This is a genomic window from Novosphingobium sp. BL-S-19, from assembly GCF_055521675.1.
In genome coordinates, this window is record NZ_CM145497.1 from 438959 (window position 1) to 495090 (window position 56132).

51 protein-coding genes (2 of these 51 running past the window's edge) are annotated in these 56132 nt (G+C 66.0%); 29 read left to right on the forward strand and 22 right to left on the reverse strand.

Translation table 11 applies throughout. The features are described from left to right. From ACZ1JV_RS01855 to ACZ1JV_RS01865, 3 genes are all read left to right on the forward strand, one after another. Window positions 1-1106, forward strand: partial view of a GMC oxidoreductase gene (locus ACZ1JV_RS01855; RefSeq protein ID WP_465149371.1) — the 3' portion only. 469 nt of this gene lie to the left of the window's left edge; the window shows 1106 of its 1575 coding nt (coding positions 470-1575); its start codon lies off the left edge, out of view; it ends in the stop codon at window positions 1104-1106. Window positions 1107-1120: 14 nt separating this feature from the next. Further along, a complete protein-coding gene (locus ACZ1JV_RS01860) occupies window positions 1121-1891 on the forward strand; it encodes an SDR family oxidoreductase (protein ID WP_465149372.1) in 771 nt (256 codons plus the stop codon). 91 nt (window positions 1892-1982) lie between these two features. Beyond that, window positions 1983-3365 carry an FAD-containing oxidoreductase gene (locus ACZ1JV_RS01865; RefSeq protein ID WP_465149373.1) on the forward strand — a complete coding sequence of 461 codons (1383 nt, stop codon included), beginning with the start codon at window positions 1983-1985 and terminating at the stop codon, window positions 3363-3365. 294 nt (window positions 3366-3659) lie between these two features. On the opposite strand, the gene ACZ1JV_RS01870 is transcribed toward ACZ1JV_RS01865, so the two are convergent. After that, window positions 3660-4172 carry a hypothetical protein gene (locus ACZ1JV_RS01870; RefSeq protein WP_465149374.1) on the reverse strand — a complete coding sequence of 171 codons (513 nt, stop codon included), beginning with the start codon at window positions 4170-4172 and terminating at the stop codon, window positions 3660-3662. 343 nt (window positions 4173-4515) lie between these two features. Between ACZ1JV_RS01870 and ACZ1JV_RS01875 the strand changes: the two genes are divergently transcribed. Together ACZ1JV_RS01875 and yaaA are read left to right on the forward strand one after the other, a co-directional pair. Next, window positions 4516-4845: a DUF1905 domain-containing protein gene (locus ACZ1JV_RS01875; protein WP_465149375.1), complete on the forward strand. Its 330-nt coding sequence runs from the start codon at window positions 4516-4518 to the stop codon at window positions 4843-4845. A 71-nt stretch (window positions 4846-4916) separates the two neighbouring features. Continuing rightward, window positions 4917-5669, forward strand: a complete 753-nt coding sequence (gene yaaA / locus ACZ1JV_RS01880; protein ID WP_465149761.1) for a peroxide stress protein YaaA — start codon at window positions 4917-4919, stop codon at window positions 5667-5669. A 24-nt stretch (window positions 5670-5693) separates the two neighbouring features. Here the strand turns inward: yaaA and ACZ1JV_RS01885 are convergent, their stop codons facing one another. Further along, window positions 5694-6695: a GSU2403 family nucleotidyltransferase fold protein gene (locus tag ACZ1JV_RS01885; RefSeq protein WP_465149376.1), complete on the reverse strand. Its 1002-nt coding sequence runs from the start codon at window positions 6693-6695 to the stop codon at window positions 5694-5696. Window positions 6696-6856: 161 nt separating this feature from the next. Here ACZ1JV_RS01885 and ACZ1JV_RS01890 point away from each other — a divergent pair, with 161 nt between their 5' ends. The 4 genes from ACZ1JV_RS01890 to ACZ1JV_RS01905 are packed head-to-tail and all read left to right on the forward strand — an operon-like array spanning window position 6857 to window position 11437. Further along, window positions 6857-8245, forward strand: coding sequence for a long-chain-fatty-acid--protein ligase (locus tag ACZ1JV_RS01890; protein ID WP_465149377.1), 1389 nt, complete (start codon window positions 6857-6859; stop codon window positions 8243-8245). Next, window positions 8245-9717: an acyl-CoA reductase gene (locus ACZ1JV_RS01895; RefSeq protein WP_465149378.1), complete on the forward strand. Its 1473-nt coding sequence runs from the start codon at window positions 8245-8247 to the stop codon at window positions 9715-9717. Before ACZ1JV_RS01890 ends, ACZ1JV_RS01895 begins: the two co-directional genes overlap by 1 nt. Before the next feature lie 23 nt (window positions 9718-9740). After that, the gene (locus ACZ1JV_RS01900) at window positions 9741-10664 is read left to right on the forward strand and encodes a LysR family transcriptional regulator (protein ID WP_465149379.1); all 924 of its coding nucleotides are present in this window, start codon (window positions 9741-9743) and stop codon (window positions 10662-10664) included. 26 nt (window positions 10665-10690) lie between these two features. After that, window positions 10691-11437, forward strand: coding sequence for an SDR family NAD(P)-dependent oxidoreductase (locus ACZ1JV_RS01905; RefSeq protein WP_465149380.1), 747 nt, complete (start codon window positions 10691-10693; stop codon window positions 11435-11437). Between the two features lie 59 nt (window positions 11438-11496). Here ACZ1JV_RS01905 and ACZ1JV_RS01910 read toward each other — a convergent pair whose 3' ends face one another. Beyond that, window positions 11497-12501 (reverse strand): cupin-like domain-containing protein, encoded by a 1005-nt coding sequence (locus ACZ1JV_RS01910; protein ID WP_465149381.1) that lies wholly within the window; start codon window positions 12499-12501, stop codon window positions 11497-11499. 157 nt (window positions 12502-12658) lie between these two features. Between ACZ1JV_RS01910 and ACZ1JV_RS01915 the strand changes: the two genes are divergently transcribed. Further along, window positions 12659-13267 (forward strand): TetR/AcrR family transcriptional regulator, encoded by a 609-nt coding sequence (locus tag ACZ1JV_RS01915; RefSeq protein ID WP_465149382.1) that lies wholly within the window; start codon window positions 12659-12661, stop codon window positions 13265-13267. A 42-nt stretch (window positions 13268-13309) separates the two neighbouring features. Here the strand turns inward: ACZ1JV_RS01915 and egtD are convergent, their stop codons facing one another. Beyond that, window positions 13310-14254 carry an L-histidine N(alpha)-methyltransferase gene (gene egtD, locus ACZ1JV_RS01920; RefSeq protein WP_465149383.1) on the reverse strand — a complete coding sequence of 315 codons (945 nt, stop codon included), beginning with the start codon at window positions 14252-14254 and terminating at the stop codon, window positions 13310-13312. Between the two features lie 100 nt (window positions 14255-14354). Beyond that, window positions 14355-15689, reverse strand: a complete 1335-nt coding sequence (gene egtB / locus ACZ1JV_RS01925; protein WP_465149384.1) for an ergothioneine biosynthesis protein EgtB — start codon at window positions 15687-15689, stop codon at window positions 14355-14357. A gap of 330 nt (window positions 15690-16019) precedes the next feature. Here egtB and ACZ1JV_RS01930 point away from each other — a divergent pair, with 330 nt between their 5' ends. Both ACZ1JV_RS01930 and ACZ1JV_RS01935 read left to right on the forward strand, forming a co-directional pair. Then, on the forward strand, window positions 16020-17222 hold the full coding sequence (locus ACZ1JV_RS01930; RefSeq protein ID WP_465149753.1) for an IS256 family transposase: 1203 nt from the start codon (window positions 16020-16022) through the stop codon (window positions 17220-17222). A gap of 270 nt (window positions 17223-17492) precedes the next feature. Beyond that, the gene (locus tag ACZ1JV_RS01935) at window positions 17493-17966 is read left to right on the forward strand and encodes a hypothetical protein (protein ID WP_465149385.1); all 474 of its coding nucleotides are present in this window, start codon (window positions 17493-17495) and stop codon (window positions 17964-17966) included. 201 nt (window positions 17967-18167) lie between these two features. Here the strand turns inward: ACZ1JV_RS01935 and ACZ1JV_RS01940 are convergent, their stop codons facing one another. From ACZ1JV_RS01940 to ACZ1JV_RS01995, 12 genes are all read right to left on the reverse strand, one after another. Further along, window positions 18168-19097 (reverse strand): ornithine cyclodeaminase family protein, encoded by a 930-nt coding sequence (locus ACZ1JV_RS01940; protein WP_465149386.1) that lies wholly within the window; start codon window positions 19095-19097, stop codon window positions 18168-18170. A 20-nt stretch (window positions 19098-19117) separates the two neighbouring features. Then, window positions 19118-20251 carry a dipeptidase gene (locus tag ACZ1JV_RS01945; protein ID WP_465149387.1) on the reverse strand — a complete coding sequence of 378 codons (1134 nt, stop codon included), beginning with the start codon at window positions 20249-20251 and terminating at the stop codon, window positions 19118-19120. Further along, window positions 20241-21605, reverse strand: coding sequence for an amidohydrolase family protein (locus tag ACZ1JV_RS01950; protein ID WP_465149388.1), 1365 nt, complete (start codon window positions 21603-21605; stop codon window positions 20241-20243). Before ACZ1JV_RS01950 ends, ACZ1JV_RS01945 begins: the two co-directional genes overlap by 11 nt. Before the next feature lie 128 nt (window positions 21606-21733). Further along, the gene (locus ACZ1JV_RS01955) at window positions 21734-23431 is read right to left on the reverse strand and encodes an arylsulfatase (protein WP_465149389.1); all 1698 of its coding nucleotides are present in this window, start codon (window positions 23429-23431) and stop codon (window positions 21734-21736) included. 111 nt (window positions 23432-23542) lie between these two features. Next, window positions 23543-24496 (reverse strand): TauD/TfdA dioxygenase family protein, encoded by a 954-nt coding sequence (locus tag ACZ1JV_RS01960; protein ID WP_465149390.1) that lies wholly within the window; start codon window positions 24494-24496, stop codon window positions 23543-23545. A gap of 41 nt (window positions 24497-24537) precedes the next feature. Then, entirely contained in the window at window positions 24538-25938 is a 1401-nt protein-coding gene (locus tag ACZ1JV_RS01965) for an MFS transporter (RefSeq protein WP_465138790.1), read from the reverse strand. A gap of 24 nt (window positions 25939-25962) precedes the next feature. Further along, the gene (locus tag ACZ1JV_RS01970; protein WP_465149391.1) at window positions 25963-28401 is read right to left on the reverse strand and encodes a TonB-dependent receptor; all 2439 of its coding nucleotides are present in this window, start codon (window positions 28399-28401) and stop codon (window positions 25963-25965) included. 723 nt (window positions 28402-29124) lie between these two features. After that, window positions 29125-29991: a sigma-70 family RNA polymerase sigma factor gene (locus ACZ1JV_RS01975; RefSeq protein ID WP_465149392.1), complete on the reverse strand. Its 867-nt coding sequence runs from the start codon at window positions 29989-29991 to the stop codon at window positions 29125-29127. After that, a complete protein-coding gene (locus tag ACZ1JV_RS01980; protein ID WP_465149393.1) occupies window positions 29988-30440 on the reverse strand; it encodes a carboxymuconolactone decarboxylase family protein in 453 nt (150 codons plus the stop codon). Before ACZ1JV_RS01980 ends, ACZ1JV_RS01975 begins: the two co-directional genes overlap by 4 nt. 301 nt (window positions 30441-30741) lie before the next feature. Then, the gene (locus ACZ1JV_RS01985; RefSeq protein WP_465149394.1) at window positions 30742-31494 is read right to left on the reverse strand and encodes a CDP-alcohol phosphatidyltransferase family protein; all 753 of its coding nucleotides are present in this window, start codon (window positions 31492-31494) and stop codon (window positions 30742-30744) included. A 136-nt stretch (window positions 31495-31630) separates the two neighbouring features. Beyond that, window positions 31631-32194, reverse strand: coding sequence for a GNAT family N-acetyltransferase (locus ACZ1JV_RS01990; protein WP_465149395.1), 564 nt, complete (start codon window positions 32192-32194; stop codon window positions 31631-31633). Window positions 32195-32198: 4 nt separating this feature from the next. After that, window positions 32199-33107, reverse strand: a complete 909-nt coding sequence (locus ACZ1JV_RS01995; protein WP_465149396.1) for a LysR substrate-binding domain-containing protein — start codon at window positions 33105-33107, stop codon at window positions 32199-32201. A gap of 111 nt (window positions 33108-33218) precedes the next feature. Between ACZ1JV_RS01995 and ACZ1JV_RS02000 the strand changes: the two genes are divergently transcribed. Next, on the forward strand, window positions 33219-34313 hold the full coding sequence (locus tag ACZ1JV_RS02000; RefSeq protein WP_465149397.1) for a YeiH family protein: 1095 nt from the start codon (window positions 33219-33221) through the stop codon (window positions 34311-34313). Window positions 34314-34564: 251 nt separating this feature from the next. Here ACZ1JV_RS02000 and ACZ1JV_RS02005 read toward each other — a convergent pair whose 3' ends face one another. Then, on the reverse strand, window positions 34565-35026 hold the full coding sequence (locus tag ACZ1JV_RS02005) for a MarR family winged helix-turn-helix transcriptional regulator (RefSeq protein ID WP_465149398.1): 462 nt from the start codon (window positions 35024-35026) through the stop codon (window positions 34565-34567). A gap of 187 nt (window positions 35027-35213) precedes the next feature. Here ACZ1JV_RS02005 and ACZ1JV_RS02010 point away from each other — a divergent pair, with 187 nt between their 5' ends. From ACZ1JV_RS02010 to ACZ1JV_RS02020, 3 genes are read left to right on the forward strand one after another with little or no spacing between them, the layout of a single operon-like run. Beyond that, the gene (locus ACZ1JV_RS02010) at window positions 35214-36377 is read left to right on the forward strand and encodes an HlyD family secretion protein (protein WP_465149399.1); all 1164 of its coding nucleotides are present in this window, start codon (window positions 35214-35216) and stop codon (window positions 36375-36377) included. Continuing rightward, complete coding sequence (locus ACZ1JV_RS02015) at window positions 36374-37945, forward strand: MDR family MFS transporter (RefSeq protein WP_465149400.1); 1572 nt, start codon at window positions 36374-36376, stop codon at window positions 37943-37945. The genes ACZ1JV_RS02010 and ACZ1JV_RS02015 overlap by 4 nt, the downstream gene beginning before the upstream one ends. An 8-nt stretch (window positions 37946-37953) precedes the next feature. After that, window positions 37954-39411, forward strand: coding sequence for an efflux transporter outer membrane subunit (locus ACZ1JV_RS02020; RefSeq protein WP_465149401.1), 1458 nt, complete (start codon window positions 37954-37956; stop codon window positions 39409-39411). 5 nt (window positions 39412-39416) lie between these two features. Here ACZ1JV_RS02020 and ACZ1JV_RS02025 read toward each other — a convergent pair whose 3' ends face one another. Continuing rightward, window positions 39417-40688 carry an MFS transporter gene (locus ACZ1JV_RS02025; protein WP_465149402.1) on the reverse strand — a complete coding sequence of 424 codons (1272 nt, stop codon included), beginning with the start codon at window positions 40686-40688 and terminating at the stop codon, window positions 39417-39419. Window positions 40689-40950: 262 nt separating this feature from the next. On the opposite strand from ACZ1JV_RS02025, the gene ACZ1JV_RS02030 reads away from it, so the two are divergent. The 11 genes from ACZ1JV_RS02030 to ACZ1JV_RS02080 all read left to right on the forward strand — a co-directional run bounded on the left by ACZ1JV_RS02030 (window position 40951) and on the right by ACZ1JV_RS02080 (window position 52758). After that, window positions 40951-41349 (forward strand): hypothetical protein, encoded by a 399-nt coding sequence (locus ACZ1JV_RS02030; protein WP_465149403.1) that lies wholly within the window; start codon window positions 40951-40953, stop codon window positions 41347-41349. Between the two features lie 271 nt (window positions 41350-41620). After that, the gene (locus ACZ1JV_RS02035) at window positions 41621-41932 is read left to right on the forward strand and encodes an STAS domain-containing protein (RefSeq protein ID WP_465138777.1); all 312 of its coding nucleotides are present in this window, start codon (window positions 41621-41623) and stop codon (window positions 41930-41932) included. Next, window positions 41929-42297, forward strand: a complete 369-nt coding sequence (locus ACZ1JV_RS02040) for a response regulator (RefSeq protein ID WP_086492540.1) — start codon at window positions 41929-41931, stop codon at window positions 42295-42297. Before ACZ1JV_RS02035 ends, ACZ1JV_RS02040 begins: the two co-directional genes overlap by 4 nt. Continuing rightward, on the forward strand, window positions 42294-44321 hold the full coding sequence (locus ACZ1JV_RS02045; RefSeq protein ID WP_465149404.1) for a chemotaxis protein CheA: 2028 nt from the start codon (window positions 42294-42296) through the stop codon (window positions 44319-44321). Before ACZ1JV_RS02040 ends, ACZ1JV_RS02045 begins: the two co-directional genes overlap by 4 nt. Window positions 44322-44325: 4 nt before the next feature. Further along, entirely contained in the window at window positions 44326-44844 is a 519-nt protein-coding gene (locus ACZ1JV_RS02050) for a chemotaxis protein CheW (protein WP_465149405.1), read from the forward strand. A 13-nt stretch (window positions 44845-44857) separates the two neighbouring features. Continuing rightward, window positions 44858-46543, forward strand: coding sequence for a methyl-accepting chemotaxis protein (locus ACZ1JV_RS02055; protein ID WP_465149406.1), 1686 nt, complete (start codon window positions 44858-44860; stop codon window positions 46541-46543). Between the two features lie 56 nt (window positions 46544-46599). Continuing rightward, a complete protein-coding gene (locus ACZ1JV_RS02060; RefSeq protein WP_465149407.1) occupies window positions 46600-48420 on the forward strand; it encodes a methyl-accepting chemotaxis protein in 1821 nt (606 codons plus the stop codon). Beyond that, a complete protein-coding gene (locus tag ACZ1JV_RS02065; RefSeq protein WP_465149408.1) occupies window positions 48417-48902 on the forward strand; it encodes a chemotaxis protein CheW in 486 nt (161 codons plus the stop codon). The genes ACZ1JV_RS02060 and ACZ1JV_RS02065 overlap by 4 nt, the downstream gene beginning before the upstream one ends. Before the next feature lie 103 nt (window positions 48903-49005). Then, a complete protein-coding gene (locus ACZ1JV_RS02070; RefSeq protein WP_465149762.1) occupies window positions 49006-49818 on the forward strand; it encodes a CheR family methyltransferase in 813 nt (270 codons plus the stop codon). Between the two features lie 4 nt (window positions 49819-49822). Further along, the gene (locus tag ACZ1JV_RS02075) at window positions 49823-50911 is read left to right on the forward strand and encodes a protein-glutamate methylesterase/protein-glutamine glutaminase (protein WP_465149409.1); all 1089 of its coding nucleotides are present in this window, start codon (window positions 49823-49825) and stop codon (window positions 50909-50911) included. Continuing rightward, window positions 50908-52758 carry a hypothetical protein gene (locus ACZ1JV_RS02080; protein ID WP_465149410.1) on the forward strand — a complete coding sequence of 617 codons (1851 nt, stop codon included), beginning with the start codon at window positions 50908-50910 and terminating at the stop codon, window positions 52756-52758. The genes ACZ1JV_RS02075 and ACZ1JV_RS02080 overlap by 4 nt, the downstream gene beginning before the upstream one ends. Here ACZ1JV_RS02080 and ACZ1JV_RS02085 read toward each other — a convergent pair. Beyond that, window positions 52755-52904 carry a hypothetical protein gene (locus ACZ1JV_RS02085; protein ID WP_465149411.1) on the reverse strand — a complete coding sequence of 50 codons (150 nt, stop codon included), beginning with the start codon at window positions 52902-52904 and terminating at the stop codon, window positions 52755-52757. The two genes, ACZ1JV_RS02080 and ACZ1JV_RS02085, sit on opposite strands and share 4 nt — an antisense overlap. A gap of 130 nt (window positions 52905-53034) precedes the next feature. On the opposite strand from ACZ1JV_RS02085, the gene ACZ1JV_RS02090 reads away from it, so the two are divergent. Further along, the gene (locus ACZ1JV_RS02090; RefSeq protein ID WP_465149412.1) at window positions 53035-53553 is read left to right on the forward strand and encodes a hypothetical protein; all 519 of its coding nucleotides are present in this window, start codon (window positions 53035-53037) and stop codon (window positions 53551-53553) included. A gap of 5 nt (window positions 53554-53558) precedes the next feature. Here the strand turns inward: ACZ1JV_RS02090 and ACZ1JV_RS02095 are convergent, their stop codons facing one another. After that, on the reverse strand, window positions 53559-54455 hold the full coding sequence (locus ACZ1JV_RS02095; RefSeq protein WP_465149413.1) for a LysR family transcriptional regulator: 897 nt from the start codon (window positions 54453-54455) through the stop codon (window positions 53559-53561). Between the two features lie 87 nt (window positions 54456-54542). Here ACZ1JV_RS02095 and ACZ1JV_RS02100 point away from each other — a divergent pair, with 87 nt between their 5' ends. Further along, window positions 54543-55322 (forward strand): alpha/beta fold hydrolase, encoded by a 780-nt coding sequence (locus ACZ1JV_RS02100; RefSeq protein WP_465149414.1) that lies wholly within the window; start codon window positions 54543-54545, stop codon window positions 55320-55322. Window positions 55323-55419: 97 nt separating this feature from the next. On the opposite strand, the gene ACZ1JV_RS02105 is transcribed toward ACZ1JV_RS02100, so the two are convergent. Next, window positions 55420-56132, reverse strand: the end of a protein-coding gene (locus ACZ1JV_RS02105; protein ID WP_465149415.1) for a TonB-dependent receptor. 1849 nt of this gene lie beyond the right edge of the window; the window shows 713 of its 2562 coding nt (coding positions 1850-2562); its start codon lies beyond the right edge, outside the window — the gene reads right to left on this strand; it ends in the stop codon at window positions 55420-55422.

Below are 56132 nucleotides of genomic sequence, written 5' to 3' on the forward strand. Positions count from 1 at the left end.
GCCATCCCAGCCCGGCGCTGCGGGCCGGGCCCGCCATCGCGGCAGGCGATGTGCGGATCATGGACCGGATGCGCCATGCGGGCCTGCATCCCTACCAGCTTCACAGCGCCGTGCGCGGGGGGGAGGGCTGCGGCAACTGCCTTGGCCGGAAATGCCCGCGCGTGTGCAAGATGGACGGGCGCTCCGCCGGGGTCGAACCCGCGCTGGCCACGGGACGCGCCGCCCTTGTCGATCGCTGCGACGTGACCGCCCTTAATACCGACGACGACGCGGTGCGGATCGTCGAGGCAAGGCGCGAAGGCGCGGTCCTGCGCTTTTCCGCAGACCGCGTGGTTCTGGCGGCTGGGGCGCTTTCTTCCCCCCGCCTGCTGCTCAATTCGCGCGCCGAGCGATGGCCGGACGGGCTTGGCAACCGGGCCGGGCAGGTGGGGCGCAACCTGATGTTCCACCTGAACGAGATGTTCGCGCTCTGGCCCCGGCGCGCGGAGCGATATGCCGAAGCGGCCAAGTCGGTCGGCTATCGCGATCTCTATTTCGTGGCGGGGGAGCGTTTCGGCATGGTCCAGGCCATGGGCCTCAACGCCGGAGAGGGGGAGATCCTGCATTATCTGCGCCAGCGGCTCGCCCGGTCCGCCTTGCGCCGGGTGCCCGGCGCCGACCAGCTCGTCCGCATTCCCGCCGCGATCACGGCGCGCGCGCTGGGGCAGGCGAAAGTCTTCGTCGGGCTGATGGAGGACATGCCCTATGCGGAAAACCGCGTGCACCGCGATCCCGAACGCCCCGACGACATCGTCATCGACTATCGCTTCACGCCCGAACTGCACCGCCGCCGCCAGCAGTTCCGGCGCCTGATCCGCACCAGCCACAAGGGGCAGCGCATGGCGTTTCTGACGCACCAGCCGGAGCTCAATTTCGGGCACCCCTGCGGCACCTTGCGCATGGGGCGCGATCCCGCGACCAGCGTTGTGGACCGGGACTGCCGGGTCCACGGCATGCGCAATCTGTGGGTGGCGGATGCCTCTTTCATGCCCACTTCGATGGGGGTGAACCCCAGCCTGACAATCGCCGCCAACGCGCTGCGCGTGGCCGACGGCATGGTGGCATGAGTGGGGGTGGCAGCATGAGCACGCCGGAATTGGCCGTCGTCACCGGTGCGGGACGCGGGCTTGGCCGCGCGCTGACGCTCAGGCTGCTGGCCGGGGGGCACGATGTCGTCGGCCTTGGCCCCTGCGCGCAGAGCCTGGGCGAAACCGGCGCGCTTGCGGCCGGGCCGGGCCGCTATTATCCGATCGCCTGCGACGTTGCCGATATCGACGCGCTGCGGCGGACTTTCGCCGCGATCCGCGATCTGGGCGCGATCACGATCCTGATCAACAATGCCGCCGTCTATCCGCGCCGCGACTTTCTGGACGAGAGCATCGAGAGCTTCCAGCACACGCTCGCCGTCAATTTCGGCGGCATGGCGGCCTGCTGCCGCCTTGCGCTGGATGACATGGTGACGCGCGGCAGCGGCAGGATCATCAACGTCACCTCTTTCGCCGATATCGCGCCGCTGCCCGCCAGCAGCGCCTATTCGGTGTCCAAAGGCGCATCGCGGCTGCTGACGCGCGCACTGGTGGCCGATCTGGCCGATCGCTTCCCCGGCATCGTGATCAGCGACTGGGCCCCCGGCGCCCTGCGGACGCGCATGGGCATCGTCGACGGCCTCCTGCCCGAAGTGGCGGCGCAGTGGGGGGTGGAACTGGCCCTTTCGCGCGATGCCTCTTTCAACGGCACTTTGTGGGAGCGCGACATGGAAATGCTGCCGCCGCAGTCGCTCAAGCGCCGCCTGTTCAATCGCCTGACCCTGCGGCCTCCTGCGCGGCCGAGGCGGCTGGCCAGCGCGGCCTGATCGGGAGAGCAGGACAGGGCCAGCGTTCTGACCTTGGCCGATCCCGTTGTCGTGGTAAGAAGGCTTGTGCAGTCATCATCACGGGGCCGGCATGACCGAACGCTTTGACGCCATCATCGTGGGGGCCGGTCAGGCGGGGCCGGCGCTCGCGGGCCGCCTGACCCAGGCCGGCATGACCGTGGCCCTTGTCGAGCGGCGGGATGTCGGCGGCACGTGCGTGAACACGGGTTGCAAGCCCACCAAGACGATGGTCGCCAGCGCCTATGCAGCGCACCTTGCCCGCCGGGGCGCCGAGCTTGGCGTCAACACCGGGGCTATATCCGTAGACATGGCAAGGGTGGCAGAGCGGGCGCGCAAGGTGATCCTGGATTCGCGCCATGGCAACGAGCGCTGGATTGCGGGGATGCCGGGCCTCACCCTCATTCGCGGACACGCACGGTTCGAAGGGCCGGGCGTGATCGGGGTAGAGGGCCGTTTGCTTTCGGCCCCCCGGATATTTCTCAACGTCGGCGGGCGCCCGGCGATCCCTGACCTTCCCGGCGTCCACGACGTGCCGTTCCTGACGAACGCGGACCTTATCGGCATGGACAGCCTGCCCGCGCATCTTGTGGTCGTCGGCGGCAGCTACATCGGTCTTGAATTCGCGCAGATGTTCCGGCGGTTCGGCAGCGAAGTGACGATCGTGGAAATGGGCCCCCGCCTGATCGCCCGCGAGGACGAGGATGTCTCGGAGGAAATCCGCAGGATCCTTGAGGCCGAAGGCATTGCGGTGCGCACATCGGCAACCTGCATCAGCCTCGCCCCGGATGCCGGCGGCGTTTCGGTGGCCGTGGACTGCAGTCAGGGGGCGCCCACCGTCCTTGGCAGCCATGTCCTGCTGGCGACCGGAAGGCGGCCCAATACCGACGATCTGGGCCTGGACAAGGCAGGCATCGCCACCGACGGGCGCGGCTATATCGTGGTGGACGATGGGCTCGCCACCAGCGCGGAGGGCGTCTGGGCGCTGGGGGATTGCAATGGGAAAGGGGCATTTACCCACACGGCCTGGAATGATTACGAGATCGTCGCGGCCAACCTGCTGGACGGCGGAAGCCGGCGCGTGAGCGACCGCATTTTGGGCTATGCGCTCTATATCGATCCGCCGCTTGGGCGGGTGGGGATGACGGAGACGCAGGCCCGCGCCAGCGGCAGGCCTCTGCTCGTTTCCCGGCGCGCGATGGCGAATGTCGGCCGCGCGGTGGAGAAAGCCGAGACTCTCGGCTTCATGAAAATGGTGGCCGACGCCGATACCCGCGAAATTCTGGGAGCGGCCATTCTCGGAACCAGCGGGGACGAGGCGATCAGCGGCGTGCTGGACATGATGAACGCCGGCGCCACGATCGACGCGCTGCAATGGGCGGTGCCGATCCATCCGACGGTTTCCGAACTTCTTCCGACATTGGCGGGCGATCTGGAGCCGGCGAAGAGCGGCTGAATGGTGGGAGTTGAGGAACGGGCGAGTTGGCCTGAAGAGGTGATGCGGCTGGAAACGCAATTGACGGAGACAATTTTTGTGAGTGAAGATCCAGATTGGTGGTGGATCAAGGGTAGGCGTTACATAACGGCAGCAGTATTAATAATATACACTACTGTTTGGATGACCAGATTTATTATTGAGAACTGGTGTTAGTTATTAGAAGATACATTTAAAATTGAAGGTCGCGAGAGGGTGAATCGATATTGTCGACACTATTTATAATGCCATATGTTAATTAAAAATTATTTTATGTCACATGTTTTTAATTTTTCTTGCGAGATACGTTGCTGTCGCGTGTCTACAGCCTGCCATTGTGATTTGACAGCCAAATACAGCCGTAAACATCAACAATGCAAATAGAGACCAAAATTTCATATGGTAAAACTTATTGTTTAGGCTGACGCGAATTAGAAAGAATATCGCGGCGCTAAACATTGAGCCGCCAATTAGAAGAGAAGTGACATAATCGCGATTTAATATCGATCTGGTGTGCTTGACGAAGATTGCATAGATGATGAATTTCTGACTTGGATTTAGCTGACCGAATGCAATGACGTCGTCTCCTTCACGCAGATCAGGAAGGTTTGGCGCGTCATTCCAATCGTGTAATCCTGCGGCGAATTCCGATGGAGTTCCTTTCAGTTTGAATGAAGCCACAGATGTCGGACGCCCTCGCTTTGCAGGCCTGCTAAATGCTTCCAGGCCGCAAACAAAACCCCGCTTACTTACAATCATGACCGTTCCTTTTGGCACAGCCTGGTTCAACTTTGACCAGCCGTATCATTTTGCAGAGGTGTGACAAGTCGCCACCGTCTTTCCGATGCGCGACCCGCCCGAACGATACTTTTTCTAGGCAGAAGAATTCTAAGTGTGTCCGGAGTGGCAACATGGGGCGTATGCGGAATGGCCGCAATTCGCTGAAAAGTCGTGAGAACGGACGCTTTCAATCGGCGTCATCCCAGCGGAAGCTGGGATCGCTCTCGAAATTGCGCAAGGCCGATAGCGATCCCAGCTTTCGCTGGGATGACGGGGCGCGGGGATGACGACAGGATTTTCTCCTGCCTTGGCGCGACTGTCGCCCGGTTCGGAATTGCGATAGGGTGCCGCCATGCAATCCGGCAAGGCACCGATCGCGCACATCGCCTTTGTTGGTGCGGTCATCGAATGGCGCGGTCCGGCTCCGTTCTTTTTCGTTGCCGTGCCGGACGACCGCGTGGGCGAGATGCGCTATGCGGCCCGGATCGCGAGCTATGGCTGGGGCGTGGTGCCGGTTCGCGCGGTCGTGAACGGCAGCGCCTTCACGACATCGCTGTTTCCCCGGAATGACGGCTATCTGCTGCCGCTGAAGGCCGCCGTCAGAAAAGCCGGCGCGATCGGGTTGGGCGACAGAGTGACGGTCGAAATCCAGGTGATCGCAAAAGCCGGGTTCGAGGGGTAGAGGTCGCACAACGCCGGAAGAATGGCGGCCGAGGTTTGACGCATAAGCCCGGTCTGGCTACCGCCTGCGCCATGATCGTTCTGCTTTCTCCCGCCAAGACCCTGGACTTCGAACGTACGCTGCCGGAACTGGCCGCCACGACGCCGCATTTCACCACCGAAGCGCGCGATCTCGCCAAATCGGCCGCGAACCTTTCGCAAAAGCGATTGGCGGAACTGATGCGCATCTCGCCGCGTCTGGCAAAGCTCAATGCAGACCGCTTCCGCGATTTCGCCGACTTGCCCGAGCGGCAGGCGCTCTATGCCTTCGCGGGCGATGTCTACACGGGTTTCGAGGTGGATACGCTGGATGAGCCGGCGGTCGCCTTTGCGCAGGACCATGTGCGCATCCTGTCCGGCCTTTACGGATTGCTCCGCCCGATGGATGCGATCCGGCCCTATCGGCTGGAAATGGGCACCCGCTGGGCGCCGCGCCACAAGAAGCTGACCGACTGGTGGGGCGATCGCATTGCCGCGCTGCTGCGGAAGGAAGTTGCGGACGAGGGATCGGGCGTCGTGCTCAATCTGGCCAGCCAGGAATACTTTGCCGCGGTCGAGGACAGGCTGAAGGGGCTGCGCGTCATCCATGTCGATTTCCGCGAGCCCGGACCCAATGGCCCGCGCTTCGTGAGCTTCAATGCGAAGAAGGCGCGCGGCATGATGGCGCGGTGGATGTGTGAGCATCACATTGCCGATGCGGAGGCTATGCGCGGGTTCGACAGCGACGGCTATCGCTTCGATCCGGAAGAGAGCGACGCCGACAATTGGCGCTTTACGCGGGCCTGACCCGCGTTTCGCGCGCCCTGGCTTTTACCAGGCCGCCGGTAATCGGGTGCCGCCGCTATCTTCCCATTCCCGGTAGTGGGGCATGAGTTCGTCCGGGACCGATGCGGCGAAGCCCTCGTCCAGCGGATAGTGCGGCATCGCTTCCGCCACCGCGTCCAGCAGGGCCAGCCCCTGCACGCGGTCCTTCGGGCGCTTGAGCGGATTGCGCTTGGCCTGCGCGGCCATCCATAGCTTGTGCAGCGCGAACCAGCGGGGATCGGGGGCGACGATGCGCGCGGGCGAACCGTCGCGGCAGCCGATCACCTGATCGACCGGGCGGCCCAGCAGCAGCCATTCCTGTTCGGGCAGCGGCACCGGGCGCGGCTGGTCCCGCCCGCCCAGCGTCGCCGCGCGCGAGGGGGCCACCAGCAGTTCCACTTCGTAGGCGCGGGCGTTGCGGGCCTGAAAGTCACGCTCCGCATTCACGGTGAAAGTGGAATCGACGGCTTTCAGCATGTCCCACACGCGGCGTTCGTTCTCCTCGGCCGCTTGCGCGACCCAGGCGAGGTCGAAGTCCTCGGTCTCGTCCGGCAGGTCGATCCTGCCGTTCGCCTCTATCATGTAGGCGGCGATGGCATTCGTGCCGACCACCAGCAGGTGCGATCCCAGCAGGTCGCGCCGGTCGCATTCGCGCAGGATCGGCCCGGCATCGGAAGAGAGCAGCGGCAGGCGCAGCGCGCGGTAGAGCGCCGCCGCTTCCGCCAGCGCCGGGCGCAGCGTGCGCACACGCTCCTTCAGCGCGGTTTTTTCGGCGTGGTAGCTGTCGAACTGCGCTTCCAGTTCGGGCGTCATCGCGCCCAGGCTCTTGCCGTTTCCGCCCCGGTCGAAGATGCGGTAGAGGTATTCGCGCCCGTTCACCGTCTTGCGCCGCAAGTCGTAGGGCAGGGCGGCAAGATCGCGCTCCGCCGCGATCCATGTCTCGTAACGCTGGCGCAAGTTGACCAGCAGGCGGGATTGTTCGTCGGAAAAGGGGCGAACGCGCGGCATGGCGGTGTTTATCCCACGATTTTAGCAAATCGTCAATTTGTGGGATAAATGGGCCCGAGCCATTCGAAAATCCTCTGGCTGCCAGAATGCCTTTGCCCGTTCCGGCAGAGCCTTCGCCCGCATAGGCTTTCCGGCAAGAACACCGGGAAGAGGATTTGCCAATGTCGATCAGCCTGCTGCCGGACAATCCGGCATCCTGGACCTATCGCCGGTTCGAGGATCTTTTCGCGATCCCGCGTGAGGAGCGCGAGGCGCTGCAACTGGAAGCCGTCCGCATCACTTTCGCGCGGTTGCGGAACCGCATTCCGGCGCTGAAGAAGCTGGCGGACCGGCAGGGCGTGGAAGCGATCGACCGGATCGAGGATGTGCTGCCGGTGTGCTTCGACCACCGGGTGCTGAAGAACTATCCGATCCAGATCATCGAGAACCGCGATTTCGCGAAGCTGACCGGTTGGCTGGACAAGCTGACCGCGCACGATCTCACCCGCGTGGACCTGACCGGCGTGACCACCATCGAACAGTGGCTGGCGCGGCTGGAAGCCTATGGCATGCTGGTCACCTATTCCAGCGGGACGACCGGCAAGCTGTCCTTCGTGCCGCGTTCCTATGACGAGCTGGGGCCGTGGAAGTACCACTTCTTCAGCGTCAACCGCGCGTCCAGCGGCGTCGATGCCTGGACCACCAAGCTGCCGACGTTCTTCCCCGGCTATCGCGGCGGCTATCAGACGATGCTGAAGATGATGAGCCTGTTCAATGTGGAAATGGCCGGGGGCGAGGCGAACTATCACACGCTGTACGACACCCACATTCCCGCCGACCTGATGGCGCTTTCGGGGCGTTTGCAGGCGGCAGAGGACCGGGGCGAGGTGATGAGCCTGGGCCTCGACCCCGCGCTGCTGGACCAGCGCGAGGCGATGCTGCGGCAGGGCCGCACGCGCGAGGCGGATATGGAGGCGTGGTTCGGCAAGCTGATCCATGACTTCCGCGGCCAGCGCATCAAGATCGGCGGTACGTTTGCAGACCTCTACCGCGTGGCCAAGGCGGGGCTGGACAAGGGGCTGACCTGCCGGTTTGCGCCGGGCTCGATCGTCGAGGGTGGCGGGGGCATGAAGGGCTACAAGGATGCGCCCGCCGATTGGGAGGATCAGGTGAAGGCCTTCTTCGGCGTCGATCGACTGGGCAACCAGTACGGCTTTTCCGAATGCATCGGCAATGCGCCGATGTGTTCGCACGGCTATTTCCACTTCCTGCCTTATACCGTGCCGCTGCTGATGGATGGTGAGGGGCAGGCGCTGCCGCGCGAGGGGGTGCAGAAGGGGCGGCTGACGCTGGTCGATCCGATCCCGACATCCTACTGGGGCGGCTTCACTTCGGGAGACGAAGTGACGATGCATTGGGACGACGATTGCCCCTGCGGCTGGGGCGGCCCGCGCGCTGCCAAGACCATCCGCCGCTTTGCCGAGAACGAGGGCGGAGACGACAAGATCACCTGCGCCGGATCGCAGGCGGCCTACAACGAGTTCATGGAATTCGTGGCGGGAGAGGCGTGATGGTTCTCGATATCCCGATCATCGCGCGCGGCCGGGTCTTGATGCCGGGCGAGGATGCGGTGCTGTTCAAGGGGCGCGGCGGCGCCGATTTCCGGCAGGCCGATCCGCACCGGCACATCCACGATCTTGTCCTGGGCGATACCGCGCGGCTGCGCGATCTGCACGATACGCCGATGCGGGAGATCATCGACCTGCTGGCCGAACTGGGCACACGTCTGCGGCTGGACGACAACGAGCTGCTTCAGGAAAGCTTTGCGCTGGCGCTTTCGGCAGGCGGGCTGGCGGAGCCGATCCTGCGCGGTGTCTATGACGCGCTGCCGGCGATGTTCGATCCCGCGATGATGACGGGGCTGGTGGAAAAGACCATTGGCATCGACCATCTCGACGGGTGGGTCGCCGGGCAAGGCGCCTACGACAACACCAGCATCCGCGCCGTGGGCACGCGGCAGCTCCACATTACGGCGGGCAATGTGCCGGTGGTGGCGGCGATGACGGTGGCGCGCGCGGGGCTGACCAAGTCCGACATCCTGATCAAGTCCCCCTCCAACGATCCGCTTACCGCCAATGCCATCGCCCGGACGCTGATCGGCCTGGCGCCCGATCATCCGGTGACGAAGCACATCGCCGTCGCCTACTGGAAGGGCGGAGACGAATTCATGGACTCGCAGATCGTCCGCACCAGCCGCATCGACAAGATCATCGCCTGGGGCGGGATGAGTTCGGTGCGCCACATCCAGAAGTTCCTCCAGCCGGGCATCGACCTGACCGCGCTCAATCCCAAATATTCGATGTCGATGGTGGGGCGCGAGACGTTCGAGAGCGACGCGGCGATGGACGAGGCGGCGGTGGGGCTGGCGACTTTGGCCGGCTTCTACAACCAGACCGCCTGCGCCAACACCCGCATCGTCTATGTGGAAAGCGATTGCGACGATGCCTCGCTGGACAAGGTGATCGATCTTGGCCGCCGGATGCTGGCCGCCTACGACCGGCTGCCGCCGCTGCTCTCCGTGCCCTTCACTGCGCCCAACCGCGAACTGGAGGCGGAACTGGCCGCCGTCGCGCTGGAGGACGATTTCTACCATGTGGAGGGCGATACGCTGAAGGGCGGCTTCGTGGTCTCGAAGTTCAACGACCGCGTGGAATTCTACGACAAGCTGGCCAACCGCGTGGTCAACTTCGTGCCGGTGGACGATCTGACGGACGTGCTGAAATGGTGTGATGACACCACGCAGACCGTGGGCATCTATCCCGAGAGTATCCGCGCGCGTCTGCTCGATCTCTTCGCGCTGGCGGGGGTGCAGCGGCTGGTCTCGCTGTCCGGCGGCGATCCGATGACGGTCTATGCCAATGCCCATCACATGCCGCCCGGATCGCCGCATGACGGGATAGAGCCGATGCGCCGATCGGTGCGCTGGGTGGTGGACATGCGGCCCGCGCACGATGGTGTGGCGCTGGGGCTGGCGGCGGAATAGCATCGGTAAGGCATGGACACCGCATGGACACCGCCCACCTCAAGGCCTTCCTGAAGATTGCCGACAGTGCCTCGATCAGCCGCGCGGCGGAATCGCTGGGCATTGCGCAGCCATCGCTCAGCCAGCAATTGCTGCGGCTGGAGGACGAGATCGGCTTTTCGCTGTTCGAGCGCACCGCGCGCGGCGTGACTCTGACCGAGGCGGGCCATGTCTTCCGCGAACGCGCGCGGCAGATCCTGCTGGCGACCGAGCAGGCCGTGGCCGATGCCCGCCACTTGCGCAACGATGCGCGCGGGCAGGTGGTCTTCGCCATGCCGCACTCGTTGGCGCGCGTGATCGGCGCGCGGTTGATCGAGGAACTGGCGCAGCAGGCGCCTTCCGTCCGGCTGCGTCTGGTGGAGGCCTATTCGGGTGCGGTGCGCGGCTGGCTGGAAACCGAGAAGATCGACCTTGGCGTGCTCTACGAAGTGCATCCGCTGCGCCATCTGACCACCCGCACGCTGGCGAGCGAGGAACTGGTGCTGGTGGGGCCGGCGGGACGCTTTGGCGCGGATGCGGAGGTGGAAATTGCTGCGCTTGCGGATGAGCCGCTCGCCCTGCCCGGGGCGCAGCATGGCCTGCGCCAACTGCTTGAGCGCGAGGCGGCGCGGCTGGGTGTCTCGCTGCCGGTCGCGTACGAGATCGACTCGCTGGACACGACCGTGACGCTGGCCGGGCGCGGGGCGGCGCTGACGGTGCTGCCGCTGTCGGTTGCGGTGGCGGCAGGGGATCGGATTAGCACGGCACGTATCGGCGATCCGCCGCTGCGGCGGACGCTGGCGCTGGCCCGCAATCCCTCCCACGTGCTGACCCATGCCTCGATCATGGTGGAGAGCCTGCTGTGCCGCGTGATGGCGGCCTGCGCGGCGGAGGGGCTGTGGCGGGCCGAAGTCACCGCCGAACGCTAGGTCGAAGGTGAAGAGGGGAGAAAGCAATGAGTGACGGCGTTCTGGCCGGCAAAGTGGCGCTGGTGACGGGCGCGGGGCGCGGCATCGGCCGGGCCATCGCGCTGCGGCTGGCGCAAGACGGCGCCCGGCTGGCGGTCCACTACAGCGGCAGCGAGCAGGGCGCGGAAGAGACGGCGCAGGCGATCCGCGAAGCCGGGGGAGAGGCGATCGTCGCCCGTGCCGACATTGCCCGGCGCGATGAGGTGAAGGCGCTGTTCGCGGCCATCGATCGGGCGTTCGGCCGGCTGGACGTGGTGGTCAACAGCGCCGGCGTCAGCGGCGGCGGATCGCTGGCCGAACTGGACGAGGCGCAGCTGGAATGGATGCTGGGCGTCAACTTGCGCGGGCCGCTCTATGTCGCGTCCGAAGCGGCGGTGCGGCTGGGCGAGGGCGGGCGGATCGTCAATCTCGCCTCCAGTCTGGGCGAATTTCCGATGGCGGGATCGGGCATCTATTCGGCCACCAAGGTCGCGCTGAAGAGCATGACCGAAAGCTGGGCGAAGGAACTGGGGCGCAAGGGCGTGACGGTGAACACCGTGATCCCCGGCGCCACCGCGCCCGGCATGATGGACAAGGCGCCGGAAGCTACGCGTGCCTTTTTCGAGAATGCCTCTCCCTTCGGCCGGATCGGCACCGCGGGAGAGATCGCCGAAGTCGTCGCCTTTCTGGCCAGTCCGCAGGCCAGCTGGGTTTCCGGCGCGCATATTCTGGCGAACGGGGCGGCGAACACCTGAGACTAGGATTCTGACTTTGGGCCGCGACATTCGCGCGCCGCGAATTGTGAAACCGTTTCTCAAAAATCGCCGGTATTGCCGAAGAAGGCGTTGAGGAACGCCTTGCGCTCGGCCGACGGCGGGCCGGCGAAGCCCCGGATGTGTTCGGGCAGGTGGTCCGCCATCCGGTCCGCTTCCTCGTCGAAGACAAAGCGGTCGAACCAGTGCCGCCATGCCGCGCGGTGCTCCGGCGGAAGGTCGCGCAGCGCGGCGATCGTCTGGAACAGCGCCCGCATGCCCGATCGCGCGCCTTCGGGCGCCCACCAGTAGTTGACCATCACGTTGACGCTCTCCAGCGCGGTGATGCTGTGCCACCAGATCGCGGGGATATAGATCACGTCTCCCGGGCCGAGTTCGGCCACTTGCGCGTGTTCGAGCGCCTCGGCGAAGCGGGGGTATGCCTCCAGATCGGGATTGTTCAGGTCCACCATGCTCACCGGCGGGCCGGCAATGGTGAAGTGGAGCGGGCCGAGGTAGAGATTGTCCAGCTGCTCGGGCGGGAACAGCACGAACTTGCGCCGCCCGGCCACCACGGCGGCGACGTTGGATGTCTCGTCCATATGCGTCGTCACGTGGGTGCGGTTGCCGATCCACAGGCGCGGTTCGGCGTGGGCTACGTCGATCGGCGGGCGGTGCGTCTCGTTCCATTGCCGCAAGTAGTCCCCGGCGAGCACGCCGCCGACATAGGCGCTGTCCGCATCGGCATTGCCGCTCACGCGGATCAGATGGCGCAGGAAGCCGGTCAATTGGCCTTTCCGCACCTGGAAATTGTGCCCGGTGATCCCCTCGTTGTAGAAGAACCGGCCCTTTTCCTCACGCGGGCCGATCATCACGGCCAGTTCGCGGCCATTGTCCATGGCTTCCAGCAGGTCTGCCAGTGCGTCGGGCGACTGGCGCGCCTTCTGGACGATCGGCCAATCCTGCATCTGGCCCCGGATCACGACGGGTTGGTAGCTGGCTTCTATCCGGGCGCGGAATGCCTCGACCGGGATCGGCCCCTGAATTTCTGCCACCGCGCGCAACATCGCTCTCCCGAAACAGGCAGGCTGTCCGTCCGCCGGCCTTGGCGCGGGGGATCGGAATCACCTTTCGATTGCGCGATCTAGCCCAGCCGGGCGCCTGCGTCACGCAGCGAGCCGTTTATAATTAGACGCTGTTAAATTGGCACGGTATAGCGCGGCAATGGGCAGACGATCCGACCATAGCCGCGCCGAACTGGAAGCGCTGATTCTCGACGCCGGACAGCAGCTGATGGAGGAAGTGGGCTTTGCCCGCTTCTCCGCGCGCGAGGTGGCGAAGCGGATCGGCTATTCGGTGGGCACGGTGATGCACGTGTTCGGCAGCGTGGACGGGCTGGTGCTGGAGATCAACACGCGCACCTTCATCCTCTGGGCCGAATGGCTGGAAAGCCGGCTGGAGGGCGCCGAGGGTAGCGCCCGGATCCGGGCATTGGTCGAAGGTTATTTCGGCTTCGCCTCGCAGCGGCGCAACTTGTGGTCGGCGATCTATGAGCATCGCCTGCCCGAAGGCATGGCCATGCCCGAGGATTTCGCTCGGCGGCGCAGCGGGCTGATGGCGGTGGTGGAGCGCGAAGTGGCCGCGATCCTGCCGGAGGCGCACCGCGCCGAAGCGCCGCGCCTCTCCCGCTCGCTGGTGGCGACCGTCCACGGCCATTGCAGTTTCGCGCTGGGCGGCAGTTTCGCGCTGATGGGCGAGACGCAGCCGTTCGACCTTGCCATGGCGCGCGTGCTGGAAATCCTGCGTGCACATGGGGCTAAGCTGCCGGGGTGAGGACGCTGTTCGCGGAAAGCGAATGGCCCTTTCAATCGGACATCACGGCCCGAACGGATCGGGCATGGCTTCGGCTAGGATCAGCGAGAAATCGCCCGCCTCGTCGGTCCAGTGGCGCAGCTCGCCCCAGCCGGCCGATTGCAGCAGCAGGCGCATCTGGCCGGGATCGTACTTGTGGCAGTTTTCCGTGTGGATGGTCTCACGCTCCGCCATCCTGAATCGCTCGCCCGCCACGTCGAACGCGACGTCCCGCAGGGCCTCCAGATGCATTTCGATCCGCGTCCACGCGGGATTCCAGTGCGCACGATGGCGGAACGCGCCGACCGGGATGGTTCCTTCCAGCTCGCGGTTGATCCGGTGCAGCAGGTTCAGGTTGAACCTTGCGGTGATGCCCCGCCTGTCGTCATAGGCGGCCAGCAGGCGGTCCACCGGCTTTACTGCGTCGATGCCGATCAGCAGCAGGCTGCCGAAACCCAGGCTTTCGCGCATCGTCCGCAGCAGGTCGATGGCGGCCGATGGCACCAGATTGCCGATCGTGGAGCCGGGGAAAAAGCCCAGCACCGGCCCGGGCGCGCGGCGATCGGGCAGGTCGATCGGGTTCATGAAGTTCGCTTCCACCGGCATGATCGCGATGCCCGGATAGTCGCGCGCCAGCGCCTGCGAAGCCTCTATCAAGAACTCCCCGCAGATCTCCACCGGAACGTAAGTGGCGCGCGGCATGGCATCCAGCAGGATGCGCGTCTTGATCGAACTGCCCGATCCGAACTCCACGATCATCGGCTCCGCGCCCAGCAGGCCGGCCACTTGCCCGGCGCACGTGTGCAGCAGCGCGGTTTCGGTGCGGGTGGGATAGTATTCGGGAAGATGGGTAATCTCCTCGAACAGGCGGGACCCTTCCAGATCGTAGAACCAGCGTGCGGGGATCGTCTTGCGCGATTGGGAAAGTCCGGTCAGCACATCCGCCCGGAACGCCGGATCATAGGGCACGGCGGGGGTTTCGCATGGAGTCGGGGCCGGGGCCGAACTCGGGGCTGGAGGGGCCGCGATCGTATCTGCCATTTCCGTTTCGAAGGTTCCGCGGTGCATGTCAGAGGGTCCTCGCAAGGCGCAGGCCGGTGAACTGCCAGCGCTGGTGGGGATGGAAGAAATTGCGGTACGATGCGCGCAAATGCCCACGCGGCGTGGCGCAGCTGCCGCCTTTCAGCACGAACTGGCCGGACATGAACTTGCCGTTGTATTCGCCCACCGCCCCCGGTGCGGTCTGGTAGCCGGGCCAGGGACGATAGGCGGAGCCGGTCCATTCCCAAACGTCTCCGAACAGCGCGGCGAAACCGTCGCTTTCGCTTTCAACTGCGGCGCGCGGCATGGCCGGGACGGCGCGGTCCAGCTGGTTGCCGTGAAGCGGGTCGCGGCCCTGCGCGGCGGCTTCCCATTCCTGTTCGGTGGGCAGGCGGCACCCCGCCCAGGCAGCGAAGGCGTCCGCTTCATAGAACGAGATATGGCATACCGGATCGTCGGGCCGCACCGGCCGCCAGCCGGCCAGCGTGAACTGCTCCCACTCCCCGTCGCTTTCGCGCCAGTAGAGCGGCGCGGCCACGGCTTCGCGGCGGACCCAGTCCAGCCCGTCCGACAGCCAGAGCGAGGGCGCGGAATAGCCGCCGTCGCGCATGAATTCGATCCACTCGCCATTGGTGACCGTGCGGCTGGCCAAGGCGTGCGGCGCCAGCCATGTGGCATGGCGGGGCAATTCGTTGTCGAACGCGAAGCCGCGGCCTTCGTGGCCGGCATCGACCCTGCCCTCTCGCCCGACTATCCAGCGGAGCGGCGGGGCGACGTGGCCGGCTTCGGCCGCCTGCGTTCGATAGGCCGGCCCCAGCGGATTGGCCGCGAACAGATGCTTGATGTCCGTCAGCAGCAATTCCTGATGCTGCTGTTCGTGCTGGATGCCCAATTCCACCAGATCGCCGTGCTTCTGTTCCAGCGCGGGAAGGGCGGCCAGCAAAGCCGCATCCACATGGCGGCGATAGTCGATCACCTCTGCCAGCGTGGGGCGCGTCAGCAGGCCGCGATCGGCGCGGGCCACGCGCGCGCCTTCCGCCTCGTAATAACTGTTGAACAGGAACGGCCAGCGCGCGTCATGCAGGCGATAGCCGGGCACATGGTCGCGCAGCAGGAAGGTTTCGAAAAACCATGTCGTATGCGCGAGATGCCACTTGGCGGGGGAGGCATCGGGCATGGACTGCACCGCGGCGTCCGCCTCGTTCAGCGTTTCCACCAATTGCAGCGACAAGGCGCGAGTGGCGCGGAAGCGCGCGGCAATTGGGGCAATGACAGGAGGCTGGAGTTGGCCCGCTAGAGGGCCGGGAAAGGATGACGCTTCGGTAAATCGTTCAGGCTTGGACCGGTTGGGCAGGCTTTCCATGAATGGCTCCCCTTCGCTGGCGCGAGGAACGCTACGCGAGGAATATGGCGGGAAAGTGTGCCCTGTTCAGCTTTTGCCTGTTCAGCTCTTGGGCGCACCTTCAGAAAGCCAAACAGACCGGGGGCGGATGTGTTCCGCGCCCCTTCCGCATTTGCACGCAGGTTTATGCCGTGTCGTCTCAATTGGTGCCCGTTCGGGCCGATTCCGCCCATTCCGGGCCCATTCCAATGATCGTGTCCCAGGACGTGGTGTAGCTGAAGGCTGAGGTGGTCACCGTGATTTTCGGGTAGGTTTGGGTTGCGAAGCTCAAACTTGACGGAAGGAATCACGATGACCGATCCGATGATGCACTTGCGTTCGCTGGTAGAGAAGACCCCGGATGCAGATATTCTGCGCGAGATGATCTCGTTTGCCGCCGAGCGGCTGATGGAGATGGAAGTCGGCAACCTGACCGGTGCCGGCCATGGCGAGAAATCTGCGGCGAGGCTGGTCCAGCGCAACGGCTACCGCGAGCGCGACTGGCAGACGCGAGCAGGGACGGTCGAACTGCGCATCCCCAAGCTCAGGAAGGGAAGCTACTTCCCCGGCTTCCTCGAACCCCGTCGCATGGCCGAGCGGGCGCTGACCGCGGTGATCCAGGAAGCGTATATCCAGGGCATCTCCACCCGCTCGGTAGATGACCTGGTGAAGGCGCTGGGTATGGATGGGATCTCGAAAAGCCAGGTCAGCCGGCTTTGCGAGGAACTCGACGAGAAAGTCGGTGCCTTCCTCGAACGCCCAATCGAAGGCGACTGGCCGTACCTATGGATTGACGCCACCTACGTGAAAGTGCGGCAGAACGGGCGTATCGTCTCGGTGGCGGTGATCGTCGCGGTGGGCGTCAACAGCGATGGCCGCCGCGAGGTGCTAGGTATGGATATCGGTCCTTCCGAGGCCGAGCCGTTCTGGACCGCTTTCCTGCGCAAACTGACGCGCCGAGGACTGCGTGGCGTCAAGCTGGTCATCTCCGATGCGCACGAAGGCATTAAGGCGGCGGTCTCCAAGCTGCTGTGCGCGACCTGGCAGCGCTGCCGCGTCCACTTCATGCGCAATGCACTCGCCCATGCCGGCAAGAGCGGCAGGCGCGTGGTCTCCGCGTTCATCGCCACCGCCTTCGCCCAGGAAACCCCAGAAGCTGCGAGCCAGCAGTGGCGCTCGATCGCCGACCAAGTGCGGCCCAAACTGCCCAAGCTAGCCACGCTGATGGACGACGCTGAGCCCGATGTGTTGGCCTACATGACATTCCCGCGCGAGCATCGCGCCAAACTACACAGCACAAACCCCATCGAGCGCCTCAATGGCGAAATCAAACGGCGGACCGAGGTCGTTGGGATCTTCCCAAACGAAGCCGCCATCACCCGTCTCGTCGGAGCCATCCTCATGGAACAGTCCGACGAATGGGCCGTCCAGCGCGCACGTTACATGACGCTTGAAACGATGGCCCCGCTCAGCGACAATCCTATTGTCATGCTGTCGGCAGTACCTGGCTCATGATCGGCTCAGGCTGAAGCCGAAAAGCAAGGTGGTCCAGAAAAGCTACACCACCTCTGGGGACACGATCCATTCCAATAGGGCGTGGTGCCACTTATGTCACTTTACCAGAGGCGCTGGGTAAAGTGACATAGATGGAAAAAGCGCCGGAAAATCGTGCGTCGGTGCAGATTGTGGATTCCCTTGGATTCGCGTCTGTGCTTGATTCGTTCCATGTTGGAACTCCCGCTCAGCCGCCCGCCCGTTGAACGCGGGTTAGACATGCCGGGGATCATGCGTGCGATCGCCGATCACTCGGCCCGGCCCCGCTATACCTTCATGGTGCTGGATCTGATCGCCCGGGTCGCCGGCAGGGGCGGCGCGGCCGGGCCGCTGGTGCGCGATGGGGAGCAACTGGTGCCGATCCGCGAATGGCTGTCCGCCGCCATCGCCCCCAGCGCGGCACGCCACCACTACCGCAAGGCAACCATCGAGGCGGTGCGCAGCGACCTGGCGAAGCGCGGCCTGCTGCCGCAGGATCCCGAGGAAGCCGCGCATCTCGTCGACATGGAAGTGGCGGACCGGGTGCGGATTTCCGGGATGACGGCCGTGAGCCGCGCGGTATCCGAACTGGTGCGGGCCGGACTGGTGAGGCGCCATTACCAGGGCTACCGCGTCGACCACCACAACCGCGGCGCCCAGCGCCACGCGGTCTACACCGTCTCCGCCCCCGTATTGGCGGCGCTGGCGCGCGGGCAGATGGGCTGATCGGCCTTAGGGGGGAGAGGGGACACACTCTCCCACCGTCATCCCCCCGTCATCCCCCCCCGTCATCCCCCCCCGTCATCCCAGCGAAAGCTGGGATCGCTCTCACAGTCGCGCGAGGCCGAAAACGGTCCCAGCTTTCGCTGGGATGACGATAGGAATTTAACGTCCCCAATGACCGCTTCGCGCGGTCAGGCGGGGTTTTCAGCCTGCCAGAAAACCGGCGCAGGCGAGATCCTGCACGATGGAGCCGAGCGACTTGTAGACGGTGACTTGTTCGGGCGATTGCCGCCCTTCGTCCAGACCGGCGAGGATCCGGCCGATTTCCGGGCCGACATCGCCTTCGCCCGCGATGCCCAGCACCAGCGCGCGCAAGTATTCCGCGCCTTGTGCCAGCACCCCGTCGCGATGATCGGGGATGAAGCGGGCGCGGCGGACCAGCACGGGATCGATCTCCACGGGGCCCGCGCGGCTCGATCCCACGGCGTTGACGTGGACGCCGTCGACCACTTGTTCGGACATCAGGATCGGCTCTTCCGCGGCGCTGACCGCGCAGATAACGTCCGCATCTTCCACCGCCTTGTCGACGCTGGGTGCGGCGCGCGTCGCGATGCCGAAATCGCGTTCGATGCGCTCGGCCATGGCCTGCGCCTTGGCTTCATTGCGACCCCAGACGGCGATTTGTGACAAGGGGCGGACATGGCGCAGCGCGGCGGCATGGTGCCACGCCTGTTCGCCGGTGCCGAGGATCGCCAGCCGCGTCGCATCGGGCCGGGCGAGGGCACCGGTGGCGACGGCGGTGGCGCAGCCGGTGCGGATCGCGGTGACTTCGCCCGCCTCGATCACGGCGGCCGGCGCGCCGGTCTCGGGATCGAACGTGACGATCACGCCTTGATGCGACCGACCCTGCGCGGCCATCGCGGGGAACACGCTGACGATCTTGGCGCCGAAACTCGCCCCCGCCAGCGATCCCGGCATGACGCCGAAGGCATTGCCCTGATCCAGGTCGATGATCCCGCGCAGCAATTGCTTGCTGCCCCCGGTGGAAAGCGCGATCATCGCCTGGCGCACCAGATCGATCCCGGTGCGATGGTCCAGCCGGCGGGCGACTTCCTCGGCGTCGATCAGCCGCATCTCAGGCTTCCTTTCGGTTCTCAGGCCCAGATCGTTTCCGCGTAGCGCAGGAAGTTCTGGCCCATGATCTTGTCGATCCGCGCCTGCGAATAACCCTTGGCCTTCAGCAGCCCGGCCAGTTTGCGGAACTGGTCCGGCCCGCGCAGGTCGACGACGAAAGGATAGGTGTCCGGCCGCTCGCCGGCGGCACTGATCCCGGCGGCACGGCGGGCTTCGATTTCCTTGGCCAAGGTCGCCTGATAGGCCTTCAGATCGTCGATCTGCGTCACCGTGCCGTCGGTGCCGATGCCCACGTGATCTTCTCCGCACAGGTTCACGGCATAGTCGATGTGGCGCACCACATCTTCGGCGCTGGCGTGGCCGGATGCGTTGAGGAACGGCATGAAATAGATGCCGATGAAGCCGCCCTTTTCCGCCACCAGCCGCAGTTCGGCGTCGGTCTTGTTGCGCGGCAGATCGGTGACGCCGCGGCAGCCGGTGTGGTTGATCGAGATCGGCGCCTTGGAAACGCGTGCCGCTTCAAGGCAGGTCTGCTCGCCGCTGTGCGATAGGTCCACCATGACCTTCGCGGCGTTCAACCGCTCCACCACTTCGCGGCCGAACGGCGTCAGGCCGCGGTTTTCCGGCGCCATCGATCCGTCGCCCAGCTGGTTCGCCGGGTTGTAGGTCAGCTGGATCACCTTCACGCCCATATTGGCGAAGATGTCCACGCGGGAGGCGTCGTTGCCCATCATCGCGGCGTTCTGGAAGCCGTAGATCACGCCCACTTTGCCTTCCGCCTTGGCCCGGCGGATGTCGGCGGCAGTGTGGATTTTCAGCAGGCGATCGGGATGGGCGCGCATCGCCGCGTCGGTCTCCGCCACCGAACGTACGCTGAATTCGAACGGGTCCTGCGGCCCTGAAACGTACCCCAGCGTGACATTGACGGCCGTAAGCCCCGATGCGCGCGCCTCTTCCAGCACGCGCGGGCTGAACAGCACGGCGTCGGCGCCTTCGGGGCCGTTGGGATCGCCCAGACCGCCGAGTGCGTTGATGACGATGCTCTTCGTCAGCGGATCGGCCCCGCCTACTGCTGCCGCCATTGCGCGCGGCGCCAAACCGGCACCGGCCATCACCGCGCTGCCCGCGATCAGTGCGCGCCGATCAATCTTCATCGCCTGCTCCCATTTCCTCTACCGTCACCGGCTTGTAGTCCGCGCGGGCGAATGGCTTGCCGCGCTTCACCGTCATCGCGATGCTGCGCACATTGTCGATGTCCTTCAACGGATCGGCCGCCAGCACCACGAAGTTTGCGAGCTTCCCCGCCTCGACCGATCCGGTGTCCTTCGCCTGCCCGGCCGCGCGCGCACCGACCAGCGTGGCGGAATGGATCACCTCCAGCGGCGGCATGCCCACGTCATGCGCCAGGAAATCGAGTTCGTCGTAAAGCGCGGGCCAGGGGCTGGTCACGTCCGCCTCGAAATCGGTGCCGGCGGAGACCGGAACCCCGGCCTTCCACGCCTGCCGCACCAGCCGCGCGGTGGTGGTGCCGGTGCAGCGCAGCGGCCGGGTTTCCGGCTTTTCCTGGCGCAGCTTGTCATAGCGCACGAACAGCCCGCCGGTGGCATCGACGATCGTGCCCTTGGCCAGCATCGCCGTGTAGAGCCCGGCGATCACCGGATCGTCGCCCTTCTTGGCCAGCAGGCTCTCGTTGACCGGGGTGTGATCCTCGTAAGAGGCGAGCATGACCGGCTCGACCTGATAGGCAAGGTAGCACGCGTGGCTGACCACATCGACGCCGGCGGCGATCACGTCGGCCGGGCGCGTGGGGAACACTGCGCTGTGGGCCCAGACCATCAGCCCCTGCCGGTGCGCCTCCGCCGTCAGCGCGGAGATCAGGTTGGCGGGCAGGTCCGCGTAGACCTTGATCGCGGTGGCCCCGGTGCCGCGCGCCAGGGTGATGGCGGTGGGAATGTCGGTCTTGTCGTCGATCGCCTGTGCCCAGGGCGCGGTGCCGGCCTTGTAGCCCATGCTGACGGCGTTGACGCGCGGATCGCCGAAGAACGGCGGCCCGGCCATCACCGCGGCGGAATAGATGTCCGGCCCCGGAATCTCGCCCATCAGCGATGCGCGGGCCAGTTCGCTGACCGATCGCAAGTCGTCCGCCATGTCGCGCACCGAGGTGACGCCGCCATAGACCATGCGGCGCAATTCGCCCTGCGCGCGGGCAGGATTGGGCGGGGTGGCCATGTGGACATGCGTGTCGATCAGGCCGGGGATCACCCAGCGCCCGGCAAGATCGACGCTGCGCGCCTGCCCGGCCGCAAGCGTGCCGTGCGGGCCGACGGCAACAATGCGCTCGCCCTCTACAAGGATGTCCTGATGCGCGCGCGCCGGCGCGCCGGTGCCGTCGATCACCGTGGCGTCGGCATAGAGCACGCGCTGCGGTTCGGCGGCATGGGCGCCGGCGGTGAACAGGGATGTGGCGAATCCGGCTAGGAGCGCGGCTTTACGGAATCTTGCGACCATGCGCGGTGGCTAAGACACAGGGCCCGCCTTGCGCAATCCACCCCCGCACGAAAATTACGACCCGGTGGCGGAAAACTTGCCGCAGGCGTGATCCGGAGGCAGCCTTGGCCGCCCCCGGATGCGCCGGGTCAGGGCCGGTAAGGCGCCTGATCGGGCAAGATCACATGGTTCGCCTTGGCATAGGCATCCCAGTCTGCGGACAATTCGCGCAGCTTGTCCGGATACTTGTCCGAGAGGTCCTGCGTTTCGCCGGGGTCCTTGGCAATCGCGAACAGGCGCCACTGGCCGTCACCGATATCGGTGATCTTCCAGTCCCCCTTGCGCAGCGCGCGGCTGCCGAACAGTTCGGTGCCCAGCGGTTCGTCGGCGGCGTGGACAAGGGCGGCCTTGCCGTCCAGCCAGGGTCTGGCGCTCTTGCCGGTGATCGGCAGCACGATGCGGCCCTGGAAGCTGGTGCCGCCGCTGGGGATGCCGGCATAGTCCAGCAGGGTGGGCGCGATATCGGCCACGCTGACATAGGCGCCGCCCACGCTCTTGGGATGGGCAAGGCCTTTCCAGCTGATGAAGGCGGTGGTGCGTGTGCCGCCTTCGGAGGCATAGGCCTTGGTCAACCACGAAGGTGCCGTGCCCGCCTGCGCCCATTCGGGGCCATAAGTGGCGTAGCTGGTGCCCTTGCCCAGATTGTCGAAGGCGTTGTTGGCCGTCGTCGTGTAGCGTGCGAGCATCTTGGCGCCGGTGGTCTTGGCGTCCAGCGCCTCGGCGCCGTTGTCGGCCAGGAACACGATGACGGTGTTGTCCAGTTCGCCGCTGGCACGCAGTTCGTCGATCACTTTGCCGACATTGGCGTCCATGCGCGCGACCATCGCGGCGTAGATTTCCATGTCGCGCGCGGCCTCACGCTTGTCGGCCACCGAAAGCCCGTCCCAGCCGCCGCGCGGCGCGCGGGGCGTGTGGGCGACGGTGCCCTTGGCGACAAGGCCAAGCTGCTCCTGCCGGGCCAGCCGCGCGGCGCGGATCGCCTCGAAACCGGCGTCGTAACGGCCGCGCTGGCGCGCCACGTCCTCGTCCGGCGCCTGGATCGGCCAGTGCGGCGCGGTGAAGGTGAGATAAGCGAAGAACGGCTTGCCCGGCGTATCCTTGCGGCTGCGTTGCAGCTCGTCGATCAGGTTGCTGGCATAGGCGTCTGACGAATAGAAACCGGCGGGCAGCCAAGGCAGCACCGCGCCGTCCCGCGTATAGGTCGCGCCCTTGGTGGGATCGGCTGACTGGTCCAGCCCGAAGTGATTGGCGCCGCCCTGCAGCAGCGCGAAACTGTACTGGAAGCCGCGCGCGTGCGGGTCCTGCTCCGGCTTCAGGCCCAGATGCCACTTGCCGGACATCAGCGTGCGATAGCCGCCGGCGGCGAAACGCTCTGCCAGCGAGGCGACTTCGGGGCGCAGATAGCCCTCGTAGCCTTCCTTGTCCTTCTGGTTGGCGGCCATCAGTTCGGCCATGCTGCCAAGCCCGGCAAGGTGGTTGTCGGTGCCCGAGAGCAGCATCGAGCGCGTGGGCGAGCAGGTGGGCGCGGTGTGGAATCCGGTGAGGCGCAGCCCGTTCAGCGCCAGCCGGTCAAGGTTGGGCGTGGCGATCTCTCCGCCGAAGGCGCCAAGGTCCGACCAGCCGAGATCGTCGGCGACGATGACGAGGAAGTTGGGGCCTTTTGCCGCCGGTACGGGAGCCGATGCCGGTGCGCTTTGGGCGGCGGCGGGGGTGACGGTGGAGACAAGCAGCGCCGCACTGAGAGCGGTGGCGCCAAGGAAAAGGCGTGAGAGACGTTTAGCGGGCATCGAGTGGTCCTTGGAAACCGGAGGAAACTGACCGGAAACTGGCAAAAAAGTCCCGCGCCGCGGCTGGGTAGCGCGGCGCGGGAAAGTGAACGGCCCTACAGGGTTGAGGGATCAGGCCGGTTCGTAAGAGGTCGCCTTTTCCTTGCGCGTGGTGCGGCTGTTGCGGCCGTCGATGGCGACGGGCACTTCGCCCGCGATCGTTGCGCGGCGCAGGGTGCGGCGCTGCAGGCCGAAATCGGCGACGGCGCGGTGCTGGGTGGCCTGGTTGTCCCAGAACGCCACGTCTCCGGCCTGCCAGCGCCAGCGCACGACGTTTTCGGGGCGGGTGATGTGATCCTGCAGGATCGCGAACAGCCGCGCGGAATCCGCCTGGTTCAGCCCGACGATGCGCTTCACGAAATGGCCCAGCAGCAGGCTGCGCTGGCCGGAGACGGGGTGGACGCGGACGAGCGGATGCTCGGTTTCGTACACGGTCGAGGCGAAGATGTTCTTGTGGTACTTCACGCGTTCCTGCGCGACTTCGTCCGCCTTGGGCGCGTTGGCGAGGACTTGCGCATAGTCGTAGTCGTTCGAGTGGACCGCCCAGAGATTGTTGACCAGTTGGCGCAGGCTTTCCGGCAGGCCCTCGTAGGCGGTTTCGGTGTTGGCCCAGACGGTATCGCCGCCCGCTTCGGGAATGGTGATCGCGCGCAGGATCGATCCGGCGGGATAGGCATCGGTGAAGGTCACGTCGGTATGCCAGCTGGAGGCGGCGTAGCCTTCCTTGCTGTCGAGTTCGAGCAGGTAGCGCGATCCTTCGGCCACCGGCACCGTCGGGTGGGCGACCGGCGCGCCGAACAGCGAGGCGAAGCCTTCGTGGCGATCGTCGGTCAGTTCATGCTGGCCGCGGAAGAACACGACCTTGTGGCGGACGAGGGCGTCCTTGATGTGCTGCACGGTCTCGCCATCGAGATCGCCCGAGAGCGTGACGCCGCGGATTTCGGCGCCGATGGTGCCGGTGATCGGCGCGATGTCGAGCGGGGAGTTCGGGTCCTTGGCATTGGCGTAAGTGGCAATCGAGGTCATGGCATTTACTCCTTCGTCGTGGATTTGGGGCATTCAGGAATTCATTCGGCGGGCACGAGCACCGCGGCGTAGACATCCTCGCGCGCCTGGATCTGGCGGCGGATTTCGGCGTGGTGCGATGCGTCCAGCGGGAAGCGGGCGACCAGTGCGGCGGCCAGCGTGTGGGCCAGAGCCGGGCCCAGCGCGAAGACCAGCAGCAGGGCGTTCAGCGCCGCCGGCGTATTGGTCGCCGCCTTGGGATCGAAGCCGAAGGCGGAGACCAGCGGCAGGGCGATGCCCAGTGCCAGCGCGCTGCCCACTTTCATCGATACGCTGAACACCGAGTAGTAGAGGCCAACGCGATCCTCGCCGGTTTCGGCGCGGTGCAGGTCGGCCACGTCGGCCACCATCGAACGCAGCATCAGGTTGCCGGAACCCTGCGACAGGCCCTGCGCGATGGCGAGCACCATCATCAGGCCGAACCGGTCCGGCGTCAGGAAGATCAGGCTGAAGTTGATCGCGGCCTGCGTCAGTTCGGCCAGCACGGCGGCGCGGCCCTTGCCCAGCTTCAGGCCGATGCGCCGCCAGATCGGGCCGGCCAGCACGCCGAACGAATATTGCAGCAGGAAGAAGCTGGCGGCCCATTCCGGCCGACCGAAATAGATGGTGACGATGAACAGCAGCAGCGCGGTGCGCACGCCCTGCCCGGCAGTGACGGCGGCATCGGCGGCCAGCACGCGCAGCAGCAGGGCATTGCCGAAGACCGCCTTCAGCGTCTTGCCCAGCGCAAAGCGTTCGGGCGCTTCCGGGGCGGGGTTTTCGGGCACGGCGGTCAGCGTCAGCAGCAGGCCGGGCACCGCCGTCACCAGCACCAGCACGCCGAACAGCGTCAGGCGCAGCGGGCCGTCATCGGGGCGGACCTGATCGGCGAGGGCCGGCAGCAGCAGCGCCAGCACCAACGCGCTGGAGGACAGCAGCGTGAATTGCGAGGCGATGCGCGTCCGCTCGTTGTAATTGCCGCTGATCTCTCCGGACCATGCCAGCAGCGCGGTCTGCGCGGCGGAAGCGCCGCTGTAATAGAGCAACACGCCCACGCTCACCCAGCCAAGGCCGATGCCGGCCGGCGGGAAGAACAGCATGGCGGCGCCGGCGATGAACAGCAGGCCGCCGCCCGCGATCCACGGCCGCCGCCGGCCGAAGCGGCTGCGCGTGCGATCGCTGAGCGCGCCGATCACCGGATCGAGCAGCGAATTGACGATCTGCCCGATCAGGTAGACCAGCCCCAGCCCCGCCAGCGGGATGCCGTAGTCCCGCGCCATGATGGCGGGAACGAAGGCGATCACCGGCTGTGCGGCGGCATAGATGGGAACGGCCAGCGCGGTGAAGCGGAACAGCCGCCATGCATCCATCTTGCCCGAGGACAGGGATCGAGTTCGGCGCCGGGCGAAGGACTGGTAATACATGGCGGGGGCTTCCTCTCTCTGGCTTCAGAGCTTGGTGCGCAGGGTGGCGCCAAAGGTGCGCGGTTCACCCAGCTGCGCGGTGACGACGCCGGTGTTCGCGGCGCCCAGCGCGACGAAATAGTTCTTGTCGAACAGGTTCTTGGCCCAGATCGAGAAGTCCCAGATGCCATCGTCGGTGCGGAAACCGATGCGCCCGTTGGCCAGGCCGTAGCCGGGCACTTGCGCCCAGGCCGAGTTCGAGGCCGAGGTGTTGTAGTTGGAGCGGTAGGCGTAGTCCGCGTGGGCGTAGATCGAGACGTCCTTGCCGCCGAGGTTGGTCAGCCCATGGTTGAAGTCCGCGCCCAGCGTCCATGCCCATTTCGGCACGCCGGGCAGGCGTTCGCCGGAAAGGTCCTGAATGGCACCAAGGTCCAGCCGCTCGAAGGCCTGCGGGGCGTTCTTGTAGCTGACGTAGCTGGCATCGGTGTAGGTGGCGGAGGCGTTGAACGAGAGGTAGTCGGTGGCCGCAACCGTCAGATCGCCCTCGAACCCGCGCGAGCGGACCTTGGGGATATTGGCGATGTACTGGCGGCTGACCAGCGGGTTCGACGGGTCCAGATCGGTGATCGCGGTCTGGTAATCGCTGATCTCGGTCCAGAACCCGGCGGCGTTGAAGGTGGCGCGGCGGTCGAGGAACTGGGACTTCACACCCACTTCGAAGGCATCGACCTTCTCCGGCTTCACCGTTGCGTCGGTCACGCTGGAGGGAAGCTGCGTCAGGTTGAGCCCGCCCGACTTGTTGCCGCGCGAATAGCTGCCATAGACCATGACGTCCTGCGCCACTTTCCAGTTCAGCGAGATCAGGCCGGAAAGGCTGTTGTCGGTGAAGCTGGTTTCGTAGAGCGGCACCACTTTGTTGAAGCTGGCGCGGATTGCCTGGATCTGGGCCTGCTGGGCGGTGGTGAAGCCGGAAATATCCGCCGCCTGCGCCACCCACTGCTGGTAGACGCCCTTCTTCTCCTCATGCGTGAAGCGCAGGCCGCCGGTCAGCGTCAGCGAAGGCGTGATGTGCCAGTCCGCCTGGCCGAAGCCGGCCACGGTCTTGGTCTGCGGCTCCGAATAGGAATTGACCTCGTATCCGCTGAGCGCGGCGGCGTTCACCGCACTGTTCGCGCCCAGGAACCACAGCGGTGCGGCCGATCCATAGCCGGTGGCGCCATATCCGCGCACGGTCTGCCAGAAGTAATAGGCGCCCACCACATAGTCGAACACGCCGTTGTCCTTGGACGCGAGACGCAGTTCCTGGCTGAACTGGCGCTGGCGGTTGGCCTGCTGGGCCTTGACGACCACGGGCAGCGAGGTGCTGTCGCCGTCGTTGGCCGGATCCCAGTCCCACCAGCGATAGGCGGTGATCGAGGTCAGCGTCGCGCCGCCCAGCTTCCAGTCGACCTGACCGGAAACACCGTAGCCGGCCATGTTCGACTGGTAGTGGCTGTCCGCCTCGCCCACTCGGTCGAACGCGTTGAAGCTGGGCAAGGTGTAATTGGCGAACCGTGCGGCGCGCTGGGCGAAGTTGCCGGCGATCGTCGTCCCGTCCGCATAGGTGGTATGCAGGTCGGCGAAGACGTTGAGGACGTAATCCTGCTTCTGCTTGGCATAATCGCCGATGATGCGGACTTCGAAATCCGGATCGGGCGTGAACAGCAGCTGGCCGCGGATGCTCTTGTTGGAATAGTTCTGGGCGCGCGAATTGGTGGTCTTGTTCCAGAGGAACCCGTCGTTCTCGCTGATCGCGCCGGACAGGCGCACCGCCAGCAGGTCTTTCACCAGCCCGCCAGAGGCGGAGGCGCGAACCTGATAATAGCCGTAATTGCCGATGCTGGCCTCGGCCGAGAGTTCCGGATCGAACGTCGGCTTGCGCGAGGTGACGTTGATCACGCCGGACGTGGTGTTCTTGCCGAACAGCGTGCCCTGCGGGCCGCGCAGCACTTCGATGCCCTGCAGGTCGACAAGATCGAACTGCGCCAGGCCGACGCGGCCGTAGTAGACGTTGTCGATATAGAAACCGACGCCGTTCTCCAGCCCGTCATTGGTCAGCGAGACGTTGGAGCCAAGGCCGCGGATGTTGATGTTGGTGTTGCGCGGGTTGAAGGTGATGACCTGCAGGCTGGGAATCTGCTGCTGGATCGATCCGATCGTGTAGTCGCCCCGGCGCTCCAGCGCCTCTGCAGTGACGACGGAGATCGCGACAGGCACGTCCTGCACGTTCTCGTCGCGGCGGCGCGATGCGGTGACGATGATCGGGGTGCCGCCGTCTGCGCCGGCATCTGCGGCTGGATCAGCGGCCGGTTCAGCGGGGGCCTCTGCGGTATCCGCTGCAAGGGCGGCGGCAGGTGCGGCGAAGAGCGCGGGCCCGACAAGTGCGGCAGCAAGGGCCAGCGTGCTCGTGCGGGGGCTGGCGGCGATTGCAAGACTGCGAAACATCGAATTCTTTTCCCTGATGATCCGTCCCGCAGGCGTGACGACAAACTGCGGACGGCGATTTGGTTTGTTCGGTCGGTTCGGGACGCGCGCCGTCCTTGCCGGACACGCGAAAAGTGCCCGGATCGGCCCTGACGGGCGCGGCGGCCCCTTCGCCGCGCACAAAGTGCCGGCGGTGGGGTGGCTGATTGCGGGCGACGGCGCTTTTCGGGCGCAGCTATCCGGTGCGCGAAGCTATCCGCGCGGGATCATGGCCAGTGGCGTGTCGCTCTGCCCCTTCGGGCGTCAGCTTGTGGGTGTGGGGGTCTTCGGCATCGTATCACCTCATCGTTTCGAGAGGGGAACACGAGGCTTGGCGTGGTCGCCCGAGCATCGCGCGCTTTAGCCGTTGGTATCGCGGAGCAAGCTGCATCCCTGTCAAAAGCCGCGGACCGAAACCCCTGGAACAGCAGGAATCGGTCGGTCTCCGATATCCTGCGGGATAAACTCAACCTATTAAGTTGAGAAAGGGAGGTCAAGCACAAGCTTTCCTTTATCGGCCAATCGAACAGCTTGCACGGCCAAGCGTGGGGGGAGGGTGTCTTTGCGAAAATGCCGGAAGAGGCATTTTCGATGCGGCACCAGCCCACTCCCCCACCCGACCTCCCATCAAGGATACACTAGTGGGAGGTCGGGTGGGGGAGTGGGCTGGTGCCGCAAAATCCGCCTCCGGCGGATTTTCAGCCATCAATGCAGCGCCTCTTCCAAGTGGCGCAGCTTGTCGGGATTGCGGGTGACGTAAATGGCGCGGATCAGCCCGTCCTCGATCAGCAGCGCGGTGGTCTGCAGGATGCCGTCCGGCTCGCGCGTGACGAAGCCGGGCAAGCCGTTGACGAAGCCATAGCGCACCAGCGTGGAGGGCGCGCGGCGCAGTTTCTCCAGCGCCAGATGGGCGCGGACGACTTCGCCCGCGCCTTCCAGCACGCGCGCGACGGCGGGGCGCTTGCCGCCGCCGTCGGAATGGAAGCGCACGTCCTGCGCCAGCAGAGTGCCCAGATTGGCCAGACCCTCACCGCGGGATGCCTGAAAGAAGGCATCGGCAATCGCCATGCCGTGCGCACGATCCACGGTGTAGCGCGGGCGTTCCATCCGCACATTGGCGCGGGCGCGGCTGGCAAGTTGGCGGCAGGCGGCGGCGTCGCGGCCGATAGAGGCGGCGATATCGTCGAAGCTCTCGCCGAACACGTCGTGGAGCAGAAAGGCCGCGCGTTCGAGGGGGGAAAGCCGCTCCAGCGCCAGCAGCAGCGGCAGGGTAACGTCCTCCACCGGATCCTCTTCCACCACCGGCTCCGGCAGCCAGGGGCCGGTATAGGTTTCTCGCCGGACGCGGGCGGATTTCAACTGATCGAGGCAAAGCCGCGTGACCACGCGGCGCAAATAGGCGGCGGGCACTTCCACCGCCGCCCGGTCCGCCGCCGCCCAGCGGATATAGGCTTCCTGCAGGATGTCCTCTGCGTCGGCCATCGATCCCAGCATCCGGTAGGCGACGCGCAGCAGGCCGGGCCGCTGCGCGTCGAAAATTGCGGCCGGCTGGGGGGCGGCGTTCCCGGTCACTTCCAGCCCAGTTCCGGGGCATAGAGGTTGAAGCCCACGGCCAGCCGGTTCCAGCCGTTGATCACGTTGATCATCAGGGTCAGCTTCAACTGCTCCTCCTTGTCGAACTGGGCATCCAGCGCCTCGTAGACGGCGTCGGGCGCGCGCTTGGTGGCAACTTCGGTCAGATGATCGGTCCAGGCAAGCGCGGCGCGCTCCCGGTCGGTATAGCACGGTGCTTCGTGCCATGCGGCAAGCAGGTGGATGCGCTGTTCGCTCTCACCGGCGGCGCGTGCTTCGGCGGTGTGCATGTTCAGGCAGTTGGCGCAGCCGTTGATCTGCGAGGCGCGGATCTTCACGAGTTCTAGCAGCGGCTTTTCCAGCCCGCATTCGCCCACCTGCATGGAGAACGCATACCAGGCTTTGAACAGCGCGGGGGAGACGGAGTAGATATCGGCACGGGGAGTCATCGCATCGTCCTTTCTTGGGTTCGATGCGGTCATGACGAGTGGGGCCCGGCCAGTGTGACATGGCCCGGCAAATTTTTTCAGGTTTTCGCGTTTGGTGCCGCTGGGAGTCCGTTTGAAAAATGCCCGCAGGGGCATTTTTGAGGCGGCACCGGCCCTCTCCCGTTCCGAAGAACACGAAAAGGTCCGGGGGACCTTTTCGCTGAGGGGGCCTACCACCCATCGGTAGTATCCTGCGGGTGGTAGGGTGGGGGAGAGGGCCGGTGCCGCAAAATTCGCATTTCGCGAATTTTCAAACGGCCGCTCAGCGCGGCATGCGAATGGCGGGTTCGTCCACCGCCAGCCGGCGCGCGGTGCGCAAGGTCTGCAGCACGAAGAACACGATCAGCAGTAGGCCGATGGAGCCGACGAACACGTCGAACCAGGTGAGCACGCCGAACAGCACCGGCTGCGATCCCGCCGCGATCATCGCCAGGGTCAGGCCGATCAGCATGAAGCGCAGCTCCGTCGGCCCGGCATAGGCGTAGGACAGCTTCATCTCGCCCAGCACGCGCACGGCGAGGAAGGCGTGGATCGACAGCAGCAGGTATCCCACCAGTGCGATCAGCGCGACTTCCAGCAGGACATAGCGGCTGAGCCCGATGCCGACGACCACCAGCGTCGTCGCCAGCCCATCGCAACTGTGATCGAGGAAATAGCCATAGCGCGGGCGCTCCGTGCGGCGGAAGCGGGCAAGGCTGCCGTCCATCGAATCCCCGAACCACTGAACGAAATAGCCGGCGATGGAAATCCACAGCCAGTTGTCGCCCAGATTGCTGGCGATATAGCCGGCGAAGACCATCAGCGCGCCCACCATGCCCACGGCGGTGAGCATATCCGGCATGACCCAGTTCGGCATCCGCGCGCAGAGCCAGTTGAGCAGGCGGCGTTCGCCGCGCGCCAGCAGGTTCACCTGGATGCGATCGATCGCGCCGGTTTTCACGCCGCTTTCCGCGCCGCCTCCCGCGCCGGTTGCCGCATCGGTTTCCGGGCCGGTTTCCGCACCGTCTCTTGCCATTGTATTCCTCGTCGAAATTCGGTGCCCGTTTCGGCTGCGCCGGTGTATCGGGCTTGCCGGCACGTGCGCCGGTCGCTGTCGCGTGCTGCTGTGGGCGTTTCCGTCCCGCACGGCAACCGGCAATCGTCCGCGGTCGTCAGCCGGCGCCGCAATCGCGCACCAGCACGACGATTTCGCGCGCCGGATCGCGGCCCTGGGGCACGAAACGATCCATTTCGCGATAGCCCAGCCGTTCCGCCAGCCGCAGCGAGGGGAGATTGGCGGGGGCGATCAGGCAGGCGGTCGTCAGGCCATGCGCCGCATCGAACCATGCCTGCGCCGCACGGCCGGCCTCGGAGGCATAGCCCCGGCCGTGGAAGCCCGATGCCAAAGTCCATGACATTTCGACGGCGGCTTGAGAAAGCGGCCCCAGATCGCGCTGGAAATGGGCATAGCCGATCTTGCCGACATAGGCGCCGGAGGCTTTCTCGACGATCGTGAACAGGCCGAAGGGATAGAGGCTCCAGTGCCCGGCATCGCGCAGGAAGCGGGTCCAGGCCACTTCTCGCTCCAGCGGCACGCCGCCGATATGCGCGGTGACCGCCGCATCGGCAAACATCGCTGCGGAGGCTTCGAAATCGGCAAGGACGGGCGGGCGCAGCAACAGGCGGTCGGTTTCGATCATCGGCCGAACCGTGGCGGCGCGCTCCGCGTCTGGCAAGCGTTCAGGGCGTTTCCTTCAGCGGCGGGCGTGATGCGGCGATGACTTGTAGCAGCGCATCGGCGGCGCGGCTGCGATAGCGTTCGCGGTGGCGCAACCCGTGAAACGCGCGCGGGCCGAACTCCAGCGGCGCGGCGTGCAGCGTGCCGGCAGCGATGGCCGGCGCCACCACCAGAGAAGAGAGCACGGCCACACCGGCACCGGCCTCCACCGCCGTGCGTACGCTTTCGTTCGACGGCAGCACCAGCGCCACGTCGAGCGCGGCGGGATCCACGCCGCGCTCGCGTAGATAGGCATCGAGGCTGGACCGCGTGCCCGATCCGGGCTCCCGCATGATCCAGCGGGCGCGGCGCAGCCATCGGGCGTCGATCTCGTCCGCTGCCTCGCCCGCTGCGAATGGCGTCGCGGAGACCAGCACCAGCCGGTCTTCGCCCACCGGCCATTGGGCCAGCACGGCATCGTCGATCCGCCCTTCGACGATGCCAAGGTCCGCCTCGCCCTCGCGCACGCGGGTCGCGGCCTGATCGGTGTTGCCGATGGAGAGTTCGACGCGCAGCGCCGGATGACGTGCCTGAAATTCCGCCAGGATTGGCGGCAGCCAGTAAGCGGCGATGGTCTGGCTGGCGACAAGGCGCAGGCGGCCCCGGCGGAGCCCGCTCAGTTCGTCCAGCACGGTTTCTGCGGCGGCGGCGCGGGCCAGAACGCCGCGTGCCTCGATCAGGAACAGCCGCCCCGCCTCGGTCAGTACGACGCCCCGGCCGACACGGTCGAACAGCTTGACCGCGTGGCGCTCTTCCAGCGCGGCGATGGCGGCGGAGGCGGCCGACTGGGTGACGTGCAGCGCGCGCGCAGCGGCGGTCACATGCTCGCGCTCGGCCACGGCCACGAAGATGCGCAACTGCTCAAGGGTCATGGTAGGGCCTGTAGCACGATTGATCTGAATTGTTGATCGAAATGATAAAAATGATGCATTGGAGTGATTGAATATTGAGGCGTAGGCCGGTTGGGAGAAAGGAATTTCCCCATGAACTCCGCAGGAATCCTTCATTCAGACCATGCCGCGTTTCCCCGGGAAAACCTGCGATCGGTCATGCCGGGCGTGCTCTTATGCTGTGCCGTGGCTGCCGTTGGCTATGCGTTGGAAGCGGGGGAGCGGGCCTTGGCGGGTCGGGCGTGGTTGGAAAGTCTGGTGCTGGCGATCCTGATCGGCACGGCGCTGCGCAGCCTGTGGGTGCCAAATGCGCGGTTCAATCATGGAATATCATTTAGTTCCAAATATTTGCTTGAAATAGCCGTCGTGCTTCTGGGCGCCTCGGTCAGCGGGGCGACATTGTTGGCGGCGGGGCCGGGAATGCTTGTGGGCATCGCCGGCGTCGTCGCGGCGGCACTCGTGCTGGGGTTCGTGGTGGGCCGATTGCTGGGCCTGCCGCTGCGCATGGCGCTGCTGGTGGCCTCCGGCAATGCGATCTGCGGCAATTCCGCGATTGCCGCCGTCGCCCCGGTGATCGGCGCGGAGAGTGACGACGTGGCTGCCTCCATCGCCTTCACGGCCGTGCTGGGCGTGGTGGTGGTGCTGGGCCTGCCGCTGGCGGGTGTGGCATTGGGCTTGGGCGGCCATGCCTACGGCGCTTTTGCCGGGCTGACCGTCTACGCCGTGCCGCAAGTGATCGCCGCCGCCGCGCCGATGGGGCCGGCCGCCGTGCAAACGGGAACGCTGGTCAAGCTGGTGCGTGTGCTGATGTTGGGCCCCGTGTGCCTCGTGCTGTCGCTGACGGCGCCGCGGCCCGATGCAGCCGACGGGGAAACGCTTTGCCGTTCGGGGATGGGCCGTTCGGAGATGGGGCGCCCGGGGCTGGGCCATCTGGTGCCGTGGTTCATCCTCGGCTTCCTGGCCCTGATGCTGTGTCGTACGCTCGGCCTTGTGCCGCAGGCAGCACTTGCCCCCATCGGTCAGGTTGCCACCGTTCTCACGGTCGTATCGATGGCCGCGCTGGGGCTTGGTGTGGATGTGCGCACCGTGGCGCAAGCGGGTGGGCGCGTGACGGCCGCAGTGGTGCTTTCGCTGGCCGGATTGGGCGCGATCAGTCTTGGCCTACTGCACCTGCTGCGCATGGTTTAACGCCCCGTTCTTTTCTTACGCAGGCAAGACTTGTTCTTTCACAGGCAAGTCTTCCTTCGCCCCGGCGATGGAAAAGCCCGACGGATCGCTATGGCAGGGCCCGATTACATGGTATCTTCGCTGCAACCACCAAAGAGTGGATTTAGAGGAGAGCGGGCATGGAAAGAATGGAATCCGTGTTTTGCGTATGCGAATTCCGCACATTGTGCGCTGCGGTAGCATGCAGCGGCACTTTTGCGCTGATGACGATACTATTGCTGACCTGAATCATCCCCCGGCGCGGCGGGTTCGCCAAGGCTGCGCGGGGCGCCCATTTCGACCAATCGGTCGTTAAGCACTTCGAGAGTCCGCAGGAATGCGGACTGTTGCTCATCGCCCAATACCTCAAAGAACTGCGCGATGAAGGCTTCCTTGTGAGGTTCGACCTCACGGATCACCGCCTCGCCCGCTTCCGTCAGGCTGATCCGCTTGGCCCGTCGATCGTTCGGATCCGGGCTACGCACGGCCAGGCCGTCGCGCTCCAGCGCGTCGATCGCCTCCGTCACGGTACGCGGCGCCTGCCCCAGCACCTCGCAAATGTCCGTGGAACGCACCGATCCGCCGCGCTTTATGGCCAGCAGCAATTTCAATTGCGCCAGCGATGCACCCTGCGCGCGCATCCGGTCATTGAACAGCCGGTGCATACGCAGATGCAGATCGCGCAACTGCTCCATGGATTGGAGGCGAATACTCACGGCAAGAAATATTGTGGGACCATATGAAATGCCATTGCCATATGCTGCGGAGCAGTGCAAGGGCGCATCCATCACTGCTGCGATGCAGCAGGACCTATGAGCTGCAACGCAGCAAGACCTCGGGGCTGCAATGCAGCAACAAGCGCATGAGAAGCGGAAGCGATTGATGGCAAACGACGGAATCGATTCGGATGGCCAGCCGGTGGGTGGTGAAGCGGCAGAGCGTCCTTCCGCGCTCAAGCGTCCCGGCGTGCGCCGCGCGCTGTTCGTTGGCGCCGCCGTGGTGGCCATCGGCCTGGGCGCCTGGGTACTGCATTACGTAACGCGCGGGCAGTATCTGGAAGACACCAACGACGCCTTCATCCAGGCCGATGCCGTCACCGTTTCGCCCCGAATTTCCGGCTATGTCGACGCCGTGCTGGTGGGTGACAACCAGGACGTGAAGGCCGGCCAGCCGCTCGTGAAGATCGACCCGCGCGACTATAACGCGCAGGCCGCCCAGTATCAGGCGCAGATCGACGTGGCGAAGGCCAATGCCGAGAACGTGCGCGCCGGTATCGGCGAGCAGGAAGCGGCCATCGCACAGGCGCAGGCACAGCTTGCCTCGGCCGAGGAAGACGCCCGCTATGCCGAGCGTGAGGCCGCGCGTTACGCCCCGTTGGCCGCCAGCGGCGCCGAAACCAAGGAACATCTGGCCACCTTGCGCAATCAGGCCGCCAAGGCCCGCGCCACCGCCGATGCCCAGCGCGCCGCGCTGACTTCCGCCCAGCGCCGCATCGCCGCGCTGAATGCGCAAGTCCAGCAGGCGCAGGCGCAGGGCGAGGCTGCCCGCGCGCAGCTTGCCTCCGCCCACGTCAATGTCGGTTCGACGGTGCTGACTGCCAGCGTCGACGGCCGCATCGGCGATCGCACCGTGCGCGCCGGCCAGTTCGTGCAGGCCGGCACCCGCCTGATGTCGGTGGTGCCGCTGTCCAAGCTCTACGTCACCGCCAACTTCAAGGAAACGCAGATCGGCCTGATGCGCCCCGGCCAGCCCGCGACCATCGAGGTTGACGCGCTGAACGGCACCAAGATCCGCGGGCACGTGGAAAGCGTGTCGCCGGGCACCGGTTCGCAGTTCTCGCTGCTGCCGCCGCAGAACGCCACCGGCAACTTCACCAAGATCGTCCAGCGCGTTCCCGTGCGCATCGCCATCGATGCCGGTGCCGAAGCGCGCCGCGTGCTGGTGCCGGGCCTTTCGGTGACCGTCACGGTCGACACCATCGGCGAAAAGGGTTCGCAGCAGGCCATCGCCAAGCAAGAGAAGGCCCGCCGGACGGACGGCAAGTGAGCCAGACCGTGAGCGGATCCACCGCCACTGTCGGGGCTCCCCCGGCACCGCCACCGGCAGCCGAAAAGCCCGCCGACGCGGCGGCATGGCTGGCCGTGGCCGCCGGCACGCTGGGCGCGCTGATGGCCACGCTGGACGTCTCCATCGTCAACAGTTCGCTGCCCACGATTCAGGGTGAAATCGGCGCCAGCGGCACTGAAGGCACCTGGATCGCGACCGCCTATCTGGTGGCGGAAATCGTCATCATCCCGCTGTCCGGCTGGCTGGAACGGTTGCTGGGCCTGCGCACGCTGCTGCTGGTGGCATCGGCGCTGTTCACGCTGTTTTCGATCATGTGCGGCCTTTCCACGACGCTGCCGATGATGATCGTCGGCCGCATCGGGCAGGGCTTTACCGGCGGCGCGCTGATCCCGACGGCGATGACCATCGTGGCGACGCGATTGCCCCGCGCGCAGCAGCCGATCGGCAATGCGCTGTTCGGCGCGACCGCGCTGCTGGGCCCTGTCGTGGGCCCGGTGCTGGGCGGCTGGCTGACCGAGAATGTCAGCTGGCACTATGCTTTCTTCCTGAACCTGCCGGTGGGCATCGCACTTGCAACGCTGCTGCTGGTGGCGATCCCGCACCAGAAGGCGAACCTTGGCCTGATCCGTGAGGCGGACTGGCTGGGCATTCTGGGCCTTGCACTCGGCCTTGGCGGGCTGACCGTGGTGCTGGAAGAGGGGGAGCGCGAACAGTGGTTCTCCTCCCACCTCATCATCATGCTGACGGCGGTTTCGGTTCTGGGGCTGGTTCTGCTCGGGCTGGGGCAGGTCGTCTCGAAGAAGCCGGTGATCAAGCTGAAGCTGCTGCTGGACCGGCAGTTCGGCAGCGTGGTCGCCATGGTCACCGTGGTGGGCATGGTGATCTACGGCACGTCTTACGTGATCCCGCAGTTCCTCTCCCAGATCGCCGGCTACAACTCGCTGCAATCGGGGCAGGTGGTGATGCTGTCGGGCATCCCGGTCATGCTGATGATGCCGATCACGCCCTGGCTGATCCGCAATGTCGACATTCGCCTGTCGGTCTGCTTCGGGCTTTCCGTTCTGGCGCTCAGCGCCTGGCTGGAAACCGACATTACCCCGCTTTCGGACGGCAAGGACTTCGTGGACAGCCAGCTTCTGCGCGGCATGGGCACGGTGTTCTGCATGATGTTCCTGAATCAGGCGGCGATCCGTTCGGTGCCGAAGGAGGAGGCGGGCGACGCTTCCGGCCTCTACAACGCGGCGCGCAACCTGGGCGGATCGTTCGCGCTGGCAGGGATCGCGGTCATTCAGGATCAGCGCCTGTGGCTGCACGCGCGCCGGCTGGAAGAAACGCTGAATGCCAATTCCGTCGCGGTGCAGGACTACGTATCCGCCCAAGGCGCCGGGGTGCTGCGCTCGCTTGAGGGCACGATCCAGATTCAGGCGCTGACGATGACTTATGCGGACATGTTCTGGATGATGTCGGTGGGCATCCTCTTCGTCATCCCGCTTACGCTGTTCCTGCGCCCGCTGCCGAAGAATGCGCCGCTGGCGGCCGCACATTGAGGATAACCATGCGTTCCTATCTTCTCCTTCCGCTGCTGGCCGGCGCTGCTCTTGCCGGTTGCACCGTCGGCCCGAACTACGCGGGCCCGCCCAAGCTGGCCTCTGACGCCAACCCCGCCTTCGTGCGCGCCGACGCGGGCAGCGTCACCACGGCGCCGCCGGTCGCCGACTGGTGGAAGCCGCTGGGCGATCCGCTGCTGGATGACCTGATCGCCAAGGCCCTGGCCGAGAATACCGACGTGAAGGCCGGCGAGGCCCGGCTGCGGCAGGCGCAGGCTTCTCTGGGTGAGGAGCGCGCCAATCTGGCCCCCAAGGCCAGCGCATCGGCGCTCTATGCCCACGCCCATGTGCCCGGCGTCGCTTTCGGCCAGAGCGACAGCAGTTCGGATAGCTCCGGCGGGTCCGACAGCGAGAGCAGCGGCGGCAGCAGCGGTACCGACCTCAACCTCTACAACGTGGGCGTCAACGCCAGTTGGGAAATCGACCTGTTCGGCGGCCAGCGCCGCGCGGTAGAGGCGGCGCGCGCGACGATGGAAGGCGCGCAGGCCAGCCTTTCGGACGTGCAGGTCAGCCTTTCCGCCAGCGTAGCCCAGAACTACCTGAACCTCCGTGACCGCCAGCAGCGGATCGTGCTGGGCGAACAGTCGATCGCGCTGCAGGAAGACGTGCTGGCGCTGACCCGCCAGCGCTTCCAGAGCGGCACGGCCACGGCGATGGACGTGGCGCAGATCGAGGGCAAACTGGCCTCCACCCGCGCACAGATCGCGCCGCTGGCGGCCGAGCGCGATGCCTATATGAATGCGCTGGCGGTGCTGACCGGGCAGGCGCCGGGCGCGCTCGATGCAAGCCTTGCCCCGGCGGGCGAGCTTCCCTTGCCGCCCGCTGCGGTGCCGGTGGGCGATCCCGCGCAGCTGATCGCGCATCGCCCCGATATCCGGCAGGCCGAGCGCACACTGGCGGCCGATACCGCGAAGATCGGCCAGTCGGAGGCGGCGCGCTTCCCCCGCCTCTCGTTCATGGGCCTGATCGGCATCGGCGGCACCAAGATCAGCGATCTGGGCAAGTTGGACGATTTCACCTCGATCGCGGCGCCGCAGCTCAGCTGGAACTTCCTCGACTTCGGGCGCACCAAGGCCAAGGTCCACCAGGCCGAAGCCGTGCGGGACGAGGCGGAGGCGAAGTATCGCGGCACCGTGCTTTCGGCGCTGCGCGATGCCGAGGATTCGCTGGCCCGCTTCCGCGAACGCCGCGTCACCGTGGCGGCGCTGGCCCGCACGCGGGAGAAGGCGGCGCTGGCGGAAAGCCTGACGGCGCAGCGCTATCAGTCCGGCACCGTGACGAAGATCGCGCTGCTGAATGCGCGGAACGATCTGAACACGGCGGACCAGAACCTGGTCCAGGCCCGCGCGGCGCTGACCGGCGACTACGTTTCCATCCAGAAGTCGCTCGGTTTGGCTTGGAAGTAACGTAATCAGGCAGGAGTGGGGCAGGGCTGCGAACGCGCCCTGCCGTACCCGCCCAGGAACACGAAGGCGGCGATGACGCCGAAGGCCCCGGCGATCATGAACGCGGGGGTGTAAGTCCCCAAGGTTTCCCGGATCACACCGGCACCGAAAGCGGCGATGGATGCGCCGATCTGGTGCGCCACGAAGATCCAGCCGAACACGATCGGCCCATCGCGCTCTCCGAAGGTGGAATTGGCGAGCTTTACCGTCGGCGGCACCGTGGCGATCCAGTCCAGCCCGTAGAACACCGCGAAGACAGTCAGGCTCACCGCGCCGAAATCGATGAACGGCAGCGCCACCAGCGAAAGTCCGCGAAAGCCGTAGTAGACCGCTAGCAGGCGGCGCGGGTCGTAGCGGTCGCTCAGCCAGCCCGATGCGGTCGTGCCGAACAGGTCGAAGAAGCCCATCATCGACAGCAGACCGGCGGCCGCGACCGGGGCGATGCCATGGTCCCCGCAGAACGCGATCATGTGCGTGCCGACAAGGCCGTTGGTGGTGAGGCCGCAGACCATGAAGCTGCCGGCCAGCAGCCAGAACATCGGCTGGCGTGCGGCGCGCATCAGCGCCTCTATGGCGAGCCACGGGGTCGCGGCCTGCTTCATCGGCGGGGCTGGGGCCGTATCCGCGCTTTCGCCGAAGCGGCGGGTGCCGCGCTGTTCGGGACGCTCGGGCACGAAGAAGAACACCAGCGGGATCAGCGCGGCGCAGAGCAGGCTGACCGCCAGCGCCACCGGCTGCCACGCGCCGCCTTGCGACAGCCACGCCAGCACCGGCAGGAAGATCAGCGATCCGGTAGCGGTGCTGGCGCTCAGCAGACCCATCACCAGCCCCTGCCGCGTCGCGAACCAGCGGTTGACCACTGCCGCGCCCAATACCGAGGCTACCGCGCCGGAACCGATGCCGGACAGCACGCCCCAGCTCAGCACATAGTGCCAGGGGGCGGTCATCCAGCGGCTGGCGAAAGTCGCCGCCGCCATCAGCGCCAGTCCGGCGAGCATCGTGCGCTTGATCCCCACGCTCATCATCAGCGCCGCCGCGAAGGGGCCGACCAGCCCGTAGAGCAGGATACCCAGCGCCGCGCCGGCGGAGATCGTCGCGCGGTCCCAGCCGAAATGCAGTTCCAGCGGCATCATCATCACGCCGGGGGCGGACCGCAGCCCGGCCGAAGCCAGCAGCGCGAAGAAGGTGACGGCAACCACGATCCATGCGGGATGAAGGCGGCGGGTACTCTGCGGCATTGGCGGGTCCTTTGCGAAATGGCCGCGAACTTAGCGCTTTGCGCAAGCCGATCCGAACGAGAAAGTCTGGCGGCGGATGTGAACAGAAGTAACGGTGCTTCGCCCGGCCGGGAAGGGCGTCGCAAGGCATGGAGGATTGGTCCGAAGGCTCATTGTCTCCCACGCGGCAACAATCTGTGGCGCTGCGCGGGGCTTATTGCGGATCGCAATCGCCGGTACATGCCGCGCCAGCAGCGACAATGGAAAAGTGCAGAAACACGCGATGGAGAAGCAGTTCACAGCCTCGTTCAGAGCCGATGCCCGCGACGTGACCGATCTGTTCACCGATCTTTTCAGTGGGCAGGAACGCAGCATCCTGGCGCTGGCGGCGCGCGATCCGGTGGGATCGATCGCGTTCGACAAGAAGCGCACGCGCGGCTGGCGCGCCTTTGTCTTTGGAAAGCCTTACAATTACTGCCTTGCCAACGATAAGTTGGAAGTGCTGCGGGTGACGGCGGTGCTGCTGCGCGGAAGCGATTTCCCGGCCGAGCAGTTCTACCGCTTCCGCCTTGCCGGCTATTCGCGGGACCAGTTCGATGCCATCGCCGCGCTGTTCGCGCCGCATAAAGCCTATCCGGCATCCTCCGCCTTCGATCTGGCGAACTGCGCGCAGGCGGCCTGAGCGCCGGTCGCCGGTGGCCCCGCCAAGGCTGTCGAAGACCCGCGCAAAGCCTGCAAACGTTTGAAAATCTGCCGTTTCCGACTATGATCTGACGCTGCCCGCAACGACGCGGGCGGCGCCATTTCGGCTGCACACATTCCGTACGCGTTCAGCAAAACTTCGAAAAAAACGCGCCCCGGCATCCGTATCGGCCGGTATTCCTCTAGAATCTGGATAGGCCATCCCCCCGCGCCGACCCCGTCGCACTCACGGCCACAATCCAGAGGAAGCGATGCGTCAAGTCATAGCTGTTCCAAATTCCATAACCGTGCGCTCTGCACACGTATTCAAGCAGGCAATTCTTGCCGGGTACGATGCGCAGCAAGACACTGATCTTGATTTGTCTGCACTAAGTGAAGTCGATCTTGCATTTGTGGAGATCGTTTACGCTGCGCGCGACCAATGGGCGCGTGCGGGGCGGGATTTGCGCCTGACGCAGCCCGCCGGCGGTGCCGTTGCCGCCCTGTTGGAACGCGCGGGCTTCCTGACGGACCTTACCCCCTCGGACATCGAATTCTGGTTCCACGGAGAACTGCCGCAATGACTGCCTCTATCCTCACCGTCGACGATTCCCCCAGCCTGCGCATGGCGATCCGCATCGCGCTGACCGGCGCGGGTTACGACGTTACCGAAGCCGGAGACGGCGTGGAGGGCCTTGCCGCAGCGGGCGCGAAGCGGTTCGATCTGATCATCACCGACCTCAACATGCCCAATATGGACGGGCTGACGATGATCCGCGAACTGCGCAAGGCGCCGGAACAGGCGGGCGTGCCGATCATCTTCCTCACCACCGAAAGCGATGATGCGATGAAGCAGCAGGCCAAGGCGGCCGGCGCCACCGGCTGGCTGGTGAAGCCCTTCGTGCCCGAACAGCTGATCAAGGTTTCGCGCAAGGTGCTGGGCCGGTGAGCACGCAGGATCCGGTCGCGGCGTTCCGCGTCGAGGCGGGCGAACTGCTGGACCAGATCGAGCACGGGCTGCTCGACCTTGGCCACCGGCTGGACGACCGCGGCTTGATCGACGAGGTTTTCCGGGGGCTGCACACGCTCAAGGGATCCGGCGCGATGTTCGGCTTCGACGCGCTGGCGAATTTCACCCACCACTGCGAAACCGCGTTCGACCGCGTGCGCAAGGGGCTGGCCCCGGCGACGCAGGAACTGGTGGCGGTGATCCTTTCCGCGCGGGACCATATGCGCGCGCTGATCGAGGGCGGCGGCACCGGGCTCGAAGCCACTGGCGCAGAAATCCTCGAACAGCTTCAGGCGGCGATCGATGCAGCAGGGGGCAGCGCGCCCGATACCGTCGCTACGCCCGCTGCCGTCGCCGCTGCTCCGGCTGTCTCCGCGCAGGGCTGGCGGTTGTTCTTCCGTCTTCCCGCCGACGCCATGGCCAATGGCACCAACCCCTTGATGTTGCTCGACGAGCTGCGCGATCTGGGCGAATGCCGGATCGCCGCGCGCACCGATGCCATTCCGCAACTCGCCGATCTGGTGCCGACCGAATGCCACATCGGCTGGGACGTCGAACTGCGCGGCGATATCGCGCGCGACGATATCGACGATGTCTTCATCTTCGTGATGGACGACATGGAACTGACCATCGAGCCGCTTGAGGCAGAGGCGTCCGATGCGCCCGCCGAAGTGGTTGTAGAGGTCGCACCCGTCGCAGAAGTCCCTGCCGCCGCGCAGGACACGCCCGCTAGCCGGACGCCCGCCCCGTCGGGTGCGAAATCGGCCGCCAATGCCGGCGAAAGCGTCCGCGTTCCGGCCGAGCGGCTGGACGAGTTGATGGACCGCGTGGGCGAATTGGTGATCGTCCAGAGCCGGCTTTCGCAGCTCGCCAGCGGTCACGGCTCGGCCGTCGGCAGCGAACTGGCGCTGCGCTCCATCTCGGAAGAGATCGAGCGTTTGGCCGGCGAACTGCGCGATACCATGATGGTCTTGCGCATGGTGCCCGTCGCCAGCCTGTTCAGCCGCTTCCGCCGCCTCGTCCACGATCTCGCCCGCGAAACCGGCAAGACCATCGAACTTTCGACCGAGGGGGAGACCACCGAAGTCGACAAGACCATGATCGAGCGTCTGGCCGATCCGATGGTCCACCTGATCCGCAATGCCTGCGATCACGGGCTGGAAACGCCCGAAGACCGCCTTGCCGCCGGCAAGCCGGCCGCCGGGCAGGTTCACCTTTCCGCGCATCAGGCCGGCGGCGAAGTGCTCATCACCATCCGCGACGACGGCCGGGGGATCGACCGCGCCCGCGTGCGCGCCAAGGCGGAATCGCAGGGGCTGATCCAGCCCGGCCAGCAGGTTTCCGATCACGATCTGCTGCAGATGATCTTCCACCCTGGCTTCTCCACGGCGGCGCAAGTCACCAACTTGTCCGGCCGCGGCGTCGGCATGGATGTGGTGAAGCGCACGATCGAAAGCCTGCGCGGCCAGATCGACATCACTTCGGCGCCCGGAGAGGGCTCCACCGTGGTGCTGCGCATCCCGCTGACCCTGGCGATCATCGACGGGCTGCTCGTGCGCGTGGGTGAGGGGCGCTATGTGATCCCGCTGGGCGCGGTGGAGGAATGCCTCGAACTCAGCCTTGAGGAAGACCTGCGTTCGCGCGGCCGCAGCTTCATCACGCTGCGCGACCGGCTGGTGCCGTTCCTGCGCCTGCGCGAGATTTTCGACACCGGCACGCGGCCCGATCCGCACCAGAAGATCGTCGTCATCGCCACCGGCAATGAACGCGTGGGGCTGGTGGTGGACCAGATCATCGGCAGCCACCAGACGGTCATCAAGTCGATGTCCCCGCTCCACCGCGACGTGGCGACCTTTGCCGGCGCCACGATCCTGGGCGACGGCGGCGTCGCGCTGATCCTCGATGTCGCCCAGCTCGTCATGCTCGGCCAGAACCAGGAGGAGCGGCTTCGCGCCGCCGGATAAGCCCATGAGCGAACAACCGACCGCCACGCAGTGGGATGCCGCCGGCAATCTCGAAGTGCTGACCTTCAATCTGGGCGAGGAGACTTTCGCGCTGGAGGCCACCTTGGTCCGCGAGATTCTGGACCTGTTGCCCGAAACCCGCGTGCCTGGCGCGGCCCCGCTGCTGGGCAGCGTGGTCAACTTTCGCGGCAAGATCATCCCGATTGCCGATCTGCGGCTGGCCTTCGCCATGCCCGCAGCCGAAGCGACCGTCGACAGCCGCATCGTGGTGATCGAGACGGATGCTGACGGCGAAACATTCCAGATCGGCATCCGCACCGACAAGGTTCACGAAGTGGCGACGCTGCAGCGCACCGCCAGCGAGGAACCGCCCGCCGTCGGCATGCGCTGGCGCCGCGATTTCGTTCGCGAACTGGTTCGCCGGCAGGACGGCGTCGTCGTCCTGCCCGATCTGGCCGCGATATTCCGTTCCCTGGTCGGCAGCGCGGAAAGCGCCGCCGCCCAGCCATCCACACTCCACTGAGCCGGGGGGCATCATGCGCGCGACCATCAAGCTGAAGCTGGGGGGCACTTTCGTCCTCCTCCTGATCATCATGACCGCCACGATCGTGGTGGGTATTTCCCGCCTGACCACGCTGAACGACGCCATCGGCAATCTCGTCACCGGCCCGGCCAAGCAGCTGGACCGCGCCCGCGCGATCGACGGCGGCGTCAGCATGATGGTGCGGGCGGAAAAGAACCTGACGCTCAGCAACGATCCCGGGCAGCGCCGCGACCTGGAAACCCAGATCGCAACCTGGCGCGACCGGGTGGAACAGACGGTGGAGCAGGGCAATGCCAATGCTTCGGATGCTTCCAAGGCATCGTGGTCGCAATTGCGCGAACAGTGGACCGCCTTCAAGCCGGTGAACGCCCGTGTTGCCGATCTCAGCGAGACCGACAAGTCCGCCGCAGTTGCCCTGACGCTGGGCGAATCCCGCGATCGCGCGCAGGCGGTTACCAAGACCGTGGAAGCACTGGTGCAGGTCGAACAGCAGACCATGGCCAAGGCCGACGACGATACCGAAGTCACTTACGATTCCGCCCGCTCGCTGATGATCGCCATGGGCGTGGCGGCCTTCCTGATCACTGCCGCCGCTGCCGCCTATCTGGCGCTGCTGATCGCGCGCGGGTTGAAGACCGCCGGTGATGCGATGCGGCAAGTGGCCGATGGCGACCTGACGCGCACGGTAGAAATCCGCTCGAATGACGAGATCGGCGATCTGCTGGGCCATGTGAATACGATGATCGAACGCCTGCGCGGCGTGGTGGGCGATGCCGGTGTTGCGGCGGAGAACGTGTCCACCGGTAGCCAGGAGCTTTCGGCCAATTCCGAACAGGTCTCGCAAGGCGCGACCGAGCAGGCAGCGGCGGCGGAGCAGGCCTCCGCCTCGATGGAAGAGATGGCTGCCAACATCAAACAGAACGCCGACAATGCGGCGCAGACCGAAAAGATCGCGCGCCAGTCTTCCAAGGACGCGGAATCGAGCGGCGTTGCCGTGGAGCGCGCGGTGGTGGCGATGCGCACGATTGCCGAGAAGATCGGCATCGTGCAGGAAATCGCCCGCCAGACCGACCTCCTCGCCCTGAACGCGGCGGTGGAAGCCGCGCGCGCTGGCGAGCATGGGCGCGGTTTCGCGGTGGTCGCCTCCGAAGTGCGCAAGCTTGCCGAGCGCAGCCAGCAGGCCTCTGCCGAGATCAGCGCCGTCTCCACCGAAACCGTGCATGCCGCTGCCGAAGCGGGCGAGATGCTCTCCAAACTGGTGCCGGATATTCGCCGCACCGCCGAACTGGTCTCCGAAATCAGCGTCGCCTGCCGTGAACAGGACATCGGCGCATCGCAGATCAATGAGGCGATCCAGCAGCTCGATCAGGTGACGCAGCAGAACGCCGGCGCGTCCGAGCAGATTTCGACGACGTCCGAAGAACTCGCCGCGCAGGCGGAGGAGCTTCAGGCCTCCATCGCCTACTTCCGCGTTACCGACACGCCGGTCCGCCGCAAGGCGCCGCCGATGGCCGCCCGCCCGGCAGTCACGCCGGCTCGCAAGGCTGCAGTGCCAGCACGTTCCACCCGTTCCCTGACCGTTGCCGATCAGCAGGCCCGTGCCCGTGGTTTCGCGCTCGATCTCTCTACCGGCGGCCCGGATAGCGAGGACGAGGCCTTCAGCGCCCACGTCGCCTGATCCGAACGGTTTCCTGTCTTTCCCCCCAATCTGGGTTTCCAAGGCTACTTTTTTCCATGCGTGCAACCATCAAAATGAAGCTGGCCGTCACGTTCGGCATAATCCTGCTGCTGCTGGCCGTGCTTGTCGGCGTCAGCCTTACCCGCCTCAGCACTTTGAACACGGCGATCACCGACCTGATTTCCGGCCCGGCCGCGCGGCTTGACCGTGCAGAGCGGGTGCAGGTCGTGTTCGGCACGATGTCGCGCAACGAGCGCAGCATGACGATGACGAACGACCCGGCGCAGCTGAAGGAATTCGACGACAAGGTGACGCGCGCGCTGACCGAATTCGACGGTCTGGTCGAAGAGGGTGAGGCAGCGGCAACGCCAGATACGCGGCAGACCTGGCGCGACATGCGCGCGGCGCTCGACAACTACAAGCCGCTGGACACGCGCATCCGCGATCTGGCCCGCGCGAACCAGAACGACGAGGCTGCCCGGCTGGCGCTTGGCCCGGCACGCGCCGTGCTGGACCGCGTGAACAAGCAGGCCGATACCCTTGTCGATCGCGCGCGTGACGACATGAAGCAGGTCGATACCGATACCGACGCGCTCTACGCCTCGGCCCGCTATACCCTGCTGACCGTGGCCGCCATCGCCATCCTGGGCGCGCTGGCTGGCGGTGTCTGGATCTCGCTGATCGTTTCGCGTGGTCTGGGCCGTATCAGCACCGTGATCAACGCGGTGGCCATCGGCGATCTCGATCAGGACGTGGAAGTCACCTCGAACGACGAGATCAAGGATCTGGTCGATACCGTGAACAAGATGACCGCCAACTTGCGCATCAGCGCCGGTCTGGCCGACAAGATTGCCGACGGCGACCTGACCGTGTCGCACAAGCCGCTGTCGGATGAAGACAAGCTGGGCCACGCGCTCGTCCGCATGATCGAGCGTCTGCGCGGCGTCGTGGGCGATGCCACCGTGGCGGCCAACAATGTGGCCAGCGGTAGTCAGGAACTGTCCTCGACCTCCGAACAGGTCTCGCAAGGCGCGACCGAGCAGGCCGCCGCGGCCGAGCAGGCATCGGCTTCGATGGAAGAGATGTCCGCCAACATCAAGCAGAACGCCGAGAATGCGGCGCAGACCGAGAAGATCGCCCGCCAGTCGGCACAGGATGCCGAAGCCAGCGGCGTCGCGGTCGACCGTGCGGTCGGTGCGATGCGCACGATTGCCGAGAAGATCGGCATCGTGCAGGAAATCGCCCGCCAGACCGACCTGCTGGCGCTGAACGCGGCAGTGGAAGCGGCGCGCGCGGGCGAGCATGGTCGCGGCTTCGCGGTTGTCGCTTCCGAAGTGCGCAAGCTGGCCGAACGCAGCCAGGGTGCGGCCGCAGAGATCAGCGCGGTTTCGTCCAACACCGTCGATGCCGCCACCGAAGCGGGCGAGATGCTCTCGCGCCTCGTGCCCGACATTCGCCGTACCGCCGAACTGATCTCCGAAATCAGCGCCGCCTGCCGCGAACAGGACATCGGTGCCGGCCAGATCAATCAGGCGATCCAGCAGCTGGATCAGGTGACCCAGCAGAACGCCGGCGCGTCCGAGGAAATCTCGGCCACGTCGGAAGAGCTGGCGGCGCAGGCCGAGGAGCTGCAGGCAAGCATGGCCTATTTCACGGTCGAGGATGCCGGCAAGCCGGGCCGCTCGGCCGGGATGGCCCGCAGCGCGGCCCCCGCGCGCAAGCCGGTCCCTGCGAAAGTGGCGGTAAAGGCCCCGATCAAGACCGCCGCCAAGCGCCCGGCGACCAACGGCCACGCCCGTCCGAACGGCTTCGCGCTCGATCTCGCCATGGGCGGTGCGGACGACCATGACGACGCCTTCGGGATGCAGACCGCATGACCCATACGCAGGAAATCCAGGCCGTAACGTTCGGCCTCGGTGCAGAGATCTTCGCGGTGCCGGTGGCACTGGTCCGCGAGATTCTGGACTATCGGGACACTTTCCGCATTCCGGGCGGCCCGGATTACCTGCTGGGCCTGACCGACATGCGCGGCGAAGGCGTGACCACGATCGATTTCCGCCTGCGGCTTGGCCTGCCGCCGGTGGAGCCGACGCCGGCAACGCGCATCCTGGTGATCGATATCCCGCTGGACGACCGGGTGCTGACCTTGGGGCTGGTGGTCGACCGCGTGATCGAGGTCACCAGCTTCCGCGCCGACCAGATGAGCGCCGCGCCCGATGTGGGCGTGCGCTGGCCGTCCGACTACATCGGCGGCGTGGTGAAGCGCGACGAAGGCTTCACCGTGCTGGTGAACATGGCGCGCGTCTTCTCTGCCGAGGATGTCGCCCAGCTTTCCGCACCCGTCGCGCTGCCTGTCTGAATCCGTCCCTCTACCGTTGAAAGCCGCGCAGATGACCGCATCCGCTCTTGCCAGTCGCCCCGCCACCCCGCAGACTTCGGGGGCGCCCCTTGGCGGCGACCGCATGAGCAAGCGCAACTTTGCGCGGCTGGCGGCCTACATCTATGAGGAATCGGGCATCAAGATGCCCGACAGCAAGCAGACCATGCTGGAAGGCCGGCTGCGCCGCCGCCAGCGTGCCACCGGCTCGCCCACGCTGGATGCCTATTGCGATCTGCTGTTCACGGCGGACAACCTGCCGCAGGAAGGGCCGGCGCTGATCAACGCGGTCACCACCAACAAGACCGATTTCTTCCGCGAACCCGGCCATTTCGATTACCTGAGCAATGTGATCCTGCCGGAAATGACCGCGCGCGGCGTGCGCAGCATCCGCGCCTGGAGCGCCGCCTGCTCCACCGGGCCGGAGCCCTACACGCTGGCCATGGTGCTGGACGATCACGCCGAATCCCGCGGCGGCCCGGCCTATGGCATTCTGGCCACCGATCTCGATACCGATGTGCTGGAAACCGCGCGCAGCGGCATCTACCCGTCCGAACTGGTGGAGCCGGTGCCTGCGGCGCTTCAGCGCAAATACGTGATGGCCTCCCGCGATCCGAAGCGGCGCGATGTGCGCATGGTGCCCGAACTGCGCAGCGCGATCGGCTTCGCCCGGCTGAACCTGATGGACGACCACTATCCGGTGGGTGAGCCCATGCACCTGATCTTCTGCCGCAACGTGCTGATCTATTTCGACAAGCCGACGCAGCGCAAGGTCGTCTCCCGCCTCGTCGATTGCCTGAAGCCGGGGGGATACCTGTTCCTGGGCCATTCGGAATCGATCACCGGGCACGATCTGCCGCTGACGCAAGTGGCCAATACCGTGTTCCGGAAGGGCTGAGGCGATGCTGACGGGCAAGAAGATCCGCGTCCTCGTCATCGACGATTCCGCCAGCGTGCGCCAGACGATGACCGCGATCCTTCAGGAGGATCCGGAGATCGAGGTGATCGGCGCCGCCCCCGATCCGTTCAGCGCCGCGCGGCGGATTCAGGAGGAAGTGCCCGACGTCATCACGCTGGACGTGGAAATGCCGCGCATGGACGGCATCACGTTCCTGCGCAAGCTGATGGCGCAGTGCCCGGTGCCGGTGGTCATGTGCTCGTCGCTGACGGAAGAAGGCTCCGAAACGCTGCTGCAAGCGATGGAAGCCGGCGCGGTGGACGTGATCCTGAAGCCGCGCATCGGCGTGGCCGATCATCTGGCCGAGCACAATCTACAGATCCGCGATGTAGTGAAGGGCGCCTCCCGCGCGCGCGTTCGCGGCCGCCCCGCCGTGCGTGAGGCGAAGTCGGACGGGCCGCCCAAGAAGCTGACCGCCGATGCCGTGCTGCCCCCGCCCAGCGGCCGCGCGATGAGCCGCACGACCGAGATGGTGGTCTGCCTTGGCGCCTCCACCGGCGGGACCGAGGCCCTGCGCGAAGTGCTGGAAACGCTGCCCGCCAATGCGCCGGGCGTCGTCGTCGTCCAGCACATGCCGGAGAATTTCACCCGCGCTTTCGCCAAGCGTCTGAACGGCCTGTGCGAAGTGGACGTGAAGGAAGCGGCGGACGGCGATCCGGTGCTGCGCGGCCATGTGCTGATCGCGCCGGGCGGCAAGCACCTGATGCTGGAACGGCAGGGCGCGCGCTATTGCGTCGCGGTGAAGGACGGTCCTTTGGTGTCGCGCCATCGTCCCTCGGTGGACGTGCTGTTCCGCTCCGCCGCGCGCTCGGCCGGATCGAATGCGGTGGGCGTGATCATGACCGGCATGGGCGATGACGGTGCGCGCGGCTTGCTGGAAATGAAGCAGGCCGGCGCGCGCACGTTCGCGCAGGATGAGGCGACCTCGATCGTCTTCGGCATGCCCAAGGAAGCCATCGCGCGCGGCGCGGCGGACCGGGTGATCCCGCTGTGCTCCATCGCCCGCGAAGTGCTGGCGGCCACCGCGCGATGACCGTGCTCTGTTTTCCCGATCCCGTCTTGGAGGAACCGGCAAAGGCCGGTCTGGAGGGTGCCCTGATTCTTGAAGCCCTGGTTCTCGAACCGACCGATCTTGACCGCGAAGCCGTGTTTTCGGCCGATCCCGCGATGGCCCGCATGGAGCTTCGCGATGCGCTGGTGGCGGTATCCAGCGGGCTGGACGCGCGCTTCGTGGCGGCGGGCACGGCGCTGGCGCGTGCCTACGAGATCGTCGAAACGCTGATCGGCGCGCTGGAAAGCGTGACCAATGCCTTCGAACGCGACGCGGCCGAAGCGGCGGTGGACAACATGCATCGCACGGCGGACCGGCTCATGCGCCTGCCGGCCATTCAGGCGACCCGGCATCAGGCGCTGGGCGCCATCGAGCAATCGAGCGCGGCGCTGGCCGGGCAGATCGATCAGGTGAACCGCACGCTCAGTTTCCTGCGGATCTGCGGGCTCAACATCAAGGTGGCGGCGGCTGGATCGGGCGACTTTTCGGGCTTTGCAGACATGATGTTCGCCAAGATCGATCTGGGCGAGCAGGAGATGGAAAGCATCGCGCGCGAGATCGCATGGCTGGCCGAAGCCGTGCCGGACATGTTCGAGGTGGAGCGCCAGCTCGCCGCCGAATGCACGGTGGTGATCCCGCACGTGCCGCGCAAGCTGGCGGAGGACGCGCGCGCCTTGCAGCAGCACCAGCAGGACCTTGCCGACCGCGCGGTGCGCATCGCCGAAGTGGCGCGCCATATCCGCAACCAGGTCGGCACCGCGCTGGGCGCGCTGCAGGTGGGTGACATCACCCGCCAGCGGCTGGAGCATGTGGCCGACGGGTTGGGCGATATCGATGCCTTCCTGATCGATGCGCTCTATGTCGAAGACAGCGACCGCGCGGCGATCGGCGGCCATATCATGGCGCTGCTGGCGGCGCAGGCGGCGGACACGCTGGAGACGTTCCAGGCAGAGGCGCGGCTGCTGGCAAGCAGCCTGCGCGCGATCGGCCCCAGCGCCGCCAGCCTGCTGGACCTGCAGGACGGCGATGCCGGGAATGAGGGCGAGAGCGGGGGCGAAAACGAAGGCGTGTTCCTGCAGCGGCTGGAACGCAGCGTGGGCGATGTGGCCAGCGTCACCGCCAGCTTGCGAGAGGCCGATGACCGGTCGAACCGCCTGAGCAGCGTGGCCTCCACCACGGCCGAAAATCTCGCGCAGCGGCTGGCCACTGTCCACCGCATTACCAGCGATGTGCAGCAGATGGCGTGGAACACCGATCTGCGCTGCTATCGCATGGGCACCGAAGGACGCGGGCTGGCGGTGGTCGCGGCGGAAATTCGCGGGTTCGCCGCGACGCTGGCGACCATCGCATCGGGCATCGCGCAGTCGTTCGACGGTTTGACCGAGGCGGCGGCGGTCATCAAGGGCTCCGATCACGATGAGCCTGCCGATGCGGGGCAGGCGCTGACGGAATCGCTGGATTGCATCCGCGACGGCGGCCAGCGCATGCGTCAGGGCCTGTCCGAACTGGATCAGAACGCTGCGGCAGTGACCGGGATTCTCGCCGATACGATGGATCAGGTCGATTGCGAAGCCGAAGTGGGCGAGCCGCTTGCCCGGATCGCCGATCATCTGGCGCAGTTCGGTCGGGCCTGTGAAGACATGCCGGAATCGGGGCAGGAAGCGCTGGCCGCGCTATTGGGCACTATCGCCGCGCGCTACACCATGGCCCGCGAGCGCGAAGTACACCGCGCGTTTCTACCCGCCTCGGAACAGGCAGTCGCCGCCGACGATGGGCTGGGCGACCTGTTCCTGGACGACGACGACGATTTCGACGACGGCCTGTTCTAGGCCGCCAGCAAATGCCCCGCCGCCAGCAGCACGCCAACCAGCGCGACCGTGCTGCCGAGGCCCAGTTGCAAGGGGTTGATATTGCGCCGAAGCGGCAGGGCGAGGGTTTGTTCGATTGTGCTCATGACGGGAATGTAACCCGTCATGAGCGGATTGGCTGTCAGGCTTGTCCGTTTACTCTGATCGGCCCTTCCATCTGAAGTTCCGTTTGACTTGAAGAGAGCGGTTGATCGCGACGGGTTAGCGAGCCATTGCATGCCTATGCGCTTTCAAATCATGAGCTTGCCCGCCGCTGCCGCTGCAATCCTGCTGGCGTGCAGTGCCACTTCGGCCTCTGCCGAGGATGCCGAGCCTGACTTTTTCGCCGCCGCGCTGTGCCAGCCGGCCTATTCCATGGACACGGCGACGCAGCTTTACGAAGCGGCCGAAAAGCTGGCCAAGCCGGACACCTCCACGCTGGGCGCCGCGATCTACCACCTTCCCGCGCCGATCAAGCGGGACGGCTTCGTGACGCAGGACGTGGTCTTCGCCGGAACGTCCGTGGGCGTGCTGCTGGAAGGCGGTGTCGCGGCGCAGGCGGCGGCGAAGTACCAGTTGGCACCCGAAAAATCGCACCTTTTCGGAGCCTCCTCGCTTGGCTTTTCCCGTCCGCTGCCGGACGATCAGCAGGTCGATCCGGAAATGGGGCTGGTCTCGGTGATCGCCCGCGAGGGGCCGGCCTTGGGCGGCAAGACGCTGCTCGCCTGCGAATATGTCTCCAGCGAAGATCGCCGCGCGCTCGAATCGTTCAATTGACGGCGTCAGGCCGCTTCGGTCTCTGACGGGAAGCGCGCCTCCGCCACGAAGGCCGCAACGGTGGCGGCGCGCTCGTCCGCGCGCGTGGCCAGGGCAAGCGTGACCGTGGGGGAATCGCCCTTGAGGTCGTGATAGGTCACGCCCTTGAAAGAGGCGTCGCGCATCGATTCCGGCACCAGCGCCACGCCCAGCTCGGCCGCGACCAGCGCAAGGACGGAGGCGACCTGCGGGGCGGACTGGCCCAGCACCGGCTCGAACCCGGCGCGGCGGCATCCCTCCAGTGTCGCATCGAACAGCGTCGGCCCCAGCACGCGCGGGGTGAGGATGAAGGGATCGCCGGCAAGCTGCTCCAGCCGGATCGGCTCGCCATGCGGCATTCGGCTTGAGGCGAGCGCGGCGATCAGCGGCTCGTCGGCCAGATGGAACAGCCGCAAGTCGTGCTTGTCTACCGCTTCCGGCCGGAGGAAGGCGGCATCCAGCGTGCCATTGCGCAGCCCTTCGACAAGGCCGTTCGAATTGTGCTCGGCCAGGCTGAGTTCCACGTCGGGGAAGCGCCGGCGATAGACGCGGATGGCCTGCGGCACGCGCGGATTGAACGCGGCCGATCCGGTGAAGCCCACGCGGATCCGCCCGGTTTCGCCCGCAGCGGCACGCTGTGCGGCATTGACCGCCGCCGCCACCAGTCCGGGGATTTGCCGCACCCCTTCCTCGAACGCGCGGCCCGCCTCGGTCAGTTCGGCACCCTGCGGGATGCGGTGGAACAGCGGCGTGCCGACTTCGGCTTCCAGATCCTTGATCTGATGGCTCAGCGGCGGCTGGTTGATGCCCAGCCGATGCGCGGCGCGGGTGAAGTGGCGTTCCTCCGCCACGGCGAGAAAATAGCGGATGTGGCGCAGTTCCATGTCATACCCAAAACATATCAAGATCGCCTTCATCATGAATTGGACAGATGGAGTGTGCAAGCGCATCTCGCCCGCAGGAGATTTGATATGGCAAGTTTGGCGATTCAGGAGACGGGCAACACGGTGCAGGCGCGCAGCCTGTGGCCGCGCGAGGTTCCGCAGCGCGCCGCCGCGCTGGAGCCCGTGGTGTTCCTGCCCGGCCTGCTGTGCGATCAGGCGCTGTGGCGCCGGCAGATCAGCGCGCTGGCGGATGTTGCCGCGCCGATGGTGGCCGATCTGACGCTGGACGATACCGTTTCCGCCATGGCCGAACGGACGCTGGCCGCCGCGCCTGCACGCTTCTCGCTCGTCGGTCTGTCGATGGGCGGCTACGTGGCGCTGGAAATCATGCGCCGCGCGCCGGAGCGGATCTCTCGCCTTGCGCTGATCAACTCCAGCGCGCGCAGTGACACGGCGGAACGCCGCCAGCAGCGCATGGCGGGCATCGAATCGCTGCGCCGGGGCAAGTTCCTGGGCGTGACGCACAAGCTGCTGGGTCAGCTTGTCCATCCGGACCACACGACCGGCCCGGTGGCGGACGAAATGCGCGCCATGGCATCACGCGTGGGCGGCGATGCCTTCATCCGCCAGCAGCACGCGATCATGACGCGCCCCGATGCTTTGGAGGATCTGTCGCAGATCGCCGTGCCGACGATGATCGTCGTGGGCGACGGCGACCGCATCACCCCGCCCGACCACGCGCGGGAGATCCACGCGCGGGTGGCCGGTTCCAGCTATCACGAGATCGGATCGTGCGGACACATGGCCGCGCTGGAGCATCCCGAGCAGACCAACTTCCTGCTGCGCAATTGGCTGTCTCAGGCTTGACCACCCGGGGTCTGACCCCGGGGCTCAAACAGAGTGGCGGGCCGACACGCTGACAGTGCCGGCCCGCGGCGCAGGATGGAACCCGCGCGGAGAGTTATTAAAACGTGACGCCTACCGTCACGCCATACGTGCGCGGATCGGCGTAATAGCCGCCGCCATAACCCAGCTGCCCGAAATCGATGGCGCGCACGAAGTCCTTGGCATTGGTCAGGTTCTTCACCCAGAAGCGGACGAAGCCGTGGCCGCCGGCAAGTGCCATGTTCTCCACGCCGATCTGCGCGTCGATCACGTCGCGGTCGTCCCCCTTCAACACGTCGTTGAACGGGGAGGTGGTGATGCTGGTGAAGCTGTATTTGCCGTCCTCATGCGTATAGCCCACGCGCGCCTTCAGCGTGGCGTCGTTCCAGCCTAGCGGGAACTGCGCATTGATCGCGGCATTGGCGGTGAGCGGCGAGGTGTATCCCGGCGTCACGATGGAGGCGATATTGACCGGCGGCGCCCCCGGCGTGGTCGATTGGCCGGCCAGGAACTCCTTGTACTTGATGTCGACATAGCCAAGGTTGCCGTCCAGCGAGAGGTACTCGTTCAGCACCGCCTGCGCTTCCACTTCGAAGCCGGTATAGGTCACCTTGCCGGCATTGCCGATGCGCGTGGCGAAAGTGCCCACCGGCGCGTCGGTCAGCGGCACGTTGATCGCCAGATCCTTGTAGATGTTGTGATAGGCGGCAAGGTTCAGGCGCAAGTGGCGGTTGAACAGCTCGCTCTTCAGGCCGATCTCGTAGGAGGTGACGCTCTCCGGGTTGTAGTGTG

Bases quoted from the DNA above. Each gene is read 5' to 3' on its own strand.
- ACZ1JV_RS01860 (WP_465149372.1), top strand. From the start codon at position 1,121: ATGAGCACGCCGGAATTGGCCGTCGTCACCGGTGCGGGACGCGGGCTT.
- ACZ1JV_RS01865 (WP_465149373.1), top strand. From the start codon at position 1,983: ATGACCGAACGCTTTGACGCCATCATCGTGGGGGCCGGTCAGGCGGGG.
- ACZ1JV_RS01875 (WP_465149375.1), top strand. From the start codon at position 4,516: ATGCAATCCGGCAAGGCACCGATCGCGCACATCGCCTTTGTTGGTGCG.
- yaaA (WP_465149761.1), top strand. From the start codon at position 4,917: ATGATCGTTCTGCTTTCTCCCGCCAAGACCCTGGACTTCGAACGTACG.
- ACZ1JV_RS01885 (WP_465149376.1), bottom strand. From the start codon at position 6,695: ATGCCGCGCGTTCGCCCCTTTTCCGACGAACAATCCCGCCTGCTGGTC.
- ACZ1JV_RS01890 (WP_465149377.1), top strand. From the start codon at position 6,857: ATGTCGATCAGCCTGCTGCCGGACAATCCGGCATCCTGGACCTATCGC.
- ACZ1JV_RS01895 (WP_465149378.1), top strand. From the start codon at position 8,245: ATGGTTCTCGATATCCCGATCATCGCGCGCGGCCGGGTCTTGATGCCG.
- ACZ1JV_RS01900 (WP_465149379.1), top strand. From the start codon at position 9,741: ATGGACACCGCCCACCTCAAGGCCTTCCTGAAGATTGCCGACAGTGCC.
- ACZ1JV_RS01905 (WP_465149380.1), top strand. From the start codon at position 10,691: ATGAGTGACGGCGTTCTGGCCGGCAAAGTGGCGCTGGTGACGGGCGCG.
- ACZ1JV_RS01910 (WP_465149381.1), bottom strand. From the start codon at position 12,501: ATGTTGCGCGCGGTGGCAGAAATTCAGGGGCCGATCCCGGTCGAGGCA.
- ACZ1JV_RS01915 (WP_465149382.1), top strand. From the start codon at position 12,659: ATGGGCAGACGATCCGACCATAGCCGCGCCGAACTGGAAGCGCTGATT.
- egtB (WP_465149384.1), bottom strand. From the start codon at position 15,689: ATGGAAAGCCTGCCCAACCGGTCCAAGCCTGAACGATTTACCGAAGCG.
- ACZ1JV_RS01930 (WP_465149753.1), top strand. From the start codon at position 16,020: ATGACCGATCCGATGATGCACTTGCGTTCGCTGGTAGAGAAGACCCCG.
- ACZ1JV_RS01935 (WP_465149385.1), top strand. From the start codon at position 17,493: ATGCGTGCGATCGCCGATCACTCGGCCCGGCCCCGCTATACCTTCATG.
- ACZ1JV_RS01940 (WP_465149386.1), bottom strand. From the start codon at position 19,097: ATGCGGCTGATCGACGCCGAGGAAGTCGCCCGCCGGCTGGACCATCGC.
- ACZ1JV_RS01945 (WP_465149387.1), bottom strand. From the start codon at position 20,251: ATGAAGATTGATCGGCGCGCACTGATCGCGGGCAGCGCGGTGATGGCC.
- ACZ1JV_RS01950 (WP_465149388.1), bottom strand. From the start codon at position 21,605: ATGGTCGCAAGATTCCGTAAAGCCGCGCTCCTAGCCGGATTCGCCACA.
- ACZ1JV_RS01955 (WP_465149389.1), bottom strand. From the start codon at position 23,431: ATGCCCGCTAAACGTCTCTCACGCCTTTTCCTTGGCGCCACCGCTCTC.
- ACZ1JV_RS01960 (WP_465149390.1), bottom strand. From the start codon at position 24,496: ATGACCTCGATTGCCACTTACGCCAATGCCAAGGACCCGAACTCCCCG.
- ACZ1JV_RS01965 (WP_465138790.1), bottom strand. From the start codon at position 25,938: ATGTATTACCAGTCCTTCGCCCGGCGCCGAACTCGATCCCTGTCCTCG.
- ACZ1JV_RS01970 (WP_465149391.1), bottom strand. From the start codon at position 28,401: ATGTTTCGCAGTCTTGCAATCGCCGCCAGCCCCCGCACGAGCACGCTG.
- ACZ1JV_RS01980 (WP_465149393.1), bottom strand. From the start codon at position 30,440: ATGACTCCCCGTGCCGATATCTACTCCGTCTCCCCCGCGCTGTTCAAA.
- ACZ1JV_RS01985 (WP_465149394.1), bottom strand. From the start codon at position 31,494: ATGGCAAGAGACGGTGCGGAAACCGGCCCGGAAACCGATGCGGCAACC.
- ACZ1JV_RS01995 (WP_465149396.1), bottom strand. From the start codon at position 33,107: ATGACCCTTGAGCAGTTGCGCATCTTCGTGGCCGTGGCCGAGCGCGAG.
- ACZ1JV_RS02000 (WP_465149397.1), top strand. From the start codon at position 33,219: ATGAACTCCGCAGGAATCCTTCATTCAGACCATGCCGCGTTTCCCCGG.
- ACZ1JV_RS02005 (WP_465149398.1), bottom strand. From the start codon at position 35,026: ATGGAGCAGTTGCGCGATCTGCATCTGCGTATGCACCGGCTGTTCAAT.
- ACZ1JV_RS02010 (WP_465149399.1), top strand. From the start codon at position 35,214: ATGGCAAACGACGGAATCGATTCGGATGGCCAGCCGGTGGGTGGTGAA.
- ACZ1JV_RS02020 (WP_465149401.1), top strand. From the start codon at position 37,954: ATGCGTTCCTATCTTCTCCTTCCGCTGCTGGCCGGCGCTGCTCTTGCC.
- ACZ1JV_RS02025 (WP_465149402.1), bottom strand. From the start codon at position 40,688: ATGCCGCAGAGTACCCGCCGCCTTCATCCCGCATGGATCGTGGTTGCC.
- ACZ1JV_RS02030 (WP_465149403.1), top strand. From the start codon at position 40,951: ATGGAGAAGCAGTTCACAGCCTCGTTCAGAGCCGATGCCCGCGACGTG.
- ACZ1JV_RS02035 (WP_465138777.1), top strand. From the start codon at position 41,621: ATGCGTCAAGTCATAGCTGTTCCAAATTCCATAACCGTGCGCTCTGCA.
- ACZ1JV_RS02040 (WP_086492540.1), top strand. From the start codon at position 41,929: ATGACTGCCTCTATCCTCACCGTCGACGATTCCCCCAGCCTGCGCATG.
- ACZ1JV_RS02050 (WP_465149405.1), top strand. From the start codon at position 44,326: ATGAGCGAACAACCGACCGCCACGCAGTGGGATGCCGCCGGCAATCTC.
- ACZ1JV_RS02055 (WP_465149406.1), top strand. From the start codon at position 44,858: ATGCGCGCGACCATCAAGCTGAAGCTGGGGGGCACTTTCGTCCTCCTC.
- ACZ1JV_RS02060 (WP_465149407.1), top strand. From the start codon at position 46,600: ATGCGTGCAACCATCAAAATGAAGCTGGCCGTCACGTTCGGCATAATC.
- ACZ1JV_RS02065 (WP_465149408.1), top strand. From the start codon at position 48,417: ATGACCCATACGCAGGAAATCCAGGCCGTAACGTTCGGCCTCGGTGCA.
- ACZ1JV_RS02070 (WP_465149762.1), top strand. From the start codon at position 49,006: ATGAGCAAGCGCAACTTTGCGCGGCTGGCGGCCTACATCTATGAGGAA.
- ACZ1JV_RS02075 (WP_465149409.1), top strand. From the start codon at position 49,823: ATGCTGACGGGCAAGAAGATCCGCGTCCTCGTCATCGACGATTCCGCC.
- ACZ1JV_RS02080 (WP_465149410.1), top strand. From the start codon at position 50,908: ATGACCGTGCTCTGTTTTCCCGATCCCGTCTTGGAGGAACCGGCAAAG.
- ACZ1JV_RS02085 (WP_465149411.1), bottom strand. From the start codon at position 52,904: ATGACGGGTTACATTCCCGTCATGAGCACAATCGAACAAACCCTCGCC.
- ACZ1JV_RS02090 (WP_465149412.1), top strand. From the start codon at position 53,035: ATGAGCTTGCCCGCCGCTGCCGCTGCAATCCTGCTGGCGTGCAGTGCC.
- ACZ1JV_RS02095 (WP_465149413.1), bottom strand. From the start codon at position 54,455: ATGGAACTGCGCCACATCCGCTATTTTCTCGCCGTGGCGGAGGAACGC.
- ACZ1JV_RS02100 (WP_465149414.1), top strand. From the start codon at position 54,543: ATGGCAAGTTTGGCGATTCAGGAGACGGGCAACACGGTGCAGGCGCGC.